This window comes from Escherichia sp. MR, assembly GCF_005280595.1.
GTDB lineage: Bacteria > Pseudomonadota > Gammaproteobacteria > Enterobacterales > Enterobacteriaceae > Escherichia > Escherichia ruysiae.
In genome coordinates, this window is the sequence record NZ_SZVK01000008.1 from 1 (window position 1) to 57,671 (window position 57,671).

At 51.3% G+C, this 57,671-nt stretch carries 52 protein-coding genes and 4 tRNA genes (1 of these 56 running past the window's edge); 38 read left to right on the top strand and 18 right to left on the bottom strand.

Annotation, left to right across the window (positions count from 1 at the left end; translation table 11 throughout):
* Position 1 precedes the first annotated feature (1 nt).
* Positions 2-77: transfer RNA gene (locus FC814_RS05240), tRNA-Val, on the bottom strand.
* Positions 78-121: 44 nt separating this feature from the next.
* Positions 122-197 (bottom strand) — tRNA-Val (locus FC814_RS05245).
* Positions 198-455: 258 nt separating this feature from the next.
* On the opposite strand from FC814_RS05245, the gene gltX reads away from it, so the two are divergent.
* Complete coding sequence (gene gltX / locus FC814_RS05250) at positions 456-1,871, top strand: glutamate--tRNA ligase (RefSeq protein WP_085460996.1); 1,416 nt, start codon at positions 456-458, stop codon at positions 1,869-1,871.
* A gap of 50 nt (positions 1,872-1,921) precedes the next feature.
* Here gltX and FC814_RS05255 read toward each other — a convergent pair whose 3' ends face one another.
* Both FC814_RS05255 and FC814_RS05260 read right to left on the bottom strand, forming a co-directional pair.
* Positions 1,922-2,314: a YfeC-like transcriptional regulator gene (locus tag FC814_RS05255; protein ID WP_000826490.1), complete on the bottom strand. Its 393-nt coding sequence runs from the start codon at positions 2,312-2,314 to the stop codon at positions 1,922-1,924.
* Between the two features lies 1 nt (position 2,315).
* Positions 2,316-2,675 carry a YfeC-like transcriptional regulator gene (locus FC814_RS05260; RefSeq protein WP_000472029.1) on the bottom strand — a complete coding sequence of 120 codons (360 nt, stop codon included), beginning with the start codon at positions 2,673-2,675 and terminating at the stop codon, positions 2,316-2,318.
* 220 nt (positions 2,676-2,895) lie between these two features.
* On the opposite strand from FC814_RS05260, the gene FC814_RS05265 reads away from it, so the two are divergent.
* Positions 2,896-2,971: transfer RNA gene (locus FC814_RS05265), tRNA-Ala, on the top strand.
* 207 nt (positions 2,972-3,178) lie between these two features.
* A complete protein-coding gene (locus tag FC814_RS05270; RefSeq protein ID WP_024212638.1) occupies positions 3,179-5,368 on the top strand; it encodes a sensor domain-containing phosphodiesterase in 2,190 nt (729 codons plus the stop codon).
* Between the two features lie 55 nt (positions 5,369-5,423).
* Here the strand turns inward: FC814_RS05270 and nupC are convergent, their stop codons facing one another.
* Complete coding sequence (nupC, locus tag FC814_RS05275) at positions 5,424-6,626, bottom strand: nucleoside permease NupC (protein ID WP_001516818.1); 1,203 nt, start codon at positions 6,624-6,626, stop codon at positions 5,424-5,426.
* Positions 6,627-6,964: 338 nt separating this feature from the next.
* Between nupC and FC814_RS05280 the strand changes: the two genes are divergently transcribed.
* Entirely contained in the window at positions 6,965-8,203 is a 1,239-nt protein-coding gene (locus FC814_RS05280) for an Nramp family divalent metal transporter (RefSeq protein WP_000186377.1), read from the top strand.
* 142 nt (positions 8,204-8,345) lie between these two features.
* On the opposite strand, the gene ypeC is transcribed toward FC814_RS05280, so the two are convergent.
* Positions 8,346-8,672 (bottom strand): DUF2502 domain-containing protein YpeC, encoded by a 327-nt coding sequence (gene ypeC, locus FC814_RS05285; RefSeq protein WP_000490072.1) that lies wholly within the window; start codon positions 8,670-8,672, stop codon positions 8,346-8,348.
* 114 nt (positions 8,673-8,786) lie between these two features.
* Positions 8,787-10,043 (bottom strand): ion channel protein, encoded by a 1,257-nt coding sequence (locus tag FC814_RS05290; RefSeq protein WP_032225851.1) that lies wholly within the window; start codon positions 10,041-10,043, stop codon positions 8,787-8,789.
* A gap of 204 nt (positions 10,044-10,247) precedes the next feature.
* Between FC814_RS05290 and glk the strand changes: the two genes are divergently transcribed.
* The 6 genes from glk to ptsP all read left to right on the top strand — a co-directional run bounded on the left by glk (position 10,248) and on the right by ptsP (position 17,684).
* Complete coding sequence (gene glk, locus FC814_RS05295; protein ID WP_000170385.1) at positions 10,248-11,213, top strand: glucokinase; 966 nt, start codon at positions 10,248-10,250, stop codon at positions 11,211-11,213.
* Between the two features lie 218 nt (positions 11,214-11,431).
* The gene (locus FC814_RS05300) at positions 11,432-11,758 is read left to right on the top strand and encodes a PTS fructose transporter subunit IIB (protein ID WP_000038454.1); all 327 of its coding nucleotides are present in this window, start codon (positions 11,432-11,434) and stop codon (positions 11,756-11,758) included.
* A 21-nt stretch (positions 11,759-11,779) separates the two neighbouring features.
* A complete protein-coding gene (locus tag FC814_RS05305) occupies positions 11,780-13,027 on the top strand; it encodes a PTS fructose transporter subunit IIC (RefSeq protein ID WP_137325610.1) in 1,248 nt (415 codons plus the stop codon).
* A gap of 14 nt (positions 13,028-13,041) precedes the next feature.
* Entirely contained in the window at positions 13,042-14,127 is a 1,086-nt protein-coding gene (gene ypdF / locus FC814_RS05310) for an aminopeptidase (RefSeq protein WP_137325611.1), read from the top strand.
* Complete coding sequence (gene ypdE, locus FC814_RS05315; protein ID WP_137325612.1) at positions 14,127-15,164, top strand: aminopeptidase; 1,038 nt, start codon at positions 14,127-14,129, stop codon at positions 15,162-15,164. The genes ypdF and ypdE overlap by 1 nt, the downstream gene beginning before the upstream one ends.
* 24 nt (positions 15,165-15,188) lie before the next feature.
* Positions 15,189-17,684: a phosphoenolpyruvate--protein phosphotransferase gene (gene ptsP, locus FC814_RS05320; protein WP_137325613.1), complete on the top strand. Its 2,496-nt coding sequence runs from the start codon at positions 15,189-15,191 to the stop codon at positions 17,682-17,684.
* Positions 17,685-17,686: 2 nt separating this feature from the next.
* On the opposite strand, the gene FC814_RS05325 is transcribed toward ptsP, so the two are convergent.
* The 3 genes from FC814_RS05325 to ypdA are packed head-to-tail and all read right to left on the bottom strand — an operon-like array spanning position 17,687 to position 21,003.
* Positions 17,687-18,544 carry an AraC family transcriptional regulator gene (locus tag FC814_RS05325; RefSeq protein ID WP_137325614.1) on the bottom strand — a complete coding sequence of 286 codons (858 nt, stop codon included), beginning with the start codon at positions 18,542-18,544 and terminating at the stop codon, positions 17,687-17,689.
* 12 nt (positions 18,545-18,556) lie between these two features.
* Positions 18,557-19,291, bottom strand: coding sequence for a two-component system response regulator YpdB (gene ypdB / locus FC814_RS05330; RefSeq protein WP_001295458.1), 735 nt, complete (start codon positions 19,289-19,291; stop codon positions 18,557-18,559).
* 14 nt (positions 19,292-19,305) lie between these two features.
* Entirely contained in the window at positions 19,306-21,003 is a 1,698-nt protein-coding gene (gene ypdA / locus FC814_RS05335) for a two-component system sensor histidine kinase YpdA (protein WP_000544384.1), read from the bottom strand.
* A 376-nt stretch (positions 21,004-21,379) separates the two neighbouring features.
* On the opposite strand from ypdA, the gene alaC reads away from it, so the two are divergent.
* A complete protein-coding gene (gene alaC / locus FC814_RS05340) occupies positions 21,380-22,618 on the top strand; it encodes an alanine transaminase (protein WP_000785936.1) in 1,239 nt (412 codons plus the stop codon).
* Positions 22,619-22,682: 64 nt separating this feature from the next.
* Here the strand turns inward: alaC and ypdK are convergent, their stop codons facing one another.
* Both ypdK and lpxP read right to left on the bottom strand, forming a co-directional pair.
* Complete coding sequence (ypdK, locus tag FC814_RS05345) at positions 22,683-22,754, bottom strand: membrane protein YpdK (RefSeq protein ID WP_010723117.1); 72 nt, start codon at positions 22,752-22,754, stop codon at positions 22,683-22,685.
* A 354-nt stretch (positions 22,755-23,108) separates the two neighbouring features.
* Entirely contained in the window at positions 23,109-24,029 is a 921-nt protein-coding gene (lpxP, locus tag FC814_RS05350; protein ID WP_000484421.1) for a kdo(2)-lipid IV(A) palmitoleoyltransferase, read from the bottom strand.
* Positions 24,030-24,382: 353 nt separating this feature from the next.
* On the opposite strand from lpxP, the gene FC814_RS05355 reads away from it, so the two are divergent.
* A complete protein-coding gene (locus FC814_RS05355; protein ID WP_000639879.1) occupies positions 24,383-24,625 on the top strand; it encodes a YfdY family protein in 243 nt (80 codons plus the stop codon).
* A 4-nt stretch (positions 24,626-24,629) separates the two neighbouring features.
* Here FC814_RS05355 and FC814_RS05360 read toward each other — a convergent pair.
* Positions 24,630-24,704, bottom strand: a tRNA-Arg gene (locus FC814_RS05360).
* A gap of 75 nt (positions 24,705-24,779) precedes the next feature.
* Complete coding sequence (locus FC814_RS05365; RefSeq protein WP_137325615.1) at positions 24,780-25,712, bottom strand: formate/nitrite transporter family protein; 933 nt, start codon at positions 25,710-25,712, stop codon at positions 24,780-24,782.
* Between the two features lie 303 nt (positions 25,713-26,015).
* On the opposite strand from FC814_RS05365, the gene mlaA reads away from it, so the two are divergent.
* The gene (gene mlaA / locus FC814_RS05370) at positions 26,016-26,771 is read left to right on the top strand and encodes a phospholipid-binding lipoprotein MlaA (RefSeq protein WP_000776780.1); all 756 of its coding nucleotides are present in this window, start codon (positions 26,016-26,018) and stop codon (positions 26,769-26,771) included.
* 61 nt (positions 26,772-26,832) lie between these two features.
* Here the strand turns inward: mlaA and fadL are convergent, their stop codons facing one another.
* Positions 26,833-28,173, bottom strand: a complete 1,341-nt coding sequence (gene fadL, locus FC814_RS05375; RefSeq protein WP_024212665.1) for a long-chain fatty acid transporter FadL — start codon at positions 28,171-28,173, stop codon at positions 26,833-26,835.
* Positions 28,174-28,544: 371 nt separating this feature from the next.
* On the opposite strand from fadL, the gene FC814_RS05380 reads away from it, so the two are divergent.
* The 11 genes from FC814_RS05380 to FC814_RS05430 all read left to right on the top strand — a co-directional run bounded on the left by FC814_RS05380 (position 28,545) and on the right by FC814_RS05430 (position 40,304).
* A complete protein-coding gene (locus FC814_RS05380; RefSeq protein ID WP_001296261.1) occupies positions 28,545-28,829 on the top strand; it encodes a YfcZ/YiiS family protein in 285 nt (94 codons plus the stop codon).
* Positions 28,830-29,009: 180 nt separating this feature from the next.
* Positions 29,010-30,320, top strand: a complete 1,311-nt coding sequence (gene fadI, locus FC814_RS05385; RefSeq protein ID WP_137325616.1) for an acetyl-CoA C-acyltransferase FadI — start codon at positions 29,010-29,012, stop codon at positions 30,318-30,320.
* Positions 30,320-32,464, top strand: coding sequence for a fatty acid oxidation complex subunit alpha FadJ (gene fadJ / locus FC814_RS05390; protein WP_137325617.1), 2,145 nt, complete (start codon positions 30,320-30,322; stop codon positions 32,462-32,464). The genes fadI and fadJ overlap by 1 nt, the downstream gene beginning before the upstream one ends.
* Before the next feature lie 202 nt (positions 32,465-32,666).
* Complete coding sequence (sixA, locus tag FC814_RS05395; RefSeq protein WP_001195811.1) at positions 32,667-33,152, top strand: phosphohistidine phosphatase SixA; 486 nt, start codon at positions 32,667-32,669, stop codon at positions 33,150-33,152.
* A gap of 671 nt (positions 33,153-33,823) precedes the next feature.
* The gene (locus FC814_RS05400) at positions 33,824-34,387 is read left to right on the top strand and encodes a fimbrial protein (protein ID WP_137325618.1); all 564 of its coding nucleotides are present in this window, start codon (positions 33,824-33,826) and stop codon (positions 34,385-34,387) included.
* Between the two features lie 82 nt (positions 34,388-34,469).
* On the top strand, positions 34,470-37,106 hold the full coding sequence (locus tag FC814_RS05405; RefSeq protein WP_137325619.1) for a fimbrial biogenesis outer membrane usher protein: 2,637 nt from the start codon (positions 34,470-34,472) through the stop codon (positions 37,104-37,106).
* Positions 37,107-37,125: 19 nt separating this feature from the next.
* A complete protein-coding gene (locus FC814_RS05410) occupies positions 37,126-37,878 on the top strand; it encodes a fimbria/pilus periplasmic chaperone (protein ID WP_000288641.1) in 753 nt (250 codons plus the stop codon).
* Between the two features lie 15 nt (positions 37,879-37,893).
* Entirely contained in the window at positions 37,894-38,409 is a 516-nt protein-coding gene (locus FC814_RS05415; RefSeq protein ID WP_000877921.1) for a fimbrial protein, read from the top strand.
* Positions 38,406-38,894, top strand: coding sequence for a fimbrial protein (locus tag FC814_RS05420; protein ID WP_000724357.1), 489 nt, complete (start codon positions 38,406-38,408; stop codon positions 38,892-38,894). Before FC814_RS05415 ends, FC814_RS05420 begins: the two co-directional genes overlap by 4 nt.
* The gene (locus FC814_RS05425) at positions 38,891-39,430 is read left to right on the top strand and encodes a fimbrial protein (protein ID WP_000847939.1); all 540 of its coding nucleotides are present in this window, start codon (positions 38,891-38,893) and stop codon (positions 39,428-39,430) included. The genes FC814_RS05420 and FC814_RS05425 overlap by 4 nt, the downstream gene beginning before the upstream one ends.
* A gap of 1 nt (position 39,431) precedes the next feature.
* On the top strand, positions 39,432-40,304 hold the full coding sequence (locus FC814_RS05430) for a StfH/YfcO family fimbrial adhesin (protein WP_000723849.1): 873 nt from the start codon (positions 39,432-39,434) through the stop codon (positions 40,302-40,304).
* A gap of 105 nt (positions 40,305-40,409) precedes the next feature.
* Here the strand turns inward: FC814_RS05430 and smrB are convergent, their stop codons facing one another.
* Complete coding sequence (gene smrB, locus FC814_RS05435) at positions 40,410-40,961, bottom strand: endonuclease SmrB (RefSeq protein ID WP_000730816.1); 552 nt, start codon at positions 40,959-40,961, stop codon at positions 40,410-40,412.
* Between the two features lie 165 nt (positions 40,962-41,126).
* On the opposite strand from smrB, the gene prmB reads away from it, so the two are divergent.
* The 6 genes from prmB to FC814_RS05465 are packed head-to-tail and all read left to right on the top strand — an operon-like array spanning position 41,127 to position 45,676.
* A complete protein-coding gene (prmB, locus tag FC814_RS05440) occupies positions 41,127-42,059 on the top strand; it encodes a 50S ribosomal protein L3 N(5)-glutamine methyltransferase (RefSeq protein ID WP_010346713.1) in 933 nt (310 codons plus the stop codon).
* 34 nt (positions 42,060-42,093) lie between these two features.
* Positions 42,094-43,179: a chorismate synthase gene (gene aroC / locus FC814_RS05445; protein ID WP_137325620.1), complete on the top strand. Its 1,086-nt coding sequence runs from the start codon at positions 42,094-42,096 to the stop codon at positions 43,177-43,179.
* A gap of 3 nt (positions 43,180-43,182) precedes the next feature.
* Complete coding sequence (mepA, locus tag FC814_RS05450; RefSeq protein ID WP_137325621.1) at positions 43,183-44,007, top strand: penicillin-insensitive murein endopeptidase; 825 nt, start codon at positions 43,183-43,185, stop codon at positions 44,005-44,007.
* Positions 44,007-44,816: a sulfite exporter TauE/SafE family protein gene (locus FC814_RS05455; RefSeq protein ID WP_000447361.1), complete on the top strand. Its 810-nt coding sequence runs from the start codon at positions 44,007-44,009 to the stop codon at positions 44,814-44,816. Before mepA ends, FC814_RS05455 begins: the two co-directional genes overlap by 1 nt.
* Positions 44,816-45,364, top strand: coding sequence for an elongation factor P hydroxylase (epmC, locus tag FC814_RS05460; RefSeq protein WP_001089228.1), 549 nt, complete (start codon positions 44,816-44,818; stop codon positions 45,362-45,364). Before FC814_RS05455 ends, epmC begins: the two co-directional genes overlap by 1 nt.
* 33 nt (positions 45,365-45,397) lie before the next feature.
* Positions 45,398-45,676, top strand: a complete 279-nt coding sequence (locus FC814_RS05465; RefSeq protein ID WP_085460979.1) for a YfcL family protein — start codon at positions 45,398-45,400, stop codon at positions 45,674-45,676.
* Positions 45,677-45,796: 120 nt separating this feature from the next.
* Here the strand turns inward: FC814_RS05465 and mnmC are convergent, their stop codons facing one another.
* Positions 45,797-47,803 carry a bifunctional tRNA (5-methylaminomethyl-2-thiouridine)(34)-methyltransferase MnmD/FAD-dependent 5-carboxymethylaminomethyl-2-thiouridine(34) oxidoreductase MnmC gene (gene mnmC / locus FC814_RS05470; RefSeq protein WP_137325622.1) on the bottom strand — a complete coding sequence of 669 codons (2,007 nt, stop codon included), beginning with the start codon at positions 47,801-47,803 and terminating at the stop codon, positions 45,797-45,799.
* Positions 47,804-47,961: 158 nt separating this feature from the next.
* Between mnmC and fabB the strand changes: the two genes are divergently transcribed.
* Positions 47,962-49,182: a beta-ketoacyl-ACP synthase I gene (gene fabB, locus FC814_RS05475; protein WP_000817178.1), complete on the top strand. Its 1,221-nt coding sequence runs from the start codon at positions 47,962-47,964 to the stop codon at positions 49,180-49,182.
* Between the two features lie 241 nt (positions 49,183-49,423).
* Positions 49,424-50,602 carry an MFS transporter gene (locus FC814_RS05480; protein ID WP_000127793.1) on the top strand — a complete coding sequence of 393 codons (1,179 nt, stop codon included), beginning with the start codon at positions 49,424-49,426 and terminating at the stop codon, positions 50,600-50,602.
* Here the strand turns inward: FC814_RS05480 and flk are convergent.
* Complete coding sequence (flk, locus tag FC814_RS05485; protein WP_000615849.1) at positions 50,599-51,594, bottom strand: flagella biosynthesis regulator Flk; 996 nt, start codon at positions 51,592-51,594, stop codon at positions 50,599-50,601. The two genes, FC814_RS05480 and flk, sit on opposite strands and share 4 nt — an antisense overlap.
* A gap of 99 nt (positions 51,595-51,693) precedes the next feature.
* On the opposite strand from flk, the gene pdxB reads away from it, so the two are divergent.
* From pdxB to folC, 6 genes are all read left to right on the top strand, one after another.
* Positions 51,694-52,830 (top strand): 4-phosphoerythronate dehydrogenase PdxB, encoded by a 1,137-nt coding sequence (pdxB, locus tag FC814_RS05490; RefSeq protein WP_085460976.1) that lies wholly within the window; start codon positions 51,694-51,696, stop codon positions 52,828-52,830.
* Between the two features lie 65 nt (positions 52,831-52,895).
* Positions 52,896-53,909, top strand: a complete 1,014-nt coding sequence (locus FC814_RS05495; RefSeq protein WP_001289156.1) for an aspartate-semialdehyde dehydrogenase — start codon at positions 52,896-52,898, stop codon at positions 53,907-53,909.
* Positions 53,909-54,721 carry a tRNA pseudouridine(38-40) synthase TruA gene (truA, locus tag FC814_RS05500; protein WP_001283597.1) on the top strand — a complete coding sequence of 271 codons (813 nt, stop codon included), beginning with the start codon at positions 53,909-53,911 and terminating at the stop codon, positions 54,719-54,721. The genes FC814_RS05495 and truA overlap by 1 nt, the downstream gene beginning before the upstream one ends.
* A gap of 82 nt (positions 54,722-54,803) precedes the next feature.
* The gene (locus FC814_RS05505; protein WP_000364335.1) at positions 54,804-55,463 is read left to right on the top strand and encodes a DedA family protein; all 660 of its coding nucleotides are present in this window, start codon (positions 54,804-54,806) and stop codon (positions 55,461-55,463) included.
* A 153-nt stretch (positions 55,464-55,616) separates the two neighbouring features.
* Positions 55,617-56,531, top strand: a complete 915-nt coding sequence (accD, locus tag FC814_RS05510; RefSeq protein WP_000118402.1) for an acetyl-CoA carboxylase, carboxyltransferase subunit beta — start codon at positions 55,617-55,619, stop codon at positions 56,529-56,531.
* A 69-nt stretch (positions 56,532-56,600) separates the two neighbouring features.
* Positions 56,601-57,671 carry the 5' portion of a bifunctional tetrahydrofolate synthase/dihydrofolate synthase gene (gene folC, locus FC814_RS05515; RefSeq protein WP_105290559.1) on the top strand. Its footprint extends 198 nt past the window's final position, so the window shows 1,071 of its 1,269 coding nt (coding positions 1-1,071); its start codon is at positions 56,601-56,603; its stop codon lies beyond the right edge, outside the window.

The window sequence follows — 57,671 nt, forward strand, 5'->3', positions numbered from 1 at the left end:
GTGGTGGGTGATGACGGGATCGAACCGCCGACCCCCTCCTTGTAAGGGAGGTGCTCTCCCAGCTGAGCTAATCACCCACTTCTCAATTTCTTGCTACACGGCGGAGACTACATAAAGTAGTTGGTGGGTGATGACGGGATCGAACCGCCGACCCCCTCCTTGTAAGGGAGGTGCTCTCCCAGCTGAGCTAATCACCCCCGCTGTGTGGAGTCGCATTATAGGGAGAGTTGGAAATGAGTCAACGCATTTTCTAAAGAATTTGTTTGTTCGTCGTAAAATTAAGCAGGATGATCGCAAAACAGACCGTGTTGCGCAATTTCTCAACGGAAACAATAATGCATCATGTAGCAACCCGAACTACATTGAGGAATCAGGCTGGAGTGATAGAATATCGCCCACTCAATTTTTCCAGGATTTGCCGGTTGTCGGCATCTTTCTAAACGTAAGGCCATTTCATGAAAATCAAAACTCGCTTCGCGCCAAGCCCAACAGGCTATCTGCACGTTGGCGGCGCGCGTACTGCTCTTTACTCCTGGCTTTTTGCACGTAACCACGGCGGTGAGTTCGTGCTGCGTATTGAAGACACCGATCTTGAGCGTTCTACGCCGGAAGCTATCGAAGCCATTATGGATGGTATGAACTGGCTGAGTCTGGAGTGGGATGAAGGTCCGTACTATCAGACCAAACGTTTTGATCGCTATAACGCAGTTATCGATCAGATGCTGGAAGAGGGCACGGCCTATAAATGCTATTGCTCTAAAGAGCGTCTGGAAGCACTGCGTGAAGAGCAAATGGCGAAAGGTGAGAAGCCGCGTTATGACGGTCGCTGCCGCCACAGCCATGAGCATCATGCTGATGATGAACCATGTGTCGTTCGTTTTGCTAATCCGCAAGAAGGTTCTGTGGTTTTTGACGATCAGATCCGTGGTCCGATCGAGTTCAGCAACCAGGAGCTGGATGATCTGATCATCCGCCGTACCGATGGTTCTCCGACCTATAACTTCTGTGTAGTTGTCGATGACTGGGATATGGAAATCACCCATGTTATCCGTGGTGAAGACCATATCAACAACACGCCGCGCCAGATCAACATTCTTAAAGCCCTGAAAGCACCAGTGCCGGTTTATGCGCACGTTTCTATGATCAACGGCGATGATGGTAAAAAACTGTCCAAACGCCACGGTGCGGTCAGCGTAATGCAGTATCGTGATGACGGCTATCTGCCGGAAGCGTTGCTGAACTATCTGGTGCGTCTGGGCTGGTCCCACGGCGATCAGGAAATCTTCACCCGTGAAGAGATGATCAAATACTTCACCCTGAATGCCGTCAGCAAATCCGCCAGCGCGTTCAATACCGACAAGCTGCTGTGGTTGAACCATCACTACATTAACACGCTGCCGCCGGAGTATGTTGCTACCCATTTACAGTGGCACATCGAGCAGGAAAATATCGATACCCGCAACGGCCCGCAGCTGGCGGATCTGGTTAAACTGCTGGGTGAACGCTGCAAGACGCTGAAAGAGATGGCACAGAGCTGCCGTTACTTCTACGAAGATTTTGCTGAGTTCGATGCCGATGCAGCGAAAAAACATCTGCGCCCGGTAGCACGTCAGCCGCTGGAAGTAGTTCGCGACAAACTGGCCGCGATTACTGACTGGACAGCTGAAAACGTTCACCACGCTATTCAGACGACGGCGGACGAGCTGGAAGTGGGAATGGGTAAAGTTGGTATGCCGCTGCGTGTCGCCGTTACTGGTGCGGGGCAGTCTCCGGCACTGGATGTTACCGTTCACGCGATCGGCAAAGCACGTAGCATCGAGCGCATCAATAAAGCTCTGGCTTTTATTGCTGAACGCGAAAACCAGCAGTAATTAGCGCATAAAAGATAAACGGCAGGAGATAGTATCCTGCCGTTTTTTATTTATGCTGATTCGTCTATGTCGAGACGGGCAAGGAAATTACGAATTCCTTCACGCGATAAAAATTGCGCAACTTTTTCCTGCTCACTGTGAGTCATATTGTCTATTGCGCTGATGATTTGCCGATAAGCCGGAGTGCGCATACCTGGCGCGTATTCAGCAAGGGGTTCTTCGGCCTCAAGAAGCATTGGCGTATTATGGAAGGCAGGCGTGTTTTGAATAAATTCGCAAACGTGTGTGTCCAGTAGAATAAGTCTGGCGCGACCTCCTTTCACTCCGGGAAATTTTTCTGTTTTCCAGCCTTTTTCTCTAATCCAGCGGTTAACGGTTTGTTTAGCCACACCGAGGCATTCCGCCAGTTCTTCGGTGGTCATTTTATTGCGTAATCTTTTCATATTATTTGCTATTGCGAATCCCTAAGCGTTGTAATAACCCGATAATCCCTTCCCGCAGAAGCAATGATGTAAACTGTTTTTGTTCAGCCGGCGTCATCTCTTTCGCCAGCGTAGCTAACAGCACTTCAAGCGGTGCATCGCCAGACAGGGCGGGGATTTCTCCCTGACCCTCCGTGCGTTCTGCATTGCGAATATATTCACGAACCTGTTCATTGACGTGTACCAGTCGAGCCTTGCCCCCCTGGACGCCTGGTTTGGGTGATGTCGTCCAGCCTTCCTTGCGTACCCATTTATTAATGGTCTGGCGGCTATAACCGGTCAGTCTGGCAAGTTCATCTGGCGTCATCCTCTCCTTGAACATAACAATTCCCGGAATAGTTGTGGGTCTATTAAGTGTTCATTTTATAGCATCAATTTACATGAAACCGTGACATGAATAACTACTGAATGCGAGGCGTAATCCAAAAATGTTCATTTGCCTGATTTTTCAGCGATTGAAACAAGGCGCTGCAATTTGCCGTTGACACATTCGGACGGAATTCATATGATGCCGCCCGTCAACTCGACAAGCTTTACGTGACGGGGCTATAGCTCAGCTGGGAGAGCGCTTGCATGGCATGCAAGAGGTCAGCGGTTCGATCCCGCTTAGCTCCACCAAATTTCAAACCCTCGCTGTGAAGCGGGGGTTTTTTGTCTCTGATTTTTGCCGCTTTTGTAATACAGTCTACGTCCGGGTTAGTGCCGCCTGGTGAAAGCATCATTGGATGAAAAATCGGCAACAGGCCGGCCCCTGTTTGCTTCGCGATGCGAATAAACTTATTATTTGTGTGCCTGAAAACCCCGATCAGTGAGAGTAGTCTACTCATGTTTGTGGAGCATAACCTGATAAAAAATATCAAGATATTCACACTGGCGTTTACGCTCACCGTGGTACTTATTCAGCTATCCCGTTTTATTTCGCCACTGGCCGTTATCCATTCCAGCTATATCTTTCTGGCGTGGATGCCACTGTGCGTAATGCTGTCAATATTATTCATCTTTGGCTGGCGTGGTGTTGTTCCTGTTTTATGCGGGATGTTTTGCACTAATCTGTGGAATTTTCATCTCTCATTTTTGCAAACTGCCGTCATGCTCGGCAGCCAGACATTTGTAGTGCTGTGTGCCTGTGCAATATTACGCTGGCAGTTAGGAACGCGTTGGCGTTATGGGTTGACCACCCGATACGTCTGGCAACGTCTCTTCTGGCTTGGTTTAGTGACGCCGATTGGCATCAAAGGCAGCATGTATCTGGTGGGTAGCTTTTTTGATTTCCCGCTAAAGATATCGACATTTTTCGGCGATGCAGATGCTATTTTCACGGTCGTTGATTTGCTTAGCCTTTTCACCGCTGTGCTGATTTACAACATGTTCTTTTACTATCTCACTCGCATGGTTGTAAGTCCCCACTTTGCGCAGATATTGTGGCGCAGGGATATCGCCCCGTCGCTGAACAAAGAGAAACGTGCATTTACTTTAAGCTGGCTGGCAACTCTTAGCGTGTTGCTGCTTCTGATGTGTACGCCTTATGAAAACGATTTTATTGCCGGTTACCTGGTGCCCGTTTTCTTCATCATCTTTACCCTTGGTGTTGGTAAACTTCGTTATCCGTTTTTAAATCTCACCTGGGCTGTTTCGACTCTTTTCCTCCTGAATTACAACCAGAATTTTTTACAAGGGGTCGAAACCGAATATTCGCTGGCATTTATTCTCGCGGTGCTGATTTCCTTTAGCGTTTGCCTGCTTTACATGGTGCGTATTTATCATCGAAGTGAATGGCTTAACCGCCGCTGGCATTTGCAGGCGCTAACCGATCCATTAACGCTATTACCCAACTTTCGTGCACTGGAGCAATCGCAAGAGCAGGAGGCAGGAAAGAGTTTTTGCTGCCTGCGTATTGATAATCTTGAGTTTCTGAGTCGTCATTACGGCCTGGTGATGCGTGTTCATTGTATCCGCTCAATTTACCGTACCTTGCTGCCGTTGATGCAGGAAAACGAAAAGTTGTATCAACTGCCGGGCAGTGAATTGCTGTTGGTACTGACCGGGCCGGAAACGGAAGGTCGACTACAGCATATGGTTAACATCCTCAATAGTCGGCAGATTCACTGGAACAACACCGGCCTGGATATGGGCTATGGTGCCGCCTGGGGGCGTTTTGATGGCAATCAGGAAACCCTGCAGCCCATGCTGGGGCAGTTAAGCTGGCTGGCGGAACAATCCTGCGTTCATCATCATGTGTTGGCGTTGGATAATCGAGAGGAAATAGCGTCCGGGCAGACCACCAAACAGGTACTGTTGCTGAACACCATTCGTAAGGCGTTAGATAATGGTGACTTGCTCCTCTACGCTCAGCCCATTCGAAACAAAGAGGGGCAGGGCTATGATGAGATCCTGGCGCGTCTGAAATATGACGACGGCATTATGACGCCGGATAAATTTCTGCCGCTTATCGCCCAGTTTAACCTTAGCGCGCGTTTCGATTTGCAGGTGCTGGAATCTCTGTTGAAGTGGTTAGCAACTCACCCTTCCAACAATAAAGGTCCGCGCTTTTCAGTCAATTTAATGCCGCTCACTCTGCTGCAAAAAAATATCGCCGGGCGGATTATTCGTCTGTTTAAGCGTTATCACATCTCCCCGGAGACAGTCATTCTTGAGATCACCGAGGAGCAGGCGTTTTCAAATGCAGAAAGCAGCATGTACAACATCGAGCAACTGCATAAATTTGGCTTCCGTATTGCGATTGATGATTTTGGCACTGGTTATGCCAACTACGAGCGATTAAAACGTTTGCAGGCCGATATCATCAAGATTGATGGCGTCTTTGTGAAAGATATAGTGACTAATACGCTGGATGCGATGATTGTGCGGTCAATTACCGACCTGGCGAAAGCGAAGTCGTTAAGCGTGGTAGCGGAGTTTGTCGAAACGCAACAGCAGCAGGCGTTATTGCATAAACTTGGGGTGCAATATCTGCAAGGGTATTTGATTGGTCGCCCTCAGCCATTAGTTGATTAACAGACGTAAAAAAGCCGGGGAATTATCCCCGGCTTTTTTAATGAATGTATTGGACTTACAGCACCAGTGCTGCGATTGACGCAGAAAGCACACTCACCAGCGTAGAGCCGTAAACCAGTTTCAGACCGAAGCGAGAAACGACGTTACCTTGCTCTTCGTTCAGGCCTTTAACCGCGCCCGCGATAATCCCGATAGAAGAGAAGTTAGCAAAGGATACCAGGAATACAGAGATGATGCCTTCTGCACGCGGAGAAAGCGTGGAAGCAATTTTCTGCAGATCCATCATCGCAACGAACTCGTTGGAAACCAGTTTGGTCGCCATGATACTGCCCACTTGCAGTGCTTCACTGGAAGGAACACCCATCACCCATGCAATCGGATAGAAGATGTAGCCCAGGATGCCCTGGAAGGAGATGCTGTAGCCAAACCAACCAGTCACGGTGGCAAACAGTGCGTTCAGTGCGGCGATCAGGGCGATAAAGCCGATCAGCATCGCTGCAACGATAATGGCGACTTTGAAACCTGCCAGAATGTATTCACCCAGCATTTCGAAGAAGCTCTGACCTTCGTGCAGGTTGGACATCTGAATGTTTTCTTCGCTGGCATCAACGCGGTAAGGGTTGATCAGCGACAGTACGATAAAGGTGCTGAACATGTTCAGTACCAGTGCAGCAACGACGTATTTCGGCTCCAGCATCGTCATGTATGCGCCAACGATGGACATCGACACGGTGGACATCGCCGTTGCTGCCATGGTGTACATACGGTTACGGGAGATTTTGCCGAGGATATCTTTATAGGCGATAAAGTTCTCGGATTGTCCCAAAATCAGGGAGCTTACGGCGTTAAAGGATTCCAGTTTGCCCATGCCATTGACTTTGGAAAGCAGGAAACCAATCGCGCGAATAATCACCGGCAACACGCGAATGTGCTGGAGAATACCGATCAACGCAGAAATAAAGACGATAGGGCACAGCACTTTCAGGAAGAAGAACGCCAGGCCTTGATCATTCATGCTACCAAAGACGAAGTTAGTACCTTCGTTGGCAAATCCGAGCAGTTTTTCGAACATTTCGGAGAAGCCTTTCACGAAGCCCAGACCAACGTCAGAGTTCAGGAAGAACCACGCCAGTAATACTTCGATAACAAGCAGTTGAATAATATAACGGATACGAATTTTTTTGCGGTCGCTGCTTGCCAGCAATGCGAGAATCGCAACAACGGCTAGTGCCAGTACAAAATGAAGGACGCGGTCCATATTTGCTCCAAATATGAGGCAGGTTAAATTTCCGTGCACATTCTATGCAACATGATTCAGGAAAACGAGATCTGACACACACTATAATGACGTCCTGTGACAAGCTTCAAAAATAGTGAGCTGTCCTACATTTCTGCTATGTTGTGTATGGAAGCGGAAAGTTATGTAAATGTGCTAACATTAAACATAAAAATAACATTCAAACCATCAATCTTTTCGTAGTCATAATTCTGGTCTATCAGAGAAATCATCACAACCCATTTAAATGAATTTGATAATCATTATCGTTTGGCATAGCATGAAACATAGCAAAGGCTATGTTTTAGAGGCACAACAAGATGACGAACTATCGCGTTGAGAGTAGCAGCGGACGGGCGGCGCGCAAGATGAGGCTCGCATTAATGGGACCTGCGTTCATTGCGGCGATTGGTTATATCGATCCTGGTAACTTTGCGACCAATATTCAGGCGGGTGCCAGCTTCGGCTATCAGCTATTGTGGGTTGTTGTCTGGGCTAATCTGATGGCGATGTTGATTCAGATCCTCTCGGCCAAACTGGGGATTGCCACCGGTAAAAATCTGGCGGAACAAATTCGCGATCACTACCCGCGTCCGGTCGTCTGGTTCTATTGGGTTCAGGCAGAAATTATTGCGATGGCTACCGACCTGGCGGAATTTATTGGTGCGGCTATCGGTTTCAAACTGATTCTTGGGGTTTCGTTGTTGCAAGGCGCCGTACTGACGGGTATCGCAACCTTCCTGATTTTAATGCTGCAACGTCGCGGGCAAAAACCGTTGGAGAAAGTGATTGGCGGGCTACTGCTGTTTGTCGCAGCGGCTTACATTGTTGAGCTGATCTTCTCCCAGCCTAACTTGGTGCAGTTGAGTAAAGGGATGGTGATCCCGAGTTTACCGACCTCAGAGGCGGTCTTCCTGGCTGCGGGTGTGCTGGGTGCGACAATTATGCCGCATGTGATTTATTTGCACTCTTCGCTGACCCAGCATCTGCATGGTGGGTCACGCCAGCAACGTTATTCAGCCACCAAATGGGATGTCGCGATTGCCATGACTATTGCTGGTTTTGTCAATCTGGCGATGATGGCAACGGCTGCTGCCGCGTTCCACTTTTCCGGCCATACTGGTGTCGCCGATCTTGACGAAGCCTACCTGACGCTGCAACCGCTGTTAAGCAATGCTGCAGCGACGGTCTTTGGTTTAAGCCTGGTGGCAGCAGGGCTTTCTTCAACGGTGGTGGGTACGCTGGCGGGGCAGGTGGTGATGCAGGGCTTTATTCGTTTCCATATCCCGCTGTGGGTGCGCCGGACAGTGACCATGTTACCGTCATTTATTGTCATCCTGATGGGATTAGATCCGACACGAATTCTGGTCATGAGTCAGGTGCTGCTAAGTTTTGGTATCGCCCTGGCGCTGGTTCCACTGTTGATTTTCACCAGCGACAGTAAGTTGATGGGCGATTTGGTGAACAGCAAACGCGTAAAACAGGCTGGCTGGGTGATTGTGGTATTGGTAGTGGCGCTGAATATCTGGCTGTTGGTGGGAACGGCGCTGGGGTTGTAGTTCAACTGGCGTCGTACCAGGCATCACTGGCGGATGCGGCGTAAACGCCTTATCCGCCCTACGCGTTCAATGGAGTGGGGCTGTAGGCCTGATAAGACGCGCGGGCGTCGCATCAGGCATCGTGCTCCATTGGTGGATGTGTTTAATGACGATGTCCGTGTCCACGACCTTTCCCGCGATGATCATCACGGTCGCGCCAGCCTTCACGATAGCCACGCTCATACGCTTTACGCTTATCCCAGCCACGGTGGTAGCCATTATCGTGACGCCACCAGCGGTTTTTACGCCATTCGTAATTACGATGCCAGTAATCACGGTCGCGCCAATGACCACCGTCCCAGTAATTACCATAATGATCGCGATCGCCAATTTGTAATTTGATTGATGGCAGTAGGGTAATTTCACCTGCGTTTGCCGCAAGCGGGGTAAAAGCCATCAGGGCGGCCGCCAGAAACAGTGACCTGAACATTGTTATTCTCCTTCACGATCGAAGCCGTCAGCGGCCTGTTAACGCAATATTACGGGGAGGTAAAGCCCCGTTTCATCGCCATAACTCTTAAATCATGATGGAGAGCATTTTTTGCTAAAGATTATCGTGGGGTGGTTGCTGCTTCGGGCGATTCACAATCATCATCGGTTTGCCAGCCAGCAATAGCCATGCCGGAAGCATAACGATACAAAGTAGCGGTAGCAGATTGGTATCAGGTACAACGACTGCCGCCATAAACAGGCTTAACCAGCCATCGCGCGTTACCACCAGTACCATACCGAGAATAGCGCAGGAGACAGTAATTGCCGCCGGGACTGCGGGAACGTGTTCATGTAGCATCAAACCTAACGCCACGCCAACAAACACTGCCGGGAAGATTCGCCCGCCACGAAACCCGCTGGCGGCGGCAATGACCAGAGCGGCGAGCTTAATCACTGCCAGTAAAAAGTAATCACTGGTGCTGAAAGCCTGATTCATCACCATTTGCTGCATCTCATCCAGCCCTTTAAACAGTGAAACCGGCCCACCAATAACGCCCAAAATACCGAGAATAAACCCGCCAACCCCGAGCATAAGCACAGGGTTTTTAATCTGATGCATCATTGCGTGCAACCGTGGCAGACACCATACGGCGACCATCCCCGCAGCGATGGCAATCGCCGCTACAATCGCACCGCTGATAATGTCTGCCATCTGCATCTGTCCGTAATGCGCAATGGGCAGCGAAAAATGGGGGTGGAAAAATAGACTTGTCGTCAGCGCACCAGCCGCCGCTGCCATTAACGGCGCAAAGAGTCGATCCCATAGCGGCACTTCATTACTGCCATTTAAGGTTTGCGAAAATATCAACGCCGCCGCAACAGGTGTACCAAATAGCGCACCGATAGTTCCGGCTGAGGCTAAAATAGTCCATTCCATCCGGTTAACTCGAGGTAACAGGCGAGCGCCTATCGTTACCGCGAGGGCGATATTAACAGTCATAATCGGATGTTCCGGCCCCAGGCTGACGCCACCGGCAAGACCGAGAATTAATGCTACGATAAGCCCTGGTAGCGCAGAAGGGGGGACTGGCGCGCCGATCAGCGGTTCACTGGCGGGATCTGGTCCGGCATGACCCTGGCTGAAACGGATAACCAGTCCCACTGCGATCCCCGTCAGCGTTAATATTCCGATGATCCACAGCGGTGAATCCTGGGCTATCCCCAGACTTCCCGGCAGTCGTTGCCAGAGTAAATTCTGTAATACCGAGGCGATTTTCATCACCACAATCAGAATAAGACTGGACGCAATCCCAATTGCCAGGGCGGGAAGCGATAATAACAACATGGTTCTGGCTCGCGAATGGAGCATGTTCTATTCCTTATTGCGGGGTCAGATACTTAGTTTGCCCAGCTTGCATAAAGGCATCGCTGCAATTGGTGCTGAAACGATAAAGTAATAGTGTGACCCAGATCGATATTTACAGGGAGCCCGCCTTTCCGGCGTTGTTGTTAGGCTCCCAGGTATTTACAGTGTGAGAAAGAATTATTTTGACTTTAGCGGAGCAGTAGAAGAATGACAAAGTATGCATTAGTCGGTGATGTGGGCGGCACCAACGCACGTCTTGCTCTGTGTGATATTACCAGTGGTGAAATCTCGCAGGCTAAAACCTATTCTGGGCTTGATTATCCCAGCCTGGAAGCGGTTATCCGCGTTTATCTCGAAGAACATAAGGTCGAGGTGAAAGACGGTTGTATTGCCATCGCTTGCCCAATTACCGGTGACTGGGTGGCAATGACCAACCATACCTGGGCGTTCTCAATTGCCGAAATGAAAAAGAATCTCGGTTTTAGCCATCTGGAAATTATTAACGATTTTACCGCTGTATCGATGGCGATCCCGATGCTGAAAAAAGAGCATCTGATCCAGTTTGGCGGTAAGGAACCAGTTGAAGGTAAACCTATCGCGGTTTACGGTGCCGGAACGGGGCTAGGCGTGGCGCATCTGGTTCATGTTGATAAACGCTGGGTAAGCCTGCCAGGCGAAGGCGGTCACGTTGATTTTGCGCCAAACAGCGAAGAAGAGGCCATTATTCTCGAAATACTGCGTGCTGAAATAGGCCATGTCTCTGCTGAACGCGTGCTCTCTGGGCCAGGGCTGGTGAATTTGTACCGCGCGATTGTGAAAGCAGATAACCGTCTGCCAGAAAATCTCAAGCCAAAAGATATTACCGAACGCGCGCTGGCCGACAGTTGCACCGATTGCCGCCGCGCGTTGTCGCTATTTTGCGTGATTATGGGTCGTTTTGGCGGCAATCTGGCGCTCAATCTCGGCACATTTGGCGGCGTGTTTATTGCGGGCGGTATCGTGCCGCGTTTCCTTGAATTCTTCAAAGCCTCTGGTTTCCGTGCCGCTTTTGAAGACAAAGGCCGCTTTAAAGAATATGTCCATGATATTCCGGCTTATCTTATCGTCCATGACAATCCGGGTCTTCTCGGCTCAGGTGCACATTTACGCCAGACCTTAGGGTACGTCCTGTAAATCCTTCCTGCCATATCGGGAGATAATCCTCCCGATAATCTTTTAAATCATACGGTTAGTTCAATTTTTCTTTGTGTTTCATCACAAGGCCGACCTGCGTCACACTTCCGCACTACGGGATTAATTCTCCAGTAAATGCATTATTTGTCTGGTAACGGCAATTTGTTTTGCACGTTCATAATTTCACTCGTTAACTATCACTGAACGAGGAATTAACGATGAGTAAGAAACTGATTGCCTTATGTGCCTGCCCAATGGGCCTGGCTCACACCTTTATGGCCGCTCAGGCGCTGGAAGAAGCGGCGGTAGAAGCCGGTTATGAAGTGAAAATTGAAACCCAGGGCGCGGACGGTATCCAGAATCGCCTGACGGCGCAGGATATCGCCGAAGCGACCATCATCATCCACTCAGTGGCAGTTACCCCGGAAGATAACGAACGTTTCGAATCACGCGACGTTTATGAAATCACTTTGCAGGACGCAATTAAAAACGCTGCGGGCATCATCAAAGAAATCGAAGAGATGATTGCCGCTGAACAACCGTAATTTTCGACAGGGATAATTGTTATGGCCATTAAAAAACGCAGTGCAACCGTTGTGCCTGGCGCATCCGGTGCGGCAGCGGCAATTAAGAATCCGCAGGCCTCTAAAAGCAGCTTCTGGGGTGAACTTCCGCAGCATGTGATGTCAGGGATTTCACGCATGGTGCCGACCTTAATTATGGGCGGCTTGATCCTCGCTTTCAGCCAGCTGATTGCTTATAGCTGGCTAAAAATTCCCGCTGACATTGGCATTATGGATGCACTTAATAGCGGGAAATTTTCCGGTTTCGACCTCTCCTTACTGAAATTTGCCTGGCTGTCGCAGTCCTTTGGCGGCGTGTTGTTTGGTTTTGCCATTCCGATGTTTGCTGCTTTTGTGGCGAACTCCATTGGCGGCAAACTGGCGTTCCCGGCTGGGTTTATCGGCGGGTTAATGTCTACCCAGCCAACGCAACTGCTGAACTTTGATCCCAGTACCATGCAGTGGGCGACCTCTTCACCGGTGCCGTCTACCTTCATTGGTGCGCTGATCATTTCTATCGTTGCAGGTTACCTTGTGAAGTGGATGAACCAGAAAATCCAGTTACCGGATTTCCTGTTAGCGTTCAAAACCACATTTTTGCTACCGATTCTTTCCGCCATTTTTGTCATGCTGGCGATGTATTACGTCATCACCCCATTTGGCGGTTGGATCAACGGCGGTATCCGTACCGTGCTGACTGCCGCAGGTGAGAAGGGTGCGCTGATGTATGCGATGGGTATCGCAGCAGCGACCGCAATCGACCTCGGTGGCCCAATCAACAAAGCAGCAGGTTTCGTTGCTTTCAGCTTTACCACTGACCACGTATTACCGGTTACCGCGCGTTCTATCGCAATCGTCATTCCGCCGATTGGTCTGGGTCTGGCGACTATTATCGACCGTCGTTTAACCGGCAAACGCCTGTTTAACGCCCAGCTTTATCCGCAGGGTAAAACCGCCATGTTCCTGGCGTTTATGGGGATCAGTGAAGGTGCGATTCCGTTTGCGCTGGAAAGCCCCATCACCGCAATTCCGTCCTATATGGTCGGTGCGGTTGTCGGCTCCACCGCCGCTGTCTGGCTGGGCGCAGTGCAATGGTTCCCGGAATCAGCAATCTGGGCGTGGCCGCTGGTGACTAATCTGGGCGTTTACATGGCGGGGATCGCGCTGGGGGCAATCATTACCGCGCTGATGGTGGTGTTCCTGCGTTTGATGATGTTCCGCAAAGGCAAATTGTTAATCGATAGCCTGTAAGAAGGACAATCCTAATGACATTACTCGCTTCGCTGCGCGACTGGCTTAAGGCGCAACAGCTGGATGCGGTGCTTCTCTCCTCACGGCAGAACAAACAGCCCCATCTGGGGATTTCCACCGGGTCAGGCTATGTGGTGATTAGTCGTGAGAGCGCGCACATTCTGGTGGATTCGCGCTATTACGTGGAGGTGGAAGCTCGTGCGCAAGGCTACCAGCTACATTTGCTTGACGCGATGCACACGCTGGCAACCATCGTCAATCAAATCATTGCCGATGAGCAGCTGCAAACGCTCGGTTTTGAAGGCCAGCAGGTGAGTTGGGAAACTGCGCACCGCTGGCAGGCTGAACTTAATGCAAAGCTGGTCAGCGCCACGCCGGATGTGCTGCGGCAAATCAAAACGCCAGAGGAGGTGGAAAAAATCCGTCTCGCCTGTGGGATTGCCAATCGTGGTGCAGAGCATATTCGCCGCTTTATTCAGGCGGGGATGAGCGAGCGCGAGATTGCCGCTGAACTGGAGTGGTTTATGCGCCAGCAGGGAGCAGAAAAAGCCTCCTTTGACACCATTGTTGCCAGTGGCTGGCGTGGGGCGCTGCCGCACGGCAAGGCCAGCGACAAAGTGGTTGTAGCGGGCGAGTTTGTCACACTCGATTTCGGTGCGCTGTATCAGGGCTACTGCTCTGATATGACGCGCACCTTTCTGGTTCATGGCGAAGGGGTGAGCGCCGAATCTCACCCGCTGTTTAACGTGTATCAGATTGTCCTGCAAGCGCAACTGGCGGCAATCTCCGCGATTCTCCCCGGCGTGCGTTGCCAGCAGGTTGACGACGCCGCCCGTCGGGTCATTACAGAAGCCGGTTATGGAGAGTATTTCGGCCATAACACCGGTCATGCAATCGGCATTGACGTACATGAAGATCCGCGTTTTTCACCACGTGATACCACGATGCTCCAGCCAGGCATGTTACTGACCGTAGAGCCGGGGATTTATTTGCCAGGGCAAGGGGGCGTGCGCATCGAAGATGTCGTGCTGGTTACCCCGCAAGGCGCAGAAGTGCTCTACGCCATGCCGAAAACAGTGTTGCTCACGGGAGAGGCATAATGGATTTATCGCTATTAAAAGCGTTGAGCGAGGCCGATGCGATCGCCTCCTCGGAACAGGAAGTCCGGCAGATCCTGCTGGATGAAGCGGATCGACTGCAAAAAGAAGTGCGATTTGACGGTCTGGGATCGGTGCTGATCCGCCTCAATGAATCGATGGGGCCGAAGGTGATGATCTGCGCACATATGGATGAAGTGGGTTTTATAGTGCGTAGCATCTCCCGCGAAGGCGCGATCGATGTGCTGCCGGTTGGCAACGTGCGCATGGCTGCCCGTCAGCTTCAGCCGGTGCGGATCACTACCCGTGAAGAGTGCAAAATTCCCGGCCTGCTCGACGGCGAGCGGCAGGGAAATGAGGTTAGCGTAATGCGCGTGGACATTGGCGCGCGCTCGTATGATGAAGTGATACAGGCGGGAATTCGTCCAGGCGATCGCGTCACGTTTGATACCGCTTTTCAGGTTCTCCCTCACCAGAGGGTGATGGGGAAAGCCTTTGATGACCGCCTCGGTTGCTATCTGCTGGTGACGTTACTGCGCGAACTACACAGCGCCGAGTTGCCTGCGGAAGTGTGGCTGGTGGCAAGTTCCAGCGAAGAGGTGGGATTACGCGGTGGGCAAACCGCCACCCGCGCGGTGTCGCCGGACGTCGCCATTGTGCTTGATACCGCCTGCTGGGCGAAAAACTTTGATTATGGCGCGGCGAACCATCGCCAGATTGGTAACGGTCCGATGCTGGTGTTAAGCGATAAATCGCTGATTGCGCCGCCAAAACTCACAGCCTGGATCGAAACCGTGGCGGCAGAAATTGGTGTTCCGTTGCAGGCCGATATGTTCAGCAACGGCGGTACGGACGGCGGAGCGGTGCATTTAACCGGTACTGGCGTACCCACAGTGGTGATGGGGCCTGCCACCCGGCACGGACATTGCGCCGCATCGATTGCCGATTGCCGCGACATTTTGCAGATGCAGCAACTTTTATCTGCCCTTATTCAACGTCTTACCCGTGAGACGGTTGTTCAACTGACGGATTTCAGATGATCTCCCGATTAACCCGGAGCGGTTATGTTATCGATTCAATTTCTCTGTCCTTTGCCTAACGGACTTCATGCCCGTCCGGCGTGGGAACTTAAAGAACAGTGCAGTCAGTGGCAAAGTGAAGTGATCTTCATCAACCATCGCCAGAACGCCAAGGCCGATGCCAAAAGTTCACTGGCGCTGATTGGCACCGGCACTTTATTTAATGACAGTTGCAGCCTGAACATTAGCGGTAGCGATGAAGAACAGGCACGGCGCGTACTGGAAGAGTACATCCAGGTGCGCTTTATCGACAGCGACAGCATCCAACCGACACAAGCAGAACTGACGGCGCATCCGCTGCCACGTTCATTAAGTCGCCTTAACCCTGATTTGCTGTACGGTAACGTGCTGGCGAGCGGCGTCGGTGTTGGTACGTTAACGTTGTTGCAGAGCGACAGCCTCGACAGTTATCGGGCGATCCCTGCCAGTGTGCAAGACACCACCCGGCTGGAACACAGCCTGGCAACGCTTGCCGAACAACTGAACCAGCAGCTGCGCGAGCGTGACGGCGAAAGTAAAACCATTCTTAGCGCCCATTTGTCGCTGATTCAGGATGAAGAGTTTGCGGGGAATATCCGTCGTCTGATGGCAGAACAACATCAGGGACTGGGGGCGGCAATCATCAGCAATATGGAGCAGGTTTGCGACAAACTTTCTGCCTCTGCCAGCGATTATCTGCGCGAGCGAGTTAGTGATATTCGTGATATCAGCGAACAGTTGCTGCATATCACCTGGCCGGAACTGAAGCCGCGCAATAATCTGCTGCTTGAAAAATCGACCATTCTGGTCGCCGAAGATTTAACTCCAAGCCAGTTTTTGAGTCTCGATTTAAAAAATCTCGCAGGCATGATTCTGGAGAAAACCGGACGCACATCGCATACCCTGATTCTGGCGCGAGCTTCGGCGATCCCGGTACTGAGCGGCTTGCCGCTGGATGCGATAGCCCGTTATGCCGGGCAACCGGCGGTGCTTGACGCCCAGTGTGGCGTGCTGGCGATTAATCCTGATGACGCGGTGAGCGGTTATTACCAGGTTGCGCAGACGCTGGCGGACAAACGCCAAAAACAACAGGCGCAGGCCGCCGCGCAACTGGCCTATTCCCGTGATAACAAGCGAATTGATATCGCCGCGAATATTGGCACCGCTCTGGAAGCTCCTGGTGCGTTTGCCAATGGCGCGGAAGGCGTCGGGCTGTTCCGCACCGAAATGCTGTATATGGATCGCGATAGCGCACCGGACGAGCAGGAACAGTTTGAAGCCTACCAGCAGGTGTTACTGGCGGCGGGCGACAAGCCAATTATTTTCCGCACGATGGACATCGGCGGCGATAAAAGCATTCCTTATCTGAATATTCCCCAGGAAGAGAACCCGTTCCTCGGCTATCGCGCGGTACGTATTTACCCGGAATTTGCTGGCCTGTTCCGTACCCAGCTACGGGCCATTTTGCGTGCTGCCAGTTACGGTAACGCTCAGTTGATGATTCCGATGGTTCACAGCCTCGATCAGATCTTATGGGTGAAGAGCGAGATCCAGAAAGCGATCCTTGAGCTTAAGCGCGACGGCCTGCGTCATGCAGAGACGATTACGCTTGGGATCATGGTGGAAGTGCCGTCGGTTTGCTACATCATCGACCACTTCTGCGATGAGGTCGATTTCTTTAGTATCGGCTCGAACGATATGATCCAGTATCTGTATGCGGTCGATCGTAATAACCCGCGCGTATCGCCGCTGTATAACCCGATTACGCCATCTTTCCTGCGCATGTTGCAGCAGATAGTTACCACTGCGCATCAGCGGGGAAAATGGGTCGGCATTTGCGGTGAGCTGGGTGGTGAAAGCCGTTATCTGCCGCTACTGCTTGGGCTGGGCCTGGATGAGCTAAGTATGAGTAGCCCGCGCATTCCGGCGGTGAAAAGCCAGTTGCGTCAACTGGATAGCGAGGCGTGTCGGGAACTTGCGCGTCAGGCTTGCGAGTGCCGCAGTGCGCAGGAAATTGAAGCGTTACTCACCGCCTTTACGCCGGAAGAAGACGTTCGCCCATTGCTGGCGCTGGAGAATATCTTTGTTGATCAGGCTTTTAGTAATAAAGAGCAGGCGATTCAGTTTCTGTGCGGCAACCTTGGCGTCAACGGGCGCACTGAGCATCCGTTCGAGCTGGAAGAAGATGTCTGGCAGCGGGAAGAAATTGTGACTACTGGCGTTGGTTTTGGCGTGGCGATCCCGCACACTAAATCTCAGTGGATCCGCCATTCCAGTATCAGCATTGCCCGGCTGGTGAAAACGGTTGACTGGCAGTCAGAAATGGGCGAAGTCGAGCTGGTGATCATGCTGACGCTGGGCGCTAGCGAAGGGATGAACCATGTGAAGGTCTTCTCGCAGCTGGCGCGCAAACTGGTGAATAAAAACTTCCGCCAGTCGCTGTTCGCCGCGCAAGACGCACAAAGCATCCTGACGCTGCTGGAAACGGAATTAACCTTCTGACGTTAGCCCTGAAAACGGGCGCTGTACTCTCCCGGCGTCAGGCCAAACTGACGCCGGAAGACGCGACAAAAATAGTCGCTATCCGGAAAGCCGCAACGCTGCGCCACTTCATGAATCGACAGATGATATTTCTGCAAAATCATCCTCGCCTTCGCCATTCGCACCCAACGCACATATTCGATAAAACGCATCGTCCCATGCTGCGCAAACAGTTTTGACAAATGATTGGGCGTGATATTAAAAAACAGCGCCACGCTCTCGCGGGTGAGCGGCTGGGCGTAGTTATCCTGAACCCAGTTACAAATGCTGTGATAGAGAAAATCGCCGCGAGGTTGCGAATTGCCCGGCGGCATATTCACAACGTTGCGGCAAAGATGCAGCAAACTTAACACCAGTGGCTGAATGATATTCTGCTCCAGCGGCGAACGGCTGAGATGGGTGAGGGCGGTGAGCATTGCTTCACCTTCACCGCGTTGCAGACTGGGAAGCTGGATCCGGCGAACCGGATGCAACAATGACGTGCTGCGGCTATCGTAAAACGATAACCCAAGCCAGGTCGGTGCGAACACCAGGCTTAAGAGCATCACCGGTTTGTTGCTGACCGGTAAATTAGCCGCGCGCGCCGGAATAAACAGCATTTCCCCTTCCACCATACGCTGCTGCTTTGCTTCCAGCAGATTGCCGTATTCGCCGCGCAGCACGATATCCAGACGGGGAAAGTCAATACATAAACTACCCACCGGCAACGAGGCAGGCTGGCTGGCAAACCAGACGCGCCCAAGTAGTTGCGGGTTAAGCACCAGGCCGCTGAACAGATCGGCGAAAAATTGTTGATCGGCGGGCAAGCCTGTTGCTTTCATGAATATTCCTGATTACAGATGCATTAACTGCCTGAATTCTTTAACTTTGCTGCGGCTGACTGGCACTTCAAAATCCAGATCTTTTAGCCGCAGAATATAAGTGTTATTAAACCACGGTTCGATTTCGCGGATTTTGTTCAGATTGACACAAAACGAGCGATGGCAGCGGAAAAAATGCGATGGAGGCAGCTTGCTGCAAAATTCGGTAATGTTCATCGGCATTACGTAGGATTCACGCCGCGTATAAACAAAGGTCATTTTCTCGTGCGCTTCGGCGTAATAGATATCGTTAATTGGCGTGACGATTATTCGCTCATCTTTCACCAGATTAATGGTGTCATTCTCACGCGTTACCGTCGCGGCAGGCGTACTGCTGGTCTGCTGTTGTTGCCAGGCCGCTTCCAGTTTTTGCAGCATCCCGGTAATGCGTGACTCCTGATACGGTTTGAGAATGTAGTCAAACGCCTCCAGTTCAAACGCTTCTACCGCATGTTCTTTCCACGCAGTGATGAACACAATAAATGGTTTATGGGCGAATTGGCTGATGTTTTGCGCCAGCAACACGCCATCCAGCGACGGAATATTGATATCCAGAAAAATGGCGTCGACGCGGTTATGCTGCAAAAACTTCAACACGTCCAGACCGTCGTCAAAGGTGCCGACAATCTCCATCTGGCTGTGCTCTTTAATTAGCCAGCTCAGTTCCTGTTGTGCCAGGAATTCGTCTTCAACAATGATGACTTTCACAATATCACTCCGGCTCAAAGCAATAACGTAGCCTGTGAGGCGACAGGGGTGCGTTGGTTAGGAATGTAAAACGCGATTTCCGTCCCAGGCTCCAGACGACGAATATGCAGCCCCTCACCATATAACAACTTCACGCGATGATGCACATTCAGCAGGCCAATTTTATTGCCCGGCATTTCGTTCGCTTCGACCCGCTCAATCACTTTCGGATCGATGCCGTGCCCGGTATCTCTCACCGCAATACGAACCCGATTACCGCACTCTGCAACGCTGATGGTGACAACACCTTTTCCCTTACAAGGTTGAATACCGTGGACAATGGCGTTCTCCACCAACGGCTGGATCAGCAGGCTGGGAATGCAGCAATTCACCTCTTCATCAATATCATAGATAACCGTCAGCTTGTCGCCAAAGCGGGCCTGCTCAATGGCAATATAGTCTTTAATTTGATACAGCTCTTTTTTGATATCGATTTGCTCATCGTCTTTTAATTCAATGTTATAGCGCAGATAACGCGACAGATTAAAGATCAGCTGGCGAGCGGTATCCGGATTCAGGCGAATTGATGAGGAGATTGCGTTCAGAGCGTTAAACAGGAAATGGGGATTAATTTTGCTTTGCAGGGCGCGAAGCTCTGCCTTATTTGCCATTTCACGTAGCTGCTCGGCACGCGAAACCTCCAGTTGCGTGGAGATGATTTGCGACAGACCGACCGCCATTTCCTGCAATGACGAGGTGATCTGATGCGCGTGGCAGTAGTAGATTTTCAGCGTCCCGGTCACGACACCTTTCTCCCAAAGCGGGATCACCAGCATCGAGTGGATTTCCGGCGTGCGATGGGCTTCATCATTGTTTTTAATGATGATTTTACCGTAATTCATCGCCTGCCGTGTGGTTGGGCTAATAAAGTCATCACCATTCTGATAGTTATGTTCACCCACGCCAACATACGCCAGCACATGATCGGTATTGGTGATTGCTACCGCATCGGCGTGAATATCATCGCGGATAATTTCGCAGACTTTACGTAATGATTCGCTATTGACATGGCGAAACAGCGGCAGCGTTTTGTTGGCGATATCCAGCGCCAGCTTGGCCTGCCGCGCGGCGCTGGCCTCCTTTTCGCCCTCAACGCTTTGCACCAGCAGCACAATAAAGCCGATACAGACGCTGCCAAGGATCATCGGGATACCGATTTTAGAGACGATATCGATCCCCAGTTCGGTGGTCGGCGCCCAGACAATCACCAGAATCATGGTCAACGTTTCACACAACATACCGCCGAGAATACCGACACGCCAACGCTGCGCTTTGGGGATTTTTAGGTTGATCCAGCCCGATATACATCCCGCCAGAATACTGGTGATAAAGCAGGGAATCGCCGTCACGCCACCAATATCAATAAGATAGCGGTGAATCCCGGCTATCACGCCGGTAATGATCCCCACCCACGGACCAAATAAAATCCCGCCTGACATCACCGCAATAATACGCACGTTAACCAGTGAGCCTTCCACCGGCACGCCGGACCAGGTGCTGAACAGGGCGAACAGCGAGAAAATGGCGGTAACTGCGAGCAGCTCTTTCGGTGAGTGCGCCGACTTGTGCAACAACTCGCGAAACAGGCGGATACGAATAAGGAAGAACAGGCAGATAAGCATTAACGCTGCCCGATCGAAGACCGCCAGCAGCATGTTGAATATTTCGTGCACGGGTAACTCTGGATAAGGATTAAACCTCTATGATAGGTAACCTGAAGGCTGATGACCAGCAGGCCGTTTTTGAGGAAAAACCACAGTTTTAAAAGGGGATTATCAGGTAAATGGTGTATTGGCAATGCATCTCTTATTAATACACACTCAGAAGGTAAATTTATTGAAATTATAATGTTAATTAATGTGGGTTTTATTTTCTTAAAAGAAAGTAAGGATTTCCCGTTTTATTACAGATGTTCCTCTTTTTTTGGTAGAAAAAAATTTTTGCTAAAACGCTCGACAGACAGAAATTAATCAGGCTATTTTCAAAACAGCCACCATCGTGGCAGCGTCGCTCGGACGGTCCGGGCGCTAACGTTTATCTGAGGAAATTATGGCTGACACTCGCCCTGAACGTCGCTTTACGCGTATTGATCGTCTCCCGCCCTACGTTTTTAACATTACCGCTGAACTGAAAATGGCTGCGCGTCGGCGCGGCGAAGATATTATCGATTTCAGTATGGGCAATCCGGACGGCGCGACCCCGCCGCATATCGTCGAAAAACTCTGTACCGTGGCGCAGCGCCCGGACACACACGGCTATTCCACTTCACGCGGCATTCCGCGCTTACGTCGCGCCATTTCCCGCTGGTATCAGGATCGCTACGATGTCGAGATTGATCCGGAATCAGAAGCCATCGTCACCATTGGCTCGAAAGAGGGGCTGGCGCATCTGATGCTGGCGACGCTGGATCACGGCGACACGGTGCTGGTGCCGAATCCAAGTTATCCGATTCATATCTACGGCGCTGTGATTGCCGGTGCGCAGGTACGTTCAGTGCCGCTGGTGGAGGGTGTCGATTTCTTCAATGAACTGGAACGCGCTATTCGCGAAAGCTATCCGAAACCGAAGATGATGATCCTCGGCTTCCCGTCGAACCCAACAGCGCAATGTGTGGAACTGGAGTTCTTCGAAAAAGTGGTGGCGCTGGCGAAACGCTACGATGTGCTGGTGGTCCACGACCTGGCCTATGCTGATATCGTCTACGATGGCTGGAAAGCGCCGTCAATCATGCAGGTGCCGGGCGCACGTGACGTGGCGGTTGAGTTCTTTACCTTGTCGAAAAGTTACAACATGGCAGGCTGGCGTATCGGCTTTATGGTTGGTAACAAAACGCTGGTCAGTGCGCTGGCGCGTATCAAAAGTTATCACGATTACGGCACCTTTACACCGTTACAGGTGGCTGCAATTGCCGCGCTGGAAGGCGATCAACAGTGCGTGCGCGATATTGCCGAACAGTATAAGCGCCGCCGCGATGTGCTGGTAAAAGGGCTGCATGAAGCGGGCTGGATGGTCGAAATGCCGAAAGCTTCGATGTATGTCTGGGCGAAAATCCCTGAACCGTATGCGGCAATGGGCTCGCTGGAGTTTGCCAAAAAGCTGCTTAACGAAGCGAAGGTCTGTGTCTCGCCGGGGATTGGCTTTGGTGACTACGGCGACACGCATGTACGCTTTGCGTTGATTGAAAACCGTGACCGTATTCGTCAGGCAGTCAGAGGCATCAAAGCGATGTTCCGCGCCGATGGTTTACTTCCAGCCAGCAGTAAACATATTCACGAAAACACGGAATAAACACCTTCGCCAGAAACGCAAACAGGAGCCAGATGGCTCCTGTTTTTCATTGCACAGTTTGCTTTTAGATCATCAGGGCAAAAGTACCGGCCCAAACGATGACCATAAAAGAAATGCCCATAAAGAAATATTTCACTTTACATCTCTCCGCGTAATTACTGTTACGCCTGAATGACTTCATTACATCTGATACAGTGAGTTGACACCGGGAAAACGACCTTAACAGGGCTCTGTTTTGCCGTGGGCATCACCCCAGAATTCTGAGCTGATTTGCTCGAGACGGCGCTAATGTACGCCTAAAACTAAATTGAAACAAGTGGCATTTTCTTATTTACTTTTAGTAACTTACAAGTGTCTCATATCGGCGACAGTTTAATTTCTGTCAGTAATAATTCATAATTCAGCGAAGGGAAAAGCCTTAAGAAAAAAGCCATAAAAACCATTGGGTTATTATGGCTAATTTGAGGAGGGAAGAAGCGTTGGTCGTTTGTTAAACGTATAACGATGCTTCACCCACCGGACGCGTTTTGAAGCGGCGGTGGATCCAGAGATACTGCTCCGGTGCGCGCATAATCTCTTTCTCAATAATCTTGTTCATATAAGCCGCAGCCTGACCTTCATCAGTCGGGTAGCCTTCCATTTCTGGGGTGATATACAAACGGTATCCGCTGTAATCGGCTTTTCGTACCATCGTCACAGTTAACATGGCGGAACCTGAGAGGCGTGACAACACGTAAGTGCCATTGGTCGTCGCAACATTTTCTACCGCAAAGAACGGAGCGAAGGAGCTTCCTTTACGACCATAATCCTGGTCGGGAGCGAACCATACGGCTTCACCTTTTTTCAAAGCACCAACAATACCGCGCAGATTATTCCTGCCGATCATCGCTTTATTTGAGCGCATCCGACCACGGGTCTGCACCCATTCCATCAATTGATTATTATGCGGACGATAAGTTGCCATCATTGGCTGGCAAAGCCCCATTACGCGGCCACCCAGTTCCAGAGACATAAAATGTACGCCGACGACCATTACGCCGCGATTTTGCATTTGTGCGCGTTGCAGGTTATCCAGACCTTCAACATCAAACCATTTACGCACGCGACGATCGGGCCAGAACCACGCCATGCCGGTTTCTACCAGCGCCATGCCGAGTGAACGAAAGTTTTCGGCAATCATCTTCTCGCGTTCTTCAGATGAATGCTGCGGGAAGCAAAGTTCAAGGTTTTTACGGGCGATGGATTCGCGACGTTTCAGAAATGGTCTGGCCATCGTGCCGATACGTGTGCCAAGAAAGCACAAGACAGGATAAGGAAGTTGTACCCAAAGCCAGAGTACGCCCAGACCAAACCACGTGAGCCAGTAGCGAGGATGGAGAAACTCGCGGGAAAATTTGCGCTGTGGAAACATAGTTACCTTCTGTAGATACGAATTGTTGTATCGCAGAAGATTCCATGTCGACAGCGGTACACTCAATAATATTAGGCCATCATGTACGACAATGGTTCCTGTAAAGAGTGTAAAGACTAGTCAGGACAAAACCACGAGGAGCATGAATGCGGTACTTCCATTTTATCATCAGCCGATTGTTTTCAGCTACTGATTATTAATCACTCAAGTAAATATTTTTCAGGAGCGAATAGCCCTATTTTTTAACATCTTGTTTTTATTAGAACCTGGCAAAAATTGCCAGTGATTAAGAATTGTCTTACTATTAAATTACCTGAAGTAACAGGTTTTTTAGCGCGGCAGGAGGTTGAGCTATGATTTATTTATGGATGTTTCTCGCCCTGTGTATTGTTTGTGTCAGCGGATATATTGGCCAGGTACTAAATGTAGTATCTGCCGTCTCTTCATTTTTCGGCATGGTGATCCTCGCCGCCCTCATTTATTACTTCACTATGTGTTTAACTGGCGGTAATGAGCTGGTAACGGGGATATTTATGTTTATTGCCCCAGCTTGTGGCTTGATGATCCGCTTTATGGTGGGGTATGGAAGGCGGTAGTAAATGGTGTCCCCTGCAGGAATCGAACCTGCAATTAGCCCTTAGGAGGGGCTCGTTATATCCATTTAACTAAGAGGACAATGCGGCATGAGTATAACCGCTATTAAACAGCGGAGTAAGTACACTGCCGCTCGATTGCTTAAACCCTCGCCACTTATAGCGGATTTTTATCATTTTTCTTAATGATTTCCGCATGTTCTGCTTTCTGGCGTGCCTCTTCTTTACGCTTGTTACTCATATCGTTACGGATTTGCGCATGGCTCATTAATGCGAAGATGAAGGTGCCGCCGCAGATGTTTCCCGCCAGAGTAGGTAGCGCGAATGGCCAGATGAAATCGCTCCAGTGCAGCGTGCCGTTAAAGACCAGATAGAGGATCTCTACTGAACCGACGACGATGTGGGTAGTGTCGCCCAGCGCGATAAGCCACGTCATCAATATAATTACTACAATCTTTGCCGCTCCCGCCGCAGGGAACATCCATACCATTGTGGCTATAAGCCAGCCGGAGATGATCGCGTTAGCAAACATCTCGCTGGGGGTGTTCTTCATCACATCCATGCCGATTTTGACAAACGCATCGCGGGTTTCTTCATTAAAGATAGGCATATACTCAAACGCCCACGCCGCAATACCTGTTCCGAGAATATTACCCAGCAGCACGACGCCCCATAACCGCATCAGTAAGCCGATGTTGCCCATGGTCGGTTTTTGCATCACTGGTAGTACCGCCGTTACGGTATTCTCAGTAAATAATTGCTGGCGTGCCATAATGACGATAATAAAACCAAAGGTATAACCCAGATTCTCCAGCAAAAAACTCCCCGGTACGCCTTCCAGTTCGACATGAAATATCCCTTTTGCCAGTAACGAAGCGCCCATCGACAGACCCGCCGCAATGGCTGACCACAGTAGCGCCATCGCGTCGCGCTCCAGCTCTTTTTCGCCGTCCTGACGGATATGTTCGTGAATAGCCATCGCTCTGGAGGGGAGCCGGTCTTCATCTATTTCTATTTTTTTTCCACGCTCTTTTTCTTCGCTCTCTACTTCAAGTTCGTCGCTGTGTTTATCTATTTTGTCATTGTCCATGATGTCGTCTCTTGAATTAGCACGTATAGCTAAAGCGTAGCGGCTTTTTTGCTCGCAACTGGCGGGAGTTACTCTGAAAATGTATAAAAGGCGGCGTTTGCCTTTTTCTGTTTCTACAGAATCAAGTAGCCTACAGGGCGGCGATTACCAGGCTATGATCAAGTCAGCAAACCAGGGCGTCTGGACATCAGTTGACGTGCTGTTACAATCGCCCACACCTAAACAGGCGGATACGGTATCGTTCCGTCATGGATGGCAAACTGCATAAGCCATAAAAAAGCCATAAAAAACAGGGAGACATTTATGAAGCTTCGCCTGTCGGCGCTTGCTCTGGGAACTACGCTTCTGGTGGGGTGTGCGAGTTCCGGTACAGATCAGCAAGGGCGTTCTGACCCGTTAGAAGGGTTCAACCGCACCATGTACAATTTTAACTTCAATGTGTTAGACCCGTATGTGGTTCGACCGGTAGCGGTCGCCTGGCGTGATTATGTTCCGCAACCGGCGCGTAACGGTTTGAGCAACTTCACCGGCAACCTGGAAGAACCTGCGGTGATGGTTAACTACTTCTTGCAGGGTGACCCTTATCAGGGGATGGTCCACTTTACCCGCTTTTTCCTGAACACCATTTTGGGAATGGGCGGTTTTATTGATGTTGCTGGGATGGCGAATCCGAAACTGCAACGCACCGAACCTCACCGTTTTGGCAGTACGCTCGGTCACTATGGCGTGGGTTATGGGCCGTACGTTCAGTTACCGTTCTACGGTAGCTTTACGCTGCGTGATGACGGCGGTGATATGGCAGACAGCCTTTACCCGGTACTTTCCTGGCTGACCTGGCCGATGTCGGTGGGTAAATGGACGCTTGAAGGGATCGAAACTCGTGCGCAGTTGCTGGATTCTGACGGCTTGCTTCGTCAGTCCTCCGATCCTTACATTATGGTGCGCGAGGCTTACTTCCAGCGTCATGATTTCATCGCCAATGGCGGTGAGCTCAAACCGCAAGAAAACCCGAACGCGCAAGCGATTCAGGATGATTTAAAAGATATCGATTCTGAATAAGACGCAAATAAAAAAGGTGAGTCGTAAAACTCACCTTTTTTCTTATTAAACGAACGTGTTATTAGAACGCGTAGTTAAAGTTAGTCCCGAACAGCCAGGCTTTACCTTCAGACTCGAAAGAATAAGCTGCCGCACCTTCACCTTCGGTGAATTTCACTTTCTGACCATGCATATAAGATGCGCCAACGTCAATGGATGCATCTTCATTAAATGCATAGGTTAACCCAGCACTTAACCACAAACGATCCTGGTCAGGAATGGAAATAGAGCGTTTATCTGCCGGAACCGGGCTGTCGTCATAGGCGATACCGGTACGGAAGGTCCAGTTTTTATCGTAATAGTAGGTTGTACCCAACGCGATACGATATGCGTCACGGAATCCTTCATCTTTATAGAACAGCGTCTGACCACTATCGCCTTTCGCTTTCAACTCCTGGAACTGACTCCAGCTGGTATAGGCCATGCTGTAGTGAATTGCCCACTGCGGCGCAACACGGTTATAACCAGAAATCTCCCACATCTCAGGCAGGTTGAGCGTCAAGGATCCATTTTGTGTTGCACCCATCGTGCCATACGGCAAGCCCATATTACCCAAAATGTTGTTCAGATTTGGGTTAATGGAGCTTTTGTAATCCCCTTCGAAGTCGATTTTAACTTCTGAACGATATGTCAGGCCCCAACGGTTATCTTTATCCAGTTCATAAAGAATACCCGCGTTCCAGCCAAAGCCCCACTCGTCACCTTTCAGATGAGCAATTTGAGAGTCCGGAGTATTAATACCATTGGTCAATGACGCGGGTACACCTTGGGCAATCAACTGTTGAGACAACAAAGGCCCCAGCGAACCGGCGTAACGCTCAATTTTTGCCTTGGCGTAAACAGCATCAAAACCAAGACCAAAACTCCAGCTATTGTTAAGGCGATAAGCCCCGCTAAGGTTAAGGTTGATTGTCTGCAGATCGGTTTTACCGCCATAGATACCAGCAGCATAGTTGTCGGTAAATTCCGTAGCCAGGCCGTAGTTGGACGTTATTGACGCTCCCCAACCAAACTGATCGTTAATAGGCGCGACAAAGTGCAGGTTAGGGACCCACGCTGTCGGTGCGATATTTTTAGCATTTGCACTCTGACCGGTTAAATTAGAATGCCCGGTAATATCTACATCCGGATCAATATAAACTGCACCCGCAGAAAAAGTCGGGCGGTCAAACATGGTAATCAACGCGGGGTTACGGCTGACGTTACCGGCATCATCGGCAATTGCGCCTTCCCCTGAATAAGCCCGACCCAGGCCAGAGGAAGAAAATTCGTTTAACTGAAAGCCTGCCGACCAGGCCTGGGTGGAGATAAGTGCCACTGCGACTGCGAGAGCAGACTTTGTAAACAGGGTTTTCTGGCTCATGACCATAACCTCAATAATTTATTTTTATACAAACTATGTTACGTGCTGTAACAGGAGCGCGAAGTGTAGGGGCTGATGTACATCTTAGAAATCAGACCAGTGGCGAGAGTATAGGTCTGACCAGATGGGATGTTGCAAGTATGTTTCTATCTTTTTTCAAATATGATCTAAGAAACGCGATCCAGCTGGCAAAATTTAGAGGTGGCGCACTCATCCATCCGGGTGAATTTTGTTTTAGATCATTTTTAAGTGTGATTTCGGTCACTTATCCGATTTTGCAGAATTAACAACTGGAGCAGCACTTTCCGGAAGCGTAAAATATCCGCAACGTTTATCTGGCACCTTGGGTGCACATACAGAGGAAATCAACGATGAGTAAATGTAGTGCTGATGAAACCCCGGTTTGCTGCTGTATGGATGTTGGCACCATTATGGACAACTCCGATTGCACCGCGTCTTACAGCCGCGTGTTTGCAAACCGCGCAGAAGCAGAACAAACGCTGGCGGCGCTGACTGAAAAAGCCCGTAGCGTGGAATCCGAACCGTGCAAAATCACCCCGACTTTCACTGAAGAGTCTGATGGTGTTCGCCTGGATATCGATTTCACTTTTGCCTGCGAAGCTGAAATGCTGATCTTCCAGCTGGGTCTGCGTTAATTCCTCTCAGGTACGCACGCCCTTGCCAGTTGCTGGCAGGGGCGTTTTGTTTTCTCTTCTTCTTTTCTCTCTGTGTCATAGCTCCCACTTTCCCTTTTCTCCACTTGGCTAAATGTAAAAAAATGGTTAAGACTATGATCAGGTCAGACCACTTTATCTATTTTTTTACAGGGGAGTGTTATGGGTCAGGTTTTACCGCTGGTTACCCGCCAGGGCGATCGTATCGCCATTGTTAGCGGATTACGCACGCCTTTTGCTCGCCAGGCGACGGCTTTTCATGGTATTCCCGCTGTTGATTTGGGGAAGATGGTCGTCGGAGAACTGCTTGCTCGTAGCGAGATCCCCGCCGAAGTGATTGAACAACTGGTCTTTGGTCAGGTCGTACAAATGCCGGAAGCCCCCAACATTGCGCGTGAAATTGTTCTTGGCACCGGAATGAACGTCCATACCGATGCTTACAGCGTCAGTCGTGCCTGTGCCACCAGTTTCCAGGCTGTTGCAAACGTCGCCGAAAGCCTGATGGCGGGAACCATTCGTGCGGGGATTGCCGGTGGGGCAGATTCCTCGTCGGTATTGCCGATTGGCATTAGCAAAAAACTGGCGCGCGTGCTGGTGGATGTCAACAAAGCCCGCACAATGAGCCAGCGTCTGAAACTCTTCTCTCGACTGCGTTTGCGCGACTTAATGCCCGTGCCGCCTGCGGTAGCGGAATATTCCACCGGCTTGCGGATGGGTGACACCGCTGAACAAATGGCGAAAACCTACGGCATCACCCGCGAACAGCAAGATGCATTAGCGCACCGTTCGCATCAGCGAGCCGCTCAGGCGTGGTCGGAAGGTAAACTCAAAGAAGAAGTGATGACCGCCTTTATCCCCCCTTATAAACAACCGTTCGCGGAAGATAATAATATTCGCGGTAATTCCACGCTTGCCGATTACGCAAAGCTGCGTCCGGCGTTTGATCGTAAACACGGAACGGTAACGGCAGCGAACAGTACGCCGCTGACCGATGGCGCTGCGGCGGTGATCCTGATGACCGAATCGCGGGCGAAAGAATTAGGGCTGGTGCCGCTGGGGTATCTGCGCAGTTATGCATTTACCGCGATAGATGTCTGGCAGGACATGTTGCTCGGTCCAGCCTGGTCAACGCCGCTGGCGCTGGAACGTGCCGGTTTAACGATGAGCGATCTGACATTGATTGATATGCATGAAGCATTTGCTGCCCAGACGCTGGCGAATATTCAGTTGCTGGGTAGTGAACGTTTTGCCCGCGATGTGCTGGGGCGCGCACATGCCACTGGTGAAGTGGACGACAGCAAATTTAACGTGCTTGGCGGTTCGATTGCTTACGGGCATCCCTTCGCGGCTACTGGTGCGCGGATGATAACCCAGACATTGCATGAACTTCGCCGTCGCGGCGGTGGATTTGGTTTAGTGACCGCCTGTGCCGCAGGTGGGCTTGGTGCAGCAATGGTTCTGGAGGCGGAATAATGGAAATGGCATCAGCATTTACCCTCAATATGCGTCTGGACAATATTGCCGTCATCACCATTGATGTTCCTGGCGAGAAAATGAACACCCTGAAGGCGGAGTTTGCCTCACAGGTACGCACCATTATTAAACAACTCCGCGAAAATAAAGATCTGCGCGGCGTGGTGTTTATCTCCGCGAAACCGGACAACTTTATTGCCGGAGCGGATATCAACATGATCGGCAACTGCAAAACGGCGCAAGAAGCGGAAGCACTGGCGCGGCAGGGGCAACAGTTAATGGCAGAGATTCATGCTTTGCCCGTTCCGGTTATTGCGGCTATTCATGGCGCTTGCCTGGGCGGTGGGCTGGAGTTGGCGCTGGCGTGCCACGGTCGTGTTTGTACTGACGATCCTAAAACGGTGCTCGGTTTGCCTGAAGTTCAGCTAGGATTGTTACCCGGTTCAGGCGGCACCCAGCGTTTACCACGCCTGATAGGTGTCAGCACAGCATTAGAGATGATCCTCACTGGAAAACAACTTCGGGCAAAGCAGGCGTTAAAGCTGGGACTGGTGGATGACGTCGTTCCGCACTCCATTTTACTGGAAGCCGCTGTAGAGCTGGCGAAGCAGGATCGTCCGGTTTCGCGGACACTTCCGATTCGCAAACGTGTGATGGCGGGGCCATTAGGTCGTGCGCTGTTATTCAAAATGGTAAGCAAAAAAACAGAACAGAAAACCCAGGGCAACTACCCGGCGACAAAACGTATTCTTGAGGTTATCGAGACCGGGTTAGCGCAGGGCACCAGTAGCGGCTATGACGCTGAAGCTCGAGCCTTTGGTGAACTGGCGATGACGTCGCAATCAAAGGCATTGCGCAATATCTTTTTTGCCAGTACCGACGTGAAGAAAGATCCCGGCAGCGATGTTGCCCCCGCTCCTTTAAATAGTGTGGGAATTTTAGGTGGTGGCTTGATGGGCGGCGGTATTGCTTACGTCACTGCCTGTAAAGCGGGTCTGCCGGTACGAATTAAAGATATCAACGTCCAGGGGATTAATCATGCGCTGAAATACAGTTGGGATCAGCTTGAGGGCAAAGTGCGCCGTCGGCATCTCAAAGCCAGTGAACGCGACAATCAACTGGCATTAATTTCGGGAACGACGGATTATCGCGGCTTTGCTCATCGCGATCTGATTATTGAAGCAGTATTTGAAAATCTCGAATTAAAACAACAGATGGTGGCAGAAGTTGAGCAAAACTGCGCCGCTCATACCATTTTTGCTTCGAATACCTCATCTTTACCGATTGGTGATATCGCCGCTCACGCCACGCGACCAGAGCAAGTTATTGGCCTGCATTTCTTCAGTCCGGTGGAAAAAATGCCGCTGGTAGAGATTATTCCTCATGCGGGTACATCGGCGCAAACCATCGCCACCACGGTAAAACTGGCGAAAAAACAGGGCAAAACGCCCATTGTCGTGCGTGACAAAGCCGGGTTTTACGTCAATCGCATCTTAGCGCCTTACATTAATGAAGCTATCCGCATGTTGACCCAAGGTGAACGGGTAGAGCACATTGATGCCGCGCTAGTGAAATTTGGTTTTCCGGTAGGGCCAATCCAACTTTTGGATGAGGTAGGAATCGATACCGGGACTAAAATTATTCCTGTACTGGAAGCCGCTTATGGAGAACGTTTTAGCGCGCCTGCAAATGTTGTTTCTTCAATTTTGAACGACGATCGCAAAGGTAGAAAAAATGGTCGGGGATTCTATCTTTACGGTCAGAAAGGGCGTAAAAGCAAAAAACAGGTCGATCCCGCCATTTACCCGCTGATTGGCGCGCAAGGGCAGGGGCGGCTCTCCGCACCGCAGGTTGCTGAACGGTGCGTGATGTTGATGCTGAATGAAGCAGTACGTTGTCTGGACGAGCAGGTTATCCGTAGCGTGCGTGACGGAGATATTGGCGCGGTATTTGGCATTGGTTTTCCGCCATTTCTCGGTGGACCATTCCGCTATATCGATTCTCTCGGCGCGGGCGAAGTGGTTGCAATAATGCAGCGACTGGCCACGCAGTATGGTTCTCGTTTTACCCCTTGCGAGCGTTTAGTAGAGATGAGCGAGCGAGGGGAAAGTTTTTGGAAAACAACTGCAACTGACCTGCAATAAGAAGGTCAAAGCTATATGAATCCGCGCTGAATGGCGGAGTGTTGGTCAAAATGTAAACGCATATTGACTATACTTACGCCATTGAGGTAAAAAACAGCGTTTCATTCGGTGAATGGATAAGGCACAATGCCGGCCACCGTCCTCTTTATCTGGTTTCAGATGAAAGAAGACGGGCGAATCTGGTTAACAAAAGCGGTGCAATATGCAAGTTTTTATCATGCGTCACGGCGACGCAGCCCTCGATGCCGCCAGTGATTCGGTTCGTCCTCTGACCACTAACGGTTGTGACGAATCTCGCCTGATGGCGAACTGGCTGAAAGGTCAAAAAGTGGAAATCGAACGCGTTCTGGTGAGCCCGTTCCTGCGAGCCGAGCAAACACTGGACGAAGTAGGGGATTGTCTGAACCTGCCTTCCAGTGCAGAAGTTCTGCCGGAGTTAACGCCCTGCGGCGATGTTGGCCTGGTCAGTGCCTATCTGCAGGCGTTGACCAATGAAGGTGTTGCTTCGGTACTGGTGATCTCCCACCTACCCTTAGTCGGATATCTGGTCGCTGAGTTATGTCCGGGCGAAACGCCGCCTATGTTTACCACCTCGGCCATTGCCAGCGTAACGCTTGATGAAAGCGGAAAAGGTCAATTCAACTGGCAGATGAGCCCGTGTAATCTGAAGATGGCAAAAGCAATTTGATATGAACGTGTAAGGCCCGCTGGCGTAAGCTTTCGGGCCTTAGTTTTGCTTACTGTATTGAAATTATTGCTATTTAAATGCATTTAATCCTCCTGTTATGAAAAAATAAATGTTTCCATTTATAGCAAGGTCAGTTATTTATTTTCACAAAGTTACATATGGAAGTAATTGTTGCTTTTTTGCATGGGTTATTATTTTTCGAAAAGATGTGTTAAAAAATAAAGAGAGAGATTATTGAGCAGGTATTTTAGGGTCTTGATATAATATTAATTCAGAATAATTAAGATTATATCTTCCCGAAGATATAATCACAATTGCCATATTTATTTTTAGCTGTTTTATGATCCAGAATCATTCATGGGATAAAGTGTTCGTGCCGTTTTGATGAAATGTTCTGCTGTTTTTTGAGATAATCCTCAAGATATTATTTGCACTATTGATTATTTAAAAGTTTCTACACAGTGTTGTTAGTAAATTTAAATTGAACCACTCTCATTAAAATATCAACATTGCCGCCACGCCAAAGAATATCATCTCGTACAACCCGTATTTTATGGATCAGAAATCCTATTCAATGGTTGGTTAAAAGCTGCTGAAGAAAGATTGAGGGATTTTATCATCAATATTTCAGTTGGCTTATAGTCTAATTATTTATGGTTTAAGGACAAATAATGAGTAAGTTTGTAAAAACAGCTATTGCAGCAGCAATGGTAATGGGTGCGTTCACTTCAACATCTTCTTTCGCAGAAGGTAACAACGGTACTGCCCGTTTTTACGGCACCATTGAAGATTCCGTTTGCTCTATCGTACCAGACGATCACAAACTGGAAGTGGATATGGGTAATATCGGTGCGGAAAAACTGAAAAACAACGGCACTACCACGCCGAAAGATCTCCAGATTCGTTTACAGGATTGCGTGTTTGATACCCAAACTACCATGACCACTACCTTCACCGGTACTGTGTCTACGGCGAATAGCGGCAACTACTACACCATTTTTAATACCGATACCGGTGCGGCGTTTAACAACGTGAGCCTGGCGATTGGTGATCAACAGGGAACCTCTTACAAAAGTGGCGCTGGCATTAATCAGCAGATCGTAAAAGATACTGCAACCTCCAAAGGCAAACCGAAACAAACTTTAAACTTTAAAGCCTGGCTGGTAGGTGCGACTGACGCACCGGACCTGGGCGGTTTTGAAGCGAATACCACCTTCCAGATTACCTATCTCTAAGGTATTCCCCCTCATAGCAGTAATGCTATGAGGGTTTTTTAGCGTTTCGATAGTCTTTAAATAACCACGGATGGATACGTGTATGCCTGACCATTCCCTTTTCCGCTTACGGGCGCTTCCCTGGTGCGTTGCCATGGCAATATCTGGATGCCATATCAATGCCTGGGCCGACGAAGATATTCAGTTTGATTCCCGTTTTCTGGAATTAAAAGGCGACACGAAAATTGATCTGAAGCGTTTTTCCAGCCAGGGTTATGTTGAACCGGGTAAATATAATTTACAGATTCAGGTAAATAAACAGCCGTTACCTGATGAATATGATATTTACTGGTATGCGTCAGAAAACGATAAAAATAAAACTTACGCTTGCCTGTCGTCAGAGCTGGTGGCGCAGCTTGGTTTTAAAGAAGATATTGCACAAAAATTGCAATGGGATCACGACGGTAAATGCCTCAAACCAGGCCAGCTTGATGGTCTGGAAATACGTGCTGATTTAAGCCAGTCCGCACTGCTCATCACTTTACCGCAGGCTTATCTTGAGTACAGCGATGTAGACTGGGATCCGCCTTCGCGCTGGGATGATGGTATCCCCGGTTTAATTGCCGATTACAGCATCAATGCCCAAACCCGACACGAAGAAAATGGCGGCGATGACAGCAACGACATCAGCGGTAATGGTACGGTTGGCGTTAACCTCGGGGCGTGGCGCCTGCGCGCCGACTGGCAGAGTGATTATCAGCATACCCGCAGTAACGATGAAGAGACGGATAACAGCACCGAGAGAAACTGGGACTGGAGCCGTTACTACGCCTGGCGTGCGTTACCGAACCTGAAAGCCAAACTGGCACTAGGCGAAGACTACCTCGATTCTGATATTTTTGATGGTTTTAACTACATCGGCGGTAGCATCAGCACCGACGATCAAATGTTGCCGCCGAACCTGCGCGGCTATGCTCCGGATATTTCCGGCGTGGCGCATACGGCGGCGAAAGTCACCGTCAGCCAGGCAGGGCGCATAATTTATGAAACCCAGGTGCCTGCCGGGCCATTCCGTATTCAGGATCTCGGTGAATTTAACTCTGGTACGCTGCATGTGCGCATTGAAGAGCTGAACGGCCAGGTGCAGGAGTATGACATCAGCACCGCTTCCATGCCGTTCCTGACGCGCCCGGGCCAGGTACGCTATAAAGTGATGATGGGGCGCCCGCAGGAGTGGGGACACCATGTACAGGGCGGATTCTTCTCCGGTGGTGAAGCGTCCTGGGGGATAGCCAACGGCTGGTCGCTGTACGGCGGGGCGCTGGGCGATGAAAACTACCAGTCTGCCGCGCTTGGCATCGGGCGCGATCTCTCCATTTTCGGCGCGATGGCGTTTGATATTACCCATTCACATACCCGGCTTGACGATTCAACCGCTTACGGCAAGGGCACACTCGACGGTAACTCTTTCCGCGTCAGTTACTCCAAAGACTTTGATGATCTAAACAGCCGCGTCACCTTCGCCGGATACCGCTTCTCTGAAGAAAACTATATGACCATGAGCGAGTATCTGGACGCGAATGACAGCGAAATGGTCCGCGCCGGCAATGATAAAGAGATGTACACCGCCACCTATAACCAGAACTTCAGGGATGCCGGCGTTTCTGTTTATCTGAACTATACGCGCCATACCTACTGGGATCGCGAGGAGCAGACCAACTACAACGTCATGCTCTCCCATTATTTCAACATGGGCGGCATTCGTAACATGAGTATCTCCCTGACGGGTTATCGCTACGAGTATGACAACAGCGCCGACAAAGGCGTCTATATCTCCTTAAGTATGCCGTGGGGTGATAACAGCACCGTGAGTTACAACGGCAACTACGGCAGCGGTTCAGACAGTAGTCAGGTGGGATACTTCAACCGTATTGATGACGCCAGCCACTATCAGATAAACGTTGGCAGCAGTGAAAATCACTCCAGTGTCGATGGCTATTACAGCCGTGACGGTTCAATGGCGCATGTGGATCTGAGCGCCAACTACCATGAAGGGCAGTACACTTCTGCCGGGTTGTCTTTGCAGGGCGGAGCCACGTTAACGGCGCACGGTGGCGCGTTGCATCGTACTCAAAACATGGGCGGTACGCGCCTGCTTATCGACGCTGACGGCGTGGCTGACGTACCGGTCGAAGGTAACGGTTCAGCGGTGTACACCAACATGTTCGGTAAAGCTGTCGTTGCGGACGTCAATAACTACTACCGTAACCAGGCCACTATTGACCTGACTAAACTGCCAGAGAATGCCGAAGCCACGCAGTCAGTGGTTCAGGCGACGCTCACCGAAGGAGCCATTGGCTACCGTAAATTTGCGGTCATCAGTGGGCAAAAGGCGATGGCTGTCCTGCGCATGAGTGATGGTAGTTATCCGCCATTTGGTGCAGAAGTGAAAAACGAACACGACCAGCAGGTCGGTCTGGTTGACGATGACGGCAACGTCTATCTGGCCGGGGTAAAAGCTGGCGAACGTATGAGTGTCTCATGGAATGGGGCTTCCCACTGTGAGATCTCCCTGCCAGACCCGCTGCCTGCCGACCTGTTCAACGGCCTGTTACTGCCGTGTAAGCAAAAAGGCGCGGTGGCGCCTGCCACTCCGCTGGAAATCAAACCGGTGATTCAGGAACAGACGCAGCAGCTCACTCCGGGTACACCGCCAGTCGCTATCTCCGCTAACCAATAACGTGATTAAGGAATGATCCATGTATACACAGACTAATACCGCAAAAATGGTTGCCCCGGCGCTGGCGCTGCTGGTGACCGCCGCCAGTTTTACAACCCACGCATCGGTAACGCCCGACCGCACCCGCTTGATCTTCAACGAAAGTGACAAATCCATCAGCGTCACGTTGCGCAATAACGATCCTAAGCTGCCATATCTGGCGCAAAGCTGGATAGAAGACGAAAAGGGCAACAAAATCAGCTCGCCATTGACGGTTCTGCCGCCGGTACAGCGCATTGATGCGATGATGAATGGTCAGGTAAAAGTCCAGGGAATGCCGGATATCAGCAAGTTACCTGCCGATCGTGAGAGCATGTTCTACTTTAATGTGCGTGAAATTCCGCCAAAATCGAACAAACCGAACACCCTGCAAATTGCGCTGCAAACGCGTATCAAACTGTTCTGGCGACCGAAGGCGCTGGCAGAAATCAACATGAGAGATCCGTGGCAGCACAAGGTGACTTTAACCCGCAATGGGCAGGCCTTCACCGTTAATAACCCGACGCCGTATTACGTGATCCTCAGCAACGCCAGTACCCAGAAAAATGGTAATCCGGCAGCCGGATTTACGCCGTTGGTGATGCCGCCGAAAACATCCGCACCGCTGAATGTGAAGATGGACAGTGTGCCGGTGCTGACGTATGTCAACGACTACGGCGCACGATTGTCGCTGATCTTTAAATGCAACGGCAATAGTTGCCAGGTGGATGCAGAGCAGAGCCGCAAAGGCTGATGCCGGGAGAGTCTTATGAAATACACGTTTCTGGTGGGAACGGGCATTTTTCTCCTGAGCGGCTGGCTGACGGGCAACATGTCCGTCGCGGGAGAAAGTAAACCGGTGTTATTAACGTTGCGCGTTCTGGTGGATGAGCCACCGCCCTGTTCCGTGAAGGGGAGCAATGTTGAGTTTGGCGATGTGTACATTAACAAAATCAATGGCACAAATTACCGCACGACGGGTGCGCTTTATACCCTGAATTGTGCTAACAAGGCGTCAGGTGTTGATGATCTGCGGATGCAGCTTAAAGGCACCACCACCGTGATTAACGGGGAAACGGTCATTGCGACGCAAATTTCAGGTTTGGGTATCCGCATTGAAAACGGCGCCGATAACACCCTGTTTAAAGTCGGAGAAGGTAACTGGTCTGATTTCAATGTTAACCAGTTGCCCAGTCTCAAAGCTGTGCCGGTAAAACAGAGCGGAGTGCAGCTTACGCCAGCGGAATTTAACGCCAGTATGACGATGGTGGTGGATTACCAATGAAAAAAATCACGTTCTTTATACTCTGCGCGTATGGTGGCATGGCTCTGGCAGCAAATGAAGACATCACCTTCCACGGTACGCTGGTGTCACCTCCAGCCTGTACCATTAGCGAGGGAAAGACCATTGAAGTGGAATTTCGCGATCTTATCATCGACAGCATCAACGGGGATTATGGTCGCAGGGAAGTGAACTATGACCTGAGCTGTGACTCCGCAGTACGCGATCCCGACTGGATTATGACACTTACCTGGACGGGGACGCAGACCTCGTACAATGACGCGGCTATCGAAACAGATGTCCCTGGCTTTGGTATTGAGCTTCAGCACGATGGTCAGCGTTTTAAGCTGAATACGCCGCTTGCCATTAACGCCACCGATTTTACGCAAAAGCCGAAGCTGGAGGCTGTGCCAGTGAAGTCGGCTGATGCGGTGTTGAGTGATACCACGTTTTCGGCCTATGCAACATTGCGGGTGGATTATCAATGAAGACAGGACGCATTTATTCGTTCGGCTACGCGCTGTTAGCGGGGCTGCTGTTGACCGGTGGCACTTGTGCCCTGGCCGTGGATAACAACCTGCATTTTTCAGGCAACTTATTAAGCCGTTCCTGCACGCTGGTGGTTGATGGCGGAAATCTGGCAGAAGTGCATTTTCCTGCCATCAGCCGTCAGGATCTTATGGTCGCCGGGGAATCCCCGCGCGTTCCGGTGGTGTTTAAGCTGAAAGATTGTAAAGGGCCAGCGAGTTACCAGGTGCAGGTGACCCTTACCGGTACGGAAGACAGTGAGCAGCCGGGTTTCCTCGCGCTGGATACCACCTCAACCGCTCAGGGCGTCGGGATTGGAATGGAAACGACCGATGGTGTGCGGGTGGCGATTAACAACCCGACCGGGGCGAAATTTACGCTCAGCGATGGCAGCAATGATATTCATTTCAGGGCCTGGCTGCAGGCGAAAAGCGGTCGCGATGTCACGCTCGGTGATTTTACCGCCAGCCTGACGGCAACTTTTGAGTATATATAAGATGAAAAAAATACGATTACTGTTTTGCGCCATGCTGGTGCTGTGTTTTAGCCAGGGCGTTCAGGCGAAACTGGGGGCAGTCTATAATAATGTGCCAGTCTATTATGGTACGCTTGGTGCCACTGCAACGCTTCGTTTTTACCTTGATTTACTCACCACCACTGGGGTTTATCATGGGGAGTATTATCAGGATCGATCATATGGCGTCCATTATGGGGATCTTCCGAATAAATCATGGACGGGGCCAGGAAACATTCCTGCACCAAAAATAACGGTAATGTCAAGTGGTGATGGTGTCGTAGCAGATTCTTATTGTCCGGGCGTTAAAGAGATTGACCCAGATTTCGACTGGGAATGCTTAAAAATATTACTGACGATTGAGGTCAATGGTTCGGCGGAGACGTGCCCGTGGATGGTGGGGATGACGGCGAATAGTACTGTAAAGGTATTCATTAATTATCAATCGAAGTTCGAATACTATAGGGGGCCGACGACCTATACAACAACCTGCCCAGGTGAGCCATTAACAAATTATGATATCTCCTGGAGTGACAGCCGCGTTGAACACAGTAAGGTTTTGAATCTGAAATCAACAGGGTCAGTGATTGAACAAAACTTATCGACCTACCTGATGAAAGATGGTCAGCTCTGCGATGGCAGTAAAATGGATGAACGCGGCGCGTATTGTCGCTTTGTAAATCAGTTGATTACCTTTACTGCTGAAGGATGTGATGACGCTAAAGTGACGGTAGCGCCAACGCAACACCCTATTACCGATCGACAACTGCACGATATGTTAGTGCGTGTGGATACCAGTAGCAGGCAGCCCATAGACTCCACCTGCCGATTCCAGTATGTATTGAATATGCTGTAGCGCCCAGGCAGGATATGGCGTTTACGCCGCATCCGGCACTTTTTGTCGGATGCGATGCTGACGCATCTTATCCGACCTGCAAATTCTATATCCGGTTGTTGTCATTCAGGGCAATTCTGGCGGCAGCCACTCTTCCACTTCAATCAACACCAGCAACGCCGCGTCGCCACCATACTCTTTCGGTGCCTGGTGAAACGCCATGACATGCGGATGTTGCGCCAGCCACAGCGGCGTTTGCTGCTTCAAAATATGCTTCCCGTGACCATGCATCACACAGGCGCAAAACACATGCTCACGGCGGCAGGCGGCAATCAACGCGCCTAACTCTTGTTTGGCCTGAAGTTGCGTCAGACCATGCAGATCCAAAAACAGCTCCGGCGAATAATCGCCACGGCGCAGTTTCTTCGCCTCAAAATGACTCACATCCGGGCGAACATATTTCACCGGACCTTCGGTATTTAATAACGGCTGAAACTCATCAGAGAAATAATGGCTGGCATCAGCCTGCTCCTGAATCAACCGCTTGACCGGCACTTCGCTGACTTTCTTTCGTTGTGGACGATGGACAATCGTGTCCTGCTTAATTTTGCGAGTACCCGCCATCAACTGGCGAAACAGTGCCTGATCCTCCTCGCTGAGTGTTGTTTTCTTTTTCATTTATGTATCTCTGTTTTAATTTTCCTACAGTTTACCCGACTCGCAGCACAATCGATCGGTCAAAACATAATTTTCCTGCGTCATCGCCGCGTGAATGCTGATTTATCGTCATCTTCATGGCAAACTAGCCGCCGAAATTAATGCGACCATGCCCTGGAGGAATACGTGGATAAAATTTTCGTCGATGAAGCAGTAAATGAGCTGCAAACCATTCAGGACATGTTGCGCTGGTCGGTTAGCCGCTTCAGCGCGGCAAATATCTGGTACGGTCACGGCACAGACAACCCGTGGGACGAAGCAGTGCAACTGGTATTGCCATCGCTCTATCTGCCGCTGGATATTCCGGAAGATATGCGTAACGCCCGCCTGACCTCCAGCGAAAAACATCGTATTGTTGAGCGCGTGATCCGCCGCGTCAACGAACGTATTCCGGTGGCCTATCTGACCAACAAAGCCTGGTTCTGCGGTCACGAATTTTACGTCGATGAACGCGTACTGGTGCCTCGTTCGCCGATTGGTGAACTGATCAACAATAAATTTGCCGGGCTTATCAGCAAACAACCGCAGCATATTCTGGATATGTGCACTGGCAGCGGATGCATTGCCATTGCCTGCGCTTATGCCTTCCCGGAAGCGGAAGTTGATGCGGTGGATATCTCTCCCGACGCGCTGGCGGTTGCCGAACAGAACATCGAAGAACATGGTTTGATCCATAACGTCATTCCGATTCGATCCGATCTGTTCCGTGACTTGCCGAAAGTGCAGTACGACCTGATCGTCACCAACCCGCCGTATGTCGATGCGGAAGATATGTCCGACCTGCCAAACGAATATCGTCACGAGCCGGAACTGGGCCTGGCATCTGGCACTGACGGCCTGAAACTGACGCGCCGCATTCTCGGTAACGCGGCAGATTACCTTGCTGATGATGGCGTGCTGATTTGTGAAGTGGGCAACAGCATGGTACATCTTATGGAACAATATCCGGATGTTCCGTTCACCTGGCTGGAGTTTGATAACGGCGGCGACGGTGTGTTTATGCTCACCAAAGCGCAGCTTGTTGCGGCGCGGGAACATTTTGGAATTTATAAAGATTAAGTAAACACGCAAACACAACAATAACGGAGCCGTGATGGCTGGAAACACAATAGGACAACTCTTTCGCGTAACCACCTTCGGCGAATCGCACGGGCTGGCGCTCGGCTGTATCGTCGATGGTGTGCCGCCAGGCATCCCGCTCACGGAAGCGGATCTGCAACACGATCTCGACCGTCGTCGCCCAGGGACATCGCGCTATACCACCCAGCGCCGCGAGCCGGATCAGGTCAAAATTCTCTCCGGCGTTTTTGAAGGCGTCACCACCGGCACCAGCATTGGCTTGTTGATCGAAAACACCGATCAGCGTTCTCAGGATTACAGCGCGATTAAGGACGTTTTCCGCCCAGGCCATGCCGATTACACCTACGAACAAAAATACGGCTTGCGCGATTATCGCGGCGGCGGTCGTTCTTCCGCTCGTGAAACCGCCATGCGCGTTGCGGCAGGGGTGATTGCCAAAAAATATCTCGCTGAGAAATTTGGCATTGAAATTCGCGGCTGCCTGACCCAGATGGGCGATATTCCGCTGGAAATCAAAGACTGGTCGCAGGTTGAGCAAAATCCGTTCTTCTGCCCGGATCCGGACAAAATCGAAGCCTTAGATGAACTGATGCGTGCGCTGAAAAAAGAGGGCGACTCCATCGGTGCGAAAGTCACCGTTGTTGCCAGTGGCGTTCCTGCCGGACTTGGCGAGCCGGTCTTTGACCGCCTGGATGCCGACATCGCCCACGCGCTGATGAGCATCAACGCGGTGAAAGGCGTGGAAATTGGCGATGGTTTTGACGTGGTGGCGCTGCGCGGCAGCCAGAACCGCGACGAAATCACCAAAGACGGTTTCCAGAGCAACCATGCGGGCGGCATTCTCGGCGGTATCAGCAGCGGGCAGCAAATCATTGCCCATATGGCGCTGAAACCGACCTCCAGCATTACTGTGCCGGGGCGTACCATTAACCGCTTTGGCGAAGAAGTTGAGATGATCACCAAAGGCCGTCACGATCCCTGTGTCGGGATCCGCGCGGTGCCGATCGCTGAAGCGATGCTGGCGATCGTTTTAATGGATCACCTGCTACGGCAGCGGGCGCAAAATGCCGATGTGAAGACTGATATTCCACGCTGGTAAAAAATGAACAAAACCGCGATTGCGCTGCTGGCTCTGCTTGCCAGTAGCGCCAGCCTGGCAGCGACGCCGTGGCAAAAAATAACCCAACCTGTGCCGGGTAGCGCACAATCGATAGGCAGTTTTTCCAATGGCTGTATCGTCGGTGCTGACACGCTGCCGATACACTCCGAACATTATCAGGTGATGCGTACCGACCAGCGTCGCTATTTCGGACACCCGGATCTGGTGATGTTTATTCAGCGTCTGAGTAGCCAGGTGAACAATCTGGGCATGGGTACGGTGCTGATTGGCGATATGGGGATGCCCGCTGGTGGGCGTTTCAACGGCGGTCACGCCAGCCACCAGACCGGACTGGATGTTGATATCTTCCTGCAACTGCCAAAAATACGCTGGACTTCCGCGCAGCTCTTGCGTCCGCAAGCACTAGACTTAGTTTCCCGCGACGGTAAACACGTTGTTCCGACGCTGTGGAAGCCAGAAATTTTCAGCTTGATCAAACTCGCCGCCCAGGACAAAGACGTCACGCGCATTTTTGTTAATCCGGCGATTAAACAACAACTTTGCCTTGATGCGGGCACCGATCGCGACTGGTTGCGCAAAGTGCGACCCTGGTTCCAGCATCGCGCGCATATGCATGTACGATTACGTTGTCCTGCCGATAGTCTGGAGTGTGAAGATCAACCTTTACCGCCGCCGGGCGATGGCTGCGGGGCAGAACTGCAAAGCTGGTTTGAACCACCGAAACCAGGAACAACCAAGCCTGAGAAGAAGACACCGCCTCCGTTGCCGCCTTCCTGCCAGGCGCTACTGGATGAGCACGTGATCTAATGGAAACGTTTAATAGCCTGTTTATGGTCTCCCCGCTATTGCTGGGCGTTCTCTTTTTTGTCGCCATGCTGGCGGGATTTATTGACTCGATTGCCGGTGGCGGTGGGTTACTTACCATTCCGGCGTTAATGGCGGCGGGGATGTCTCCCGCTAACGCGCTGGCAACCAATAAACTGCAAGCCTGCGGCGGCTCTATTTCCGCCACTATCTACTTTATTCGCCGCAAAGTGGTTAGTTTAAGCGATCAGAAACTCAATATCGCCATGACCTTTGTCGGCTCAATGAGCGGCGCACTGCTGGTGCAATACGTTCAGGCTGATGTCTTACGGCAGATTTTGCCCATTCTGGTAATTTGTATCGGCCTCTATTTCTTGCTGATGCCAAAGCTGGGTGAAGAAGATCGCCAGCGCCGGATGTACGGTTTACCCTTCGCGTTAATTGCCGGTGGCTGCGTCGGTTTTTATGACGGATTCTTTGGCCCGGCTGCCGGATCGTTTTACGCGCTGGCCTTCGTTACGCTGTGCGGATTCAACCTCGCCAAAGCCACGGCTCACGCTAAATTACTTAACGCAACGTCAAACATAGGCGGTTTGCTGCTGTTTATTCTCGGCGGCAAAGTGATTTGGGCGACAGGATTCGTGATGCTGGTGGGGCAGTTTCTCGGCGCGCGCATGGGTTCAAGACTGGTGTTGAGCAAAGGACAAAAGCTGATCCGCCCGATGATCGTTATTGTATCGGCGGTGATGAGTGCCAAATTACTTTATGATAGCCACGGACAGGAGATCCTCCACTGGTTGGGGATGAACTAATGAACAGTACACACCACTATGAGCAGTTGATTGAAATTTTTAATAGCTGCTTTGCCGATGAATTTAATACCCGTCTGATTAAAGGCGACGACGAACCGATCTATCTTCCTGCTGATGCGGAAATACCGTTTAACCGAATCGTCTTTGCTCATGGTTTTTATGCCAGCGCAATTCATGAGATTTCGCACTGGTGTATTGCCGGGAAAGCGCGCCGTGAACTGGTTGATTTCGGCTACTGGTATTGCCCGGACGGACGCGATGCCCAAACGCAAAGCCAGTTTGAAGATGTTGAAGTTAAGCCGCAGGCGCTGGACTGGTTGTTCTGCGTGGCGGCGGGATATCCGTTTAATGTTAGCTGCGACAATCTGGAAGGCGACTTCGAACCGGATCGCGTGGTGTTCCAGCGACGCGTACATGCGCAGGTGATGGATTATCTGGCAAACGGTATTCCCGAACGTCCGGCACGCTTCATAAACGCATTACAAAATTATTATCACACGCCGGAAATTACGGCGGAACAGTTCCCGTGGCCGGAAGAGCTCAACTGAAGCCAGCGCCACGTTTTACAATGAGGAAAGAAGATGATCGCGGAGTTTGAATCACGCATTCTGGCATTAATCGACGGTATGGTTGACTATGCCAGTGATGATGAGTTGTTTGCCAGTGGATATTTGCGTGGCCACCTGACGTTAGCCATCGCAGAACTGGAAAGTGGTGATGACCACTCCGCCCAGGCTGTGCATACAACCGTTAGCCAGAGTCTGGAAAAAGCCATTGGCGCCGGTGAATTGTCGCCGCGTGACCAGGCGCTGGTTACCGATATGTGGGAAAACCTGTTTCAGCAGGCGTCACAGCAGTAAGTTGTTGGCGTCTGGAGCACCATGCCTGATGCGACGCTTGCCGCGTCTTATCAGGCCTACATGTTACCGTAGGTCGGATAAGGCGTTCACGCCGCATCCGACAAACAATGCCAAAGCTGATTACCCGGCCTTCACCATTTTACCTTTCAACAATTTCCGTACCCATAACCGATTCGGATTTAACGCCGCCAGCGTACTGGCATCCATCGGAATCGGTTCGTCGCTCATCTGCGCCGCCAGAATCTCGGCACACAGCGGGGCAGAACATAAACCGCGAGAACCCAAAGCAGCAACCATAAAGAGATCGTCATAAACCGGTGCGCTTACCGCCTCATCTTTCTGTTCCGCCAGCGAGGCATATTCCGCGAGCGTTGCGTCATAATCGGGAACATTGCCCACCATTGGCAGATGATCGCGGGTGGCACAACGTACACCGCAACGCGCCTCTTTATCACTGACATCGACTTCTGTCGCCCATTTCGCCTGCGGGAAACAATCAATCAACCGCTGGCGATTCTGCTGCTGATCATCTTCACTGTACGTCGTATCTTCACTACCGCGATGGTAACTGGCGCCAATACAATGATGCTGATTTGCCGGATTTTGCGGCGTGAGATAACCGTCATAACACAGCACCTGCTTCAGTTTCGCCAGTTCCGGTGTTGTCGGAATATGGCTAACCTGACCGGCAACTGAATACACCGGCAGAGGCGATGTTTGGCTGAAACGGCTAATTTGATGCCCGTTCGCCAGTACCACCACACTATGCGTCGCTTGCTTATCACCTGCAAAATTCAGCAACCAACAGCCATCCTTATGGGATAAGTCCTGTAACTGGTGTTGATAACGAATCTGTAAGCCTTGCTGTTGCGCCAGTTCCAGCACATTACGGGTCAGTTCTGCCGGGCACAACCAGCCACCTTGCGGATATGTAATACCGCCGCAATTTGTTACTACACCTGTAACGCCTTCAACCTCATTCGCCCCGACTGCAACAGCCAGATCTGCGGGTAAATCCATCGACAGCATCTGCGCGATTTTATGCTGGCTTTTCTCATCCCAGCCTAACTGCGTGACGCCGCACCAGTCATGATCAAATTTAACGGGCAATAAATCGTAAAGCCGACGAGCAAAAGTAAACGCATTAGAGAAAAAGCGGTTCAGCGCCTCATCATGTTTGCTTAATAACGGATACAGCGCCCCCTGGCGATTGCCGGAAGCACCCAGTGCAGGGGCATCATCCGCGCAATAAAGCGTTACCTGCCAGCCGCGACGCAACAGCGCCAGAGACAATAACGCGCTGGCGATACCGCCGCCGATAACTGCGGCTTCCCGTTTGCTGCTGCCTGTACGGTTAAACCACGGCGTGGAGGAGGGGAGTGGTAATGTCTGTTCCATTACGCCGCAAAGCATTTCCCGTTTTCGCCCAAAGCCCTTACGCTTTTGCATTGTGAATCCGGCTTCCTGCAAACCGCGACGGACAAATCCGGCAGAAGTGAAGGTCGCCAGCGTGCCGCCAGGACGCGCCAGACGCGCCATGGCATTAAACAGGTTTTGCGTCCACATATCCGGGTTTTTCGCGGGCGCAAAGCCGTCCAGAAACCAGGCATCCACTTTTTGATTCAGCGAATCGTCCAGTTGGCTGGTCAGTTCGTTAATGTCGCCAAACCATAAATCCAGCGTTACGCGTCCTTCATCGAGCAATAAACGATGGCAACCGGGTAAGGGTAAAGGCCACTGCGCCTGGAGTTGTTCCGCCCACGGCGCCAGTTCCGGCCAGTGTTGATGCGCTAACGCTAAATCAGCACGGGTGAGGGGAAATTTCTCAAAACTAATGAAATGCAATCGCTGCAATTGTGCCTGCGGATGCGCCTGGCGAAACTGATCAAATGCCTGCCACAGCGTCAGGAAGTTTAATCCGGTGCCGAAGCCGCTCTCGGCTACCACAAACAGAGGATGTGGATGAGCAGGAAAACGTGCCTCTAATTGGTTACCCCCCAGAAAGACATAACGCGTCTCTTCCAGTCCGTTATCGTTGGAAAAATAGACATCGTCAAAATCTCGGGAAACAGGTGTACCCTCAGCATTAAATTCGAGGTTGGCAGGTTGTATTGCGTAGTGTTTCACGTAAGTTACTCGTCTTACAGGCGGTGGCTCGATCTTAGCGATGAGTGTCAGGCTGCGCAAATTTCTCTATAAATTGTCTGATCGGACTTGTTCGGCGTACAAGTGTACGCTATTGTGCATTCGAAACTTACTCTATGTGCGACTTACAGAGGTATTGAATGAAACGTGCAGTGATTACTGGCCTGGGCATTGTTTCCAGCATCGGTAATAACCAGCAGGAAGTCCTGGCATCTCTGCGTGAAGGACGTTCAGGGATCACTTTCTCTCAGGAGCTGAAGGATTCCGGCATGCGTAGCCACGTCTGGGGCAACGTAAAACTGGATACCACTGGCCTCATTGACCGCAAAGTTGTGCGCTTTATGAGCGACGCATCCATCTATGCATTCCTTTCTATGGAGCAGGCAATTGCAGATGCTGGCCTCTCTCCGGAAGCTTACCAGAATAACCCGCGCGTTGGCCTGATTGCAGGTTCCGGCGGCGGTTCCCCGCGTTTCCAGGTGTTCGGCGCTGACGCAATGCGTGGCCCGCGCGGCCTGAAAGCGGTTGGCCCGTATGTGGTCACCAAAGCGATGGCATCTGGCGTTTCTGCCTGCCTCGCCACACCGTTTAAAATTCACGGTGTTAACTACTCCATCAGCTCCGCGTGTGCGACTTCCGCACACTGTATCGGTAACGCAGTCGAGCAGATCCAACTGGGCAAACAAGATATCGTGTTTGCTGGCGGCGGCGAAGAGCTGTGTTGGGAAATGGCGTGTGAATTCGACGCAATGGGTGCGCTGTCTACCAAATACAACGACACCCCGGAAAAAGCCTCCCGTACTTATGACGCTCATCGTGATGGTTTCGTTATCGCTGGCGGCGGTGGTATGGTCGTGGTGGAAGAGCTGGAACACGCTCTGGCACGTGGCGCCCACATCTACGCTGAAATCGTTGGCTACGGCGCAACGTCTGATGGCGCAGATATGGTTGCTCCGTCTGGTGAAGGTGCGGTTCGCTGCATGAAGATGGCGATGCACGGCGTTGATACCCCAATCGACTACCTGAACTCTCACGGTACTTCAACTCCGGTTGGCGACGTGAAAGAGCTGGCGGCTATCCGTGAAGTGTTCGGCGATAAGAGCCCGGCGATTTCTGCAACCAAAGCAATGACCGGTCACTCACTGGGCGCGGCGGGTGTGCAGGAAGCTATCTACTCTCTGCTGATGCTGGAACACGGCTTTATCGCCCCGAGCATCAACATTGAAGAGCTGGACGAACAGGCGGCGGGTCTGAACATCGTGACCGAAACAACCGATCGCGAACTGACTACCGTTATGTCTAACAGCTTCGGCTTCGGCGGCACCAATGCCACGCTGGTAATGCGTAAGCTGAAAGATTAATAGATAGAGTCGGTCGGATAAAACGCGTCAGCGTCGCATCCGACACTAACGCAAAAGGGAGTCTGATGGTTCCCTTTTTCACATCATTGACAATTGCCGCCTGTTCCAGGCAAACTTCCCGCTTTGTCGATTTCCTTCTGAAAAGACGTAAGCGTTAAATCCTGCCAACGCACCGTAACCCTGAAACCAGAGAGATGAGACGGGGAAATTCCTCGCCTTGCGCTGCATTCTGGAGTAATGCATGACTGCTGTAAGCCAAACAGAAACACGATCTTCTGCCAATTTTTCACTCTTTCGTATCGCCTTTGCGGTTTTTCTAACTTACATGACCGTAGGGTTACCGTTGCCGGTTATCCCGCTGTTTGTTCATCATGAACTGGGCTATGGCAACACCATGGTCGGGATTGCCGTCGGCATTCAGTTTCTGGCTACGGTGCTGACGCGTGGCTACGCCGGGCGGCTGGCCGATCAATATGGCGCAAAACGTTCGGCGCTTCAGGGGATGTTAGCTTGTGGTCTGGCTGGCGGCGCGCTGCTGCTGGCGGCGCTTTTACCCGTCTCTGCACCGATTAAATTTGCTCTGCTGGTCGTTGGGCGTTTAATTCTTGGTTTTGGTGAAAGTCAGTTACTGACGGGGGCTTTGACATGGGGATTAGGCATTGTCGGACCGAAACACTCCGGTAAAGTGATGTCCTGGAACGGAATGGCCATTTATGGCGCACTGGCAGTCGGTGCACCGCTTGGCTTACTGATTCATAGCCATTATGGTTTTGCCGCACTGGCGCTTACTACAATGGCATTGCCGTTACTGGCGTGGGTCTGCAATGGCACAGTACGCAAAGTACCGGCAATGACGGGAGAACGCCCATCGCTGTGGAGCGTTATCGGGCTTATCTGGAAACCAGGACTAGGTCTGGCGCTTCAGGGGGTTGGCTTTGCGGTTATCGGGACTTTTGTTTCGCTCTACTTTGCCAGCAAAGGATGGGCGATGGCGGGCTTTACGCTCACAGCCTTTGGCGGCGCCTTTGTCGTTATGCGCGTGATGTTTGGCTGGATGCCAGATCGTTTTGGCGGCGTGAAAGTGGCGATTGTCTCTCTGCTGGTGGAAACGATAGGCTTGTTGTTGCTCTGGCAGGCGCCGGCCGCGTGGGTCGCATTAGCGGGCGCGGCGTTAACCGGAGCCGGGTGTTCGCTTATTTTCCCTGCGCTGGGCGTGGAGGTGGTTAAACGTGTTCCTTCCCAGGTTCGCGGTACTGCGCTCGGCGGCTATGCCGCGTTTCAGGATATCGCCCTCGGCGTTTCCGGGCCGCTGGCGGGAGTGCTGGCGACCTCGTTTGGCTACTCTTCGGTATTTCTTGCTGGGGCGATATCGGCGGTGCTGGGGATTATCGTGACGATACTGTCGTTTCGCCGGTGTTAACTCACCAGCCAAACCAACATCACAACGATGACGACGAATAATATCCACAAGCTGGGGCGCATTGACATTTTTTGTATCGTGTCAATGAATGGGGTAAAGGGATTGAACAGCGGTTGAATATTACGCGGTTCAATGCCTTTCACCCGCCGCTGATAGAGCTGGTTAAGGATATCCTCGGCCTGTGCAGAAGTCAGGGCTGAATGCGTAGAAAGGCCATACTTTTGCTCAACATAGGTCGATAATACCGTCAGCTCGCTGGCATCCAGTGGCTGTTTTAGCGCCATCTGGAGCGACTCCAGCGTCGGTGTGTGTTGCTGACTTAACGCCTGACGCGCCTGTAACCAGGTGACGAGATGGTTAAACTGTTTCGCCGGAATCAACTCGCCATCTTTCACCCCTGAAAGTTCCAGCATCGATTGCCAGATCTGTTTACTGGGTTCCCCCGTGGCTGCCGCGAGTTTTGTGACCAGTTGCTTGAGCGTATTGTGCTCTGCTGGTAATAAAGGTCGCTCGGTCGCCTGGCGCTGTTGCGGCTGTGGGATAACCATCTTCCCTTCTTGTAGCAGAGTCAGGACGGTTTTTAATTGCTCCGGTGAGAGTTGATTCAGAGGTGTCTGGCCAAAATTATGCCGGATATAATCCGTGACGGCCTGACGATTATTCCCCAGACGTAAATATTCCCCCAATTGAGCCAGAAGTTGGCGGACAGAATAACTTTTTTGCGCAGATAGCAGACGTTGCGCAAGGTTTTGTTCTGCGGCCGGGAAGTGGCGTGAAAGCAAAGGTGAATCACCCGGCAGACCGATATCGTGCTTTATATTGGCCCACAATTCCGCTCTCTGCTGTTGCGTCAGCGAAGTTATTTTGGTCATCAAACTTTCCAACGCGGTACGTTGCAAGCTGGATAAAGGTTGATTGCCTGCGCCAGACGACAGGTTATCCCCCTGCCCTGGTGGTTGCGCAGGAGGAAGGCCTGAAAGAGGTTGTATCATTATGTATCCTTATACCTGAAATCATCGCAAGTATGCCTGGCCGCGAGATTATGGCACACTTATCCGGTTAACTCTCGTTCTCATACAGGTAGCACAAACGTGAAAATCCTTGTTGATGAAAATATGCCTTATGCCCGCGAATTATTTAGCCGTCTGGGTGAGGTGAAAGCGGTTCCGGGGCGTCCAATTCCAGTCGCTGAACTGGATGATGCAGATGCGCTGATGGTGCGTTCAGTCACAAAAGTGAACGCGTCGCTGCTGACGGGGAAACCGATAAAATTTGTTGGCACTGCCACGGCAGGGACAGACCATGTTGATGAGGCATGGTTGAAGCAGGTGGGGATTGGTTTTTCTGCGGCACCTGGCTGTAATGCGATTGCGGTAGTGGAATACGTTTTCTCGTCATTGCTGATGCTTGCCGAACGCGATGGATTTTCACTGCATGACCGTACCGTGGGGATCGTGGGCGTCGGTAATGTCGGTCGTCGATTACAGGCGCGGCTGGAGGCGTTGGGGATTAAAACCTTGCTTTGCGATCCGCCACGCGCCGATCGTGGGGATGAGGGGAATTTCCGTTCTCTTGATGAGCTGGTGCAGCACGCCGATGTTCTGACTTTCCATACACCGCTCTTTAAAGATGGGCCGTACAAAACGCTACATCTGGCGGATGAAAAACTGATCCGTAGCCTTAAACCTGGAGCGATCCTGATTAACGCCTGCCGTGGCGCAGTCGTCGATAATACCGCCCTGCTGACCTGTCTGAACGAAGGTCAGAAATTAAGCGTGGTGCTGGATGTCTGGGAAGGCGAACCGGAACTCAACGTGGAACTGTTGAAGAAAGTGGATATCGGCACGCCGCATATTGCCGGTTATACCCTGGAAGGAAAAGCGCGCGGTACTACGCAAGTGTTTGAAGCCTATAGCAAGTTTATTGGTCATGAACAACACGTTGCGCTGGATACATTGCTGCCAACGCCAGAGTTTGGTCGCATTACGCTGCATGGCTCGCTCGATCAGCCAACGCTGAAAAGGCTGGTGCATTTGGTGTATGATGTGCGCCGCGATGACGCACCGCTGCGTAAAGTCGCCGGAATACCGGGTGAGTTTGATAAACTGCGCAAAAACTACCTTGAGCGCCGTGAATGGTCGTCTCTGTATGTGATCTGTGATGACGCCAGCGCGGCGGCATTACTGTGTAAACTGGGTTTTAACGCCGTTCATCATCCGGCACGTTAATCTCTTCTTCATGCTCTCTGCTGTAATATCGGCAGGGAGTTTTGCTATTTCTGGAGTAAACCACCATGTCTGAAGGCTGGAACATTGCCGTCCTGGGCGCAACTGGCGCTGTGGGCGAAGCCCTGCTTGAAACGCTGGCTGAACGTCAGTTCCCGGTTGGGGAAATTTATGCACTGGCACGTAACGAAAGCGCAGGCGAACAACTGCGCTTTGGTGGTAAGACAATCACCGTGCAGGATGCCGCTGAATTCGACTGGACGCAGGCGCAACTGGCATTTTTTGTCGCAGGCAAAGAAGCGACCGCTGCCTGGGTTGAAGAAGCGACCAACGCGGGTTGTCTGGTGATCGACAGCAGCGGATTGTTTGCTCTCGAACCCGACGTACCGCTGGTGGTGCCGGAAGTAAACCCGTTTGTACTGACCGATTACCGCAACCGGAATGTCATCGCCGTACCGGACAGCCTGACCAGCCAGTTACTGGCGGCACTGAAACCGTTAATCGATCAAGGCGGTTTGTCTCGTATCAGCGTCACCAGCCTGATTTCTGCCTCCGCCCAGGGTAAAAAAGCGGTCGATGCGTTAGCGGGGCAGAGCGCGAAACTGCTGAACGGTATTCCGATTGATGAAGAAGATTTCTTTGGGCGTCAGCTGGCGTTCAACATGCTGCCCTTATTGCCGGATCGCGAAGGTAGCGTGCGCGAAGAACGCCGTATCGTCGATGAAGTGCGCAAAATCATGCAGGACGAAGGACTGATGATCTCGGCAAGTGTTGTTCAGGCACCGGTATTTTACGGTCATGCCCAGATGGTCAATTTTGAAGCACTGCGTCCGCTGGCGGCAGAAGAAGCGCGTGATGCGTTTGCTCAAAGCGAAGATATTGAGCTTTCTGAAGAGAATGAATTTCCAACGCAGGTGGGCGATGCTTCCGGGTCGCCGCATCTTTCTGTTGGTTGCGTGCGTAATGACTATGGTATGCCGGAGCAAATTCAGTTCTGGTCGGTGGCTGATAACGTTCGCTTTGGCGGCGCATTGATGGCAGTGAAGATCGCTGAAAAACTGGTGCAGGAGTACCTGTACTAATGTCCGACCAGCAACAACCGCCAGTTTATAAAATTGCGCTGGGCATTGAGTACGACGGCAGCAGATATTACGGCTGGCAACGGCAGAACGAAGTTCGCAGCGTGCAGGAGAAGCTGGAAAAGGCGCTCTCGCAGGTGGCGAATGAACCGATCACCGTCTTCTGCGCCGGGCGTACCGACGCAGGTGTACACGGCACCGGGCAGGTTGTGCATTTCGAAACGACCGCGCAGCGCAAAGACGCTGCGTGGACGTTGGGCGTAAATGCGAATTTACCTGGTGACATCGCCGTGCGTTGGGTTAAAGCTGTACCCGATGATTTTCATGCCAGATTTAGCGCCACGGCTCGCCGTTATCGCTACATCATCTACAATCATCGCCTGCGCCCGGCAGTGCTGAGTAAAGGGGTAACCCACTTTTACGAACCGCTGGACGCCGAACGGATGCATCGGGCTGCGCAATGCCTGCTGGGCGAGAATGATTTCACCTCGTTCCGCGCGGTGCAATGTCAGTCCCGAACGCCGTGGCGCAACGTTATGCATATCAACGTCACGCGTCACGGTCCTTATGTGGTGGTGGATATCAAAGCGAATGCCTTTGTACACCATATGGTGAGGAATATTGTAGGCAGCCTGATGGAAGTCGGTGCCCACAACCAGCCAGAGAGCTGGATAGCAGAGCTGTTGGCGGCAAAGGACAGAACGCTGGCGGCAGCAACGGCGAAAGCGGAAGGTCTATATCTGGTTGCGGTGGATTACCCTGACCGGTTTGATCTTCCAAAGCCGCCAATGGGCCCGCTATTTCTGGCGGACTAACGAGAATAATGCTCTGAACATTTCAGGCCGTAGCCAGCGCAGTTACGGCCTGAAAGAGTAAGAGCAAAAGGCATAGGCAATTATGGACCTGATTTATTTCCTCATCGATTTTATCCTGCACATTGATGTGCATCTGGCGGAGCTGGTCGCAGAGTATGGCGTCTGGGTTTATGCCATCCTGTTTTTGATTTTGTTCTGTGAAACCGGTCTGGTGGTGACACCGTTTCTGCCGGGAGATTCGCTGCTGTTTGTTGCCGGGGCACTGGCTTCGCTTGAAACCAACGATCTCAATGTTCATATGATGGTCGTACTGATGTTAATTGCCGCGATTGTTGGTGATGCGGTCAACTACACCATCGGGCGATTGTTCGGCGAGAAATTATTCAGTAATCCGAACTCGAAAATTTTCCGCCGTAGCTATCTCGACAAAACGCATCAGTTTTATGAGAAACACGGCGGCAAAACCATTATTCTTGCCCGTTTTGTGCCAATCGTCAGAACGTTCGCCCCGTTCGTTGCGGGGATGGGCCACATGTCGTACCGTCATTTCGCCGCTTACAATGTGATCGGCGCGCTGTTATGGGTGCTGCTTTTTACCTACGCAGGCTATTTCTTCGGTACAATCCCAATGGTTCAGGATAACCTTAAGCTGCTGATCGTCGGGATTATTGTGGTTTCCATATTGCCGGGCGTCATCGAAATTATCCGTCACAAACGCGCTGCGGCACGCGCCGCAAAATAAAGTAACTCGGCGGTTCGACCACTTTTTTATCCAAAGTTTCGGGCTGTTATGTTTTAATGTGCAACATTGATGGTCTGTTGGGGGCAAAAATGGCATTATGCGTCCCCAAAGATAAAACTGGCATCGAACCAGGTTCAGACAGAAAGGTCCCTAATGAGCTGGATTGAACGAATTAAAAGCAACATTACTCCCACCCGCAAGGCAAGCATTCCTGAAGGTGTGTGGACTAAGTGTGATAGCTGCGGTCAGGTTTTATACCGTGCAGAGCTGGAACGTAATCTTGAGGTCTGTCCGAAGTGTGACCATCACATGCGTATGACGGCGCGTAATCGCCTGCATAGCCTGTTAGATGAAGGAAGCCTTGTGGAGCTGGGTAGCGAGCTTGAGCCGAAAGATGTGCTGAAGTTCCGTGACTCCAAAAAGTATAAAGATCGTCTGGCATCAGCACAGAAAGAAACCGGCGAAAAAGACGCGCTGGTCGTAATGAAAGGCACCCTGTATGGAATGCCGGTCGTTGCTGCTGCCTTCGAATTTGCCTTTATGGGCGGTTCAATGGGATCCGTAGTGGGTGCTCGTTTTGTGCGTGCCGTTGAGCAGGCGCTGGAAGACAACTGCCCGCTGATCTGCTTTTCCGCCTCTGGTGGCGCACGTATGCAAGAGGCGCTGATGTCGCTGATGCAGATGGCCAAAACCTCTGCGGCGCTGGCGAAAATGCAAGAGCGCGGTCTGCCGTACATTTCCGTGCTGACCGATCCGACCATGGGCGGTGTTTCTGCAAGTTTCGCGATGCTTGGCGATCTCAATATTGCTGAACCGAAAGCGTTGATCGGCTTTGCCGGCCCGCGTGTGATTGAACAGACCGTTCGCGAAAAACTGCCGCCGGGATTCCAGCGCAGTGAGTTCCTGATCGAAAAAGGCGCGATCGACATGATCGTCCGTCGTCCGGAAATGCGCCTGAAACTGGCGAGCATTCTGGCGAAGCTGATGAATCTGCCAGCGCCAAATCCTGAAGCGCCACGTGAAGGCGAAGTGGTGCCACCAGCACCGGATCAGGAACCTGAGGCCTGATAACTGATAAGGGCAGGGCCGCTGGCTCTGCCCTTTTGCTATTATCCCCGTAATGAATCAGCGGATACCATGATTATCAAACGCACACCTCAAGCCGCGTCGCCTTTGGCTTCGTGGCTTTCTTATCTGGAAAACCTGCACAGTAAGACTATCGATCTCGGCCTTGAGCGCGTAAGCCAGGTGGCAGCGCGTCTCGGCGTTCTGAAACCAGCACCGTTTGTGTTTACCGTTGCAGGTACGAATGGCAAAGGCACAACCTGTCGCACGCTGGAATCGATACTCATGGCGGCAGGGTACAAAGTGGGGGTTTACAGTTCGCCGCATCTGGTGCGTTATACCGAGCGCGTTCGTGTACAGGGTCAGGAACTACCAGAATCGGCCCACACCGCCTCTTTTGCTGAGATTGAATCGGCACGCGGTGATATTTCCCTGACCTATTTTGAATACGGCACGTTGTCGGCGCTGTGGCTGTTTAAACAGGCGCAACTTGATGTGGTAATTCTGGAAGTGGGGCTGGGGGGGCGTCTGGATGCCACCAATATTGTCGATGCTGATGTGGCTGTGGTGACCAGCATTGCGCTGGATCATACCGACTGGCTGGGGCCAGATCGCGAAAGCATTGGTCGCGAGAAAGCGGGGATCTTCCGCAGTGAAAGACCGGCGATCGTTGGTGAACCTGAAATGCCGTACACCATCGCCGATGTAGCGCATGAGAAGGGCGCACTGTTGCGACGTCGAGGCGTAGAGTGGAATTATTTCGTCAGCGACCATGGCTGGTCGTTTACTGACGCAAACGGTACGCTGGAAAACCTGCCGTTACCGCTTGTCCCACAACCGAATGCCGCAACGGCGCTGGCTGCGCTGCGTGCCAGCGGTCTGGAGGTCAGTGAACAGGCAATTCGCGATGGCATTGCCAGCGCAATTTTGCCGGGACGTTTCCAGATTGTGAGCGAGTCGCCACGCGTCATTTTTGATGTCGCCCATAATCCCCATGCGGCAGAATATCTTACCGGGCGTATGAAAGCGTTACCGAAAAACGGGCGCGTACTGGCAGTAATCGGTATGCTACATGATAAAGATATTGCTGGTACATTGGCCTGGTTGAAAAGCGTGGTGGATGACTGGTATTGTGCGCCACTG

Coding starts and splice junctions, on each gene's coding strand:
- gltX (WP_085460996.1), top strand. CDS start 456: ATGAAAATCAAAACTCGCTTCGCGCCAAGCCCAACAGGCTATCTGCAC.
- FC814_RS05255 (WP_000826490.1), bottom strand. CDS start 2,314: ATGAAAAGATTACGCAATAAAATGACCACCGAAGAACTGGCGGAATGC.
- FC814_RS05260 (WP_000472029.1), bottom strand. CDS start 2,675: ATGTTCAAGGAGAGGATGACGCCAGATGAACTTGCCAGACTGACCGGT.
- FC814_RS05270 (WP_024212638.1), top strand. CDS start 3,179: ATGTTTGTGGAGCATAACCTGATAAAAAATATCAAGATATTCACACTG.
- nupC (WP_001516818.1), bottom strand. CDS start 6,626: ATGGACCGCGTCCTTCATTTTGTACTGGCACTAGCCGTTGTTGCGATT.
- FC814_RS05280 (WP_000186377.1), top strand. CDS start 6,965: ATGACGAACTATCGCGTTGAGAGTAGCAGCGGACGGGCGGCGCGCAAG.
- ypeC (WP_000490072.1), bottom strand. CDS start 8,672: ATGTTCAGGTCACTGTTTCTGGCGGCCGCCCTGATGGCTTTTACCCCG.
- FC814_RS05290 (WP_032225851.1), bottom strand. CDS start 10,043: ATGCTCCATTCGCGAGCCAGAACCATGTTGTTATTATCGCTTCCCGCC.
- glk (WP_000170385.1), top strand. CDS start 10,248: ATGACAAAGTATGCATTAGTCGGTGATGTGGGCGGCACCAACGCACGT.
- FC814_RS05300 (WP_000038454.1), top strand. CDS start 11,432: ATGAGTAAGAAACTGATTGCCTTATGTGCCTGCCCAATGGGCCTGGCT.
- FC814_RS05305 (WP_137325610.1), top strand. CDS start 11,780: ATGGCCATTAAAAAACGCAGTGCAACCGTTGTGCCTGGCGCATCCGGT.
- ypdF (WP_137325611.1), top strand. CDS start 13,042: ATGACATTACTCGCTTCGCTGCGCGACTGGCTTAAGGCGCAACAGCTG.
- ypdE (WP_137325612.1), top strand. CDS start 14,127: ATGGATTTATCGCTATTAAAAGCGTTGAGCGAGGCCGATGCGATCGCC.
- ptsP (WP_137325613.1), top strand. CDS start 15,189: ATGTTATCGATTCAATTTCTCTGTCCTTTGCCTAACGGACTTCATGCC.
- FC814_RS05325 (WP_137325614.1), bottom strand. CDS start 18,544: ATGAAAGCAACAGGCTTGCCCGCCGATCAACAATTTTTCGCCGATCTG.
- alaC (WP_000785936.1), top strand. CDS start 21,380: ATGGCTGACACTCGCCCTGAACGTCGCTTTACGCGTATTGATCGTCTC.
- lpxP (WP_000484421.1), bottom strand. CDS start 24,029: ATGTTTCCACAGCGCAAATTTTCCCGCGAGTTTCTCCATCCTCGCTAC.
- FC814_RS05355 (WP_000639879.1), top strand. CDS start 24,383: ATGATTTATTTATGGATGTTTCTCGCCCTGTGTATTGTTTGTGTCAGC.
- FC814_RS05365 (WP_137325615.1), bottom strand. CDS start 25,712: ATGGACAATGACAAAATAGATAAACACAGCGACGAACTTGAAGTAGAG.
- mlaA (WP_000776780.1), top strand. CDS start 26,016: ATGAAGCTTCGCCTGTCGGCGCTTGCTCTGGGAACTACGCTTCTGGTG.
- fadL (WP_024212665.1), bottom strand. CDS start 28,173: ATGAGCCAGAAAACCCTGTTTACAAAGTCTGCTCTCGCAGTCGCAGTG.
- FC814_RS05380 (WP_001296261.1), top strand. CDS start 28,545: ATGAGTAAATGTAGTGCTGATGAAACCCCGGTTTGCTGCTGTATGGAT.
- fadI (WP_137325616.1), top strand. CDS start 29,010: ATGGGTCAGGTTTTACCGCTGGTTACCCGCCAGGGCGATCGTATCGCC.
- fadJ (WP_137325617.1), top strand. CDS start 30,320: ATGGAAATGGCATCAGCATTTACCCTCAATATGCGTCTGGACAATATT.
- sixA (WP_001195811.1), top strand. CDS start 32,667: ATGCAAGTTTTTATCATGCGTCACGGCGACGCAGCCCTCGATGCCGCC.
- FC814_RS05400 (WP_137325618.1), top strand. CDS start 33,824: ATGAGTAAGTTTGTAAAAACAGCTATTGCAGCAGCAATGGTAATGGGT.
- FC814_RS05405 (WP_137325619.1), top strand. CDS start 34,470: ATGCCTGACCATTCCCTTTTCCGCTTACGGGCGCTTCCCTGGTGCGTT.
- FC814_RS05410 (WP_000288641.1), top strand. CDS start 37,126: ATGTATACACAGACTAATACCGCAAAAATGGTTGCCCCGGCGCTGGCG.
- FC814_RS05415 (WP_000877921.1), top strand. CDS start 37,894: ATGAAATACACGTTTCTGGTGGGAACGGGCATTTTTCTCCTGAGCGGC.
- FC814_RS05420 (WP_000724357.1), top strand. CDS start 38,406: ATGAAAAAAATCACGTTCTTTATACTCTGCGCGTATGGTGGCATGGCT.
- FC814_RS05425 (WP_000847939.1), top strand. CDS start 38,891: ATGAAGACAGGACGCATTTATTCGTTCGGCTACGCGCTGTTAGCGGGG.
- FC814_RS05430 (WP_000723849.1), top strand. CDS start 39,432: ATGAAAAAAATACGATTACTGTTTTGCGCCATGCTGGTGCTGTGTTTT.
- smrB (WP_000730816.1), bottom strand. CDS start 40,961: ATGAAAAAGAAAACAACACTCAGCGAGGAGGATCAGGCACTGTTTCGC.
- aroC (WP_137325620.1), top strand. CDS start 42,094: ATGGCTGGAAACACAATAGGACAACTCTTTCGCGTAACCACCTTCGGC.
- mepA (WP_137325621.1), top strand. CDS start 43,183: ATGAACAAAACCGCGATTGCGCTGCTGGCTCTGCTTGCCAGTAGCGCC.
- FC814_RS05455 (WP_000447361.1), top strand. CDS start 44,007: ATGGAAACGTTTAATAGCCTGTTTATGGTCTCCCCGCTATTGCTGGGC.
- epmC (WP_001089228.1), top strand. CDS start 44,816: ATGAACAGTACACACCACTATGAGCAGTTGATTGAAATTTTTAATAGC.
- FC814_RS05465 (WP_085460979.1), top strand. CDS start 45,398: ATGATCGCGGAGTTTGAATCACGCATTCTGGCATTAATCGACGGTATG.
- fabB (WP_000817178.1), top strand. CDS start 47,962: ATGAAACGTGCAGTGATTACTGGCCTGGGCATTGTTTCCAGCATCGGT.
- FC814_RS05480 (WP_000127793.1), top strand. CDS start 49,424: ATGACTGCTGTAAGCCAAACAGAAACACGATCTTCTGCCAATTTTTCA.
- flk (WP_000615849.1), bottom strand. CDS start 51,594: ATGATACAACCTCTTTCAGGCCTTCCTCCTGCGCAACCACCAGGGCAG.
- FC814_RS05495 (WP_001289156.1), top strand. CDS start 52,896: ATGTCTGAAGGCTGGAACATTGCCGTCCTGGGCGCAACTGGCGCTGTG.
- truA (WP_001283597.1), top strand. CDS start 53,909: ATGTCCGACCAGCAACAACCGCCAGTTTATAAAATTGCGCTGGGCATT.
- FC814_RS05505 (WP_000364335.1), top strand. CDS start 54,804: ATGGACCTGATTTATTTCCTCATCGATTTTATCCTGCACATTGATGTG.
- accD (WP_000118402.1), top strand. CDS start 55,617: ATGAGCTGGATTGAACGAATTAAAAGCAACATTACTCCCACCCGCAAG.